Source organism: Burkholderia puraquae (assembly GCF_002099195.1).
GTDB lineage: Bacteria > Pseudomonadota > Gammaproteobacteria > Burkholderiales > Burkholderiaceae > Burkholderia > Burkholderia puraquae.
The window spans coordinates 56,498-114,168 of record NZ_NBYX01000009.1; the positions used below are offsets into that span (position 1 = coordinate 56,498).

Below are 57,671 nucleotides of genomic sequence, written 5' to 3' on the forward strand. Positions count from 1 at the left end.
ATCCTTCCAGATAGGGACGGACGACCGATAACTCAAGTGTAATGTCGATTTGCCCCTGCGGCGGGTGTGTATTAAGGGGCATACCGGCATCGGGCATACCTCGTGCGCGCGCCAGACAAGGCTGCCCGGCGCTAACACGCGATCTGCGGCGGCGCGACGGACATTCCGGCCGCCATTGATTCACACGGATGCGGGAATGACGCGCCGACCGGCTATCATGTGCGCGATGCATTTTTCGCCGCTACGTCATACAACGCATCGGCCCACCGGTTGGAGTACACATGGCATTACCTCTGGACAACGTCAGCATGGCCGTGTTCTGCGACTTCGAGAACGTCGCGCTCGGCGTGCGCGACGCGAAGTACGAGAAGTTCGACATCAAGCCCGTGCTGGAGCGCCTGCTGCTGAAGGGCAGCATCGTCGTGAAGAAGGCCTATTGCGACTGGGATCGCTACAAGGGCTTCAAGGCGTCGATGCACGAAGCGAGCTTCGAGCTGATCGAGATTCCGCACGTGCGCCAGTCGGGCAAGAATTCGGCCGACATCCGGCTCGTCGTGGACGCGCTCGACCTCTGCTACACGAAGTCGCATGTCGACACGTTCGTGATCATCAGCGGCGACTCGGATTTTTCGCCGCTGGTGTCGAAGCTGCGCGAGAACGCGAAGAAGGTGATCGGCGTCGGCGTGAAGAAATCGACGTCGGACCTGCTGGTCGCGAACTGCGACGAATTCATCTTCTACGACGACCTGGTGCGCGAGCAGCAGCGCACGCTCGCAAAGCGCGAACAGCAGCAGCGCGCGGGCAACGGCGGCGCGAAGCGGCCGGACGAGCCGTCGCGCAAGCACGACTTGGACGCGCGCAAGGCCGAGGCGATCGCGCTGGCGGTCGAGACGTTCGATGCGCTCGCGTCGGAACGCGACGACGTCGGCAAGATCTGGGCATCGGTGCTCAAGAGCGCGATCAAGCGCCGCAAGCCGGATTTCAACGAGTCGTACTACGGGTTCCGCGCGTTCGGCAACCTGCTCGACGAGGCGCAGGCACGCGGTCTGCTCGAAGTGGGGCGTGACGACAAGTCGGGCGCGTTCGTGTCACGGGCCCGCCAGTCGGCGGCCGCGGAGCAGGTTGCGCACGCCGGTGACGGCGGTGCCGCACACCATGGCACGTACCACGGGGGGCGCGCGGCGGAGCCGGCGCGGGCCGGGCGCGAGCCGCGACGTCGCGAGCAGCGGGCGGAAGCGGCCGTGCACGAAACCGTGCAGGTCGACGCGGAAGAGGCGGCGATGGCTGAAGCCGCCGAAGCCGCTTCGGTCGTGCCGGCTGAAACGACCGAAGCGTTGGAAGGGGCCGAGGTGCACGGCGACGCGAAGGATGGCCGCAAGCGTGCGCGCAAGAGCGCGCCGAAGAAGACCGGCGCGAAGAAGGGCGCCGCCGCGAAGAGCGCAGGCCGTCAGTCGGCCGGGAAGCCGGACGACGCCGGGCATGGTGCGGCGAAGCACGATGGCGACAAGCACGCGCAGGGCAAGCATGCGGGCGATACGCATCGCGACGCGGAGCAGGGTGGCGAGCGGCACGTCGCGGTGACGCACGCCGAGCCGGCGTCCGGCGATGTCGGCGGCGAGGTTGCTGCCGCGCCGGCCGCAGTGGCGGGCGAGGCGCCTGCCGAAGCCAAGCCGAAGAAACCGGCGCGCAAGGCGGCACCGCGCGCGCGGCGTCCGCGCAAGACGACGGCAGCGGCCGAGTGACGGCTGAGTAACGGCCGCTGGCCTCGGGTGTCGTCCGCAGCAGGCCGACACCCAGGCCGGCCCCATACCGCGCATGGCGGCCGGCGCAATGCCGGCCCGCCGGCCGAGCTAGCCGTTCAGCACATAAGGCTGCGTCATCACTTCGAGAAAGTGGCCGTCCGGATCGTCGAAATACACGCCGCGGCCGCCGTTGTGGCGGTAGATGTCATCGGGTTGCCGCTTCGCCGGATCGGCCCAGTGCGGCAGCCCCCGCTCGCGAATCCGCGCGAGCACGCGATCGAAGCCTGCTTCGTCGAGCAGGAACGCGTAATGTTGCGACGCGATCTCTCCTGCCCGTTCGTAAAAATCGAGCGACACGCCGTTGCCGAGCGGGACGACCAGCATCGCGCCGAACGGTGTCGGCGGCGGCAGTTCCAGAAGCTCGGTGAGGAAGCGGCTCGACGCGCGCTTGTCGCGGCACCAGACGATCGTATGGTTGAGCTGGACGTTCATGGTGTGTCCCCGTGAAGGGCCCCGCGGTGGGCATGGACTCACGATAGCCGATCGCGGCCGGTGCGCAAGCGCGGCGAGCGGCCGCCCGGCGGGCGGCCGCTTCCATCACTTCCCGGCGACGGCCGGCCCGCCGGAATTCCCGCGGCGGTTGCGCCGTTTCTCGGCCCACACGCGGAAACGGTCCATGTACAGGTAGACGACCGGCGTCGTATAGAGCGTCAGCACCTGCGACACGATCAGGCCGCCGGCGATCGCGATCCCGAGGGGCGCACGCAGCTCGGCGCCGTCGCCGTTGCCGAACGCGAGCGGCAGCGCGCCGAGCAGCGCGGCCATCGTCGTCATCATGATCGGGCGGAAGCGCAGCAGGCACGCTTCGTGGATCGCGTCGAACGACGACTTCTGGTTGTTGCGCGTCTGGTCGATCGCGAAGTCGACCATCATGATCGCGTTCTTCTTCACGATACCGATCAGCAGGATCACGCCGATCAACGCGATGATGCTGAACTCGGTCTTGAACAGCAGCAGCGCGAGCAGTGCGCCGACGCCGGCCGACGGCAGCGTCGACAGGATCGTGATCGGGTGGATGTAGCTCTCGTACAGGATCCCGAGCACGATATAGACGGCCAGCAGCGCCGCGAGGATCAGGATCGGCTGGTCGTTCATCGACTGCTGGAACGCCTGCGCGGTGCCCTGGAAGCTGCCGACGATGGTCGGCGGGACGCCGACCTGCGCCATCGTCTGGTAGATCACCTGCGTCGCCTGCGACAGCGACACGCCGGGCGGCAGGTTGAACGAGATCGTCGTCGCGACGAACAGCCCCTGGTGGTTGACCGACAGCGGCGTCGTGCTCGGCCCGAACGTCGCGATCGCCGACAGCGGGATCATCGTCGACTTCGACGTCGACACCGACGCACCCGACGACGCGCTCGACTTGCCGCTCGCCGCGATCGAGTTGAGCGCCTGGTTGCGCGCGGAGTCGGACGCGATCGCCGCGGCGCTCTGCGTGGCCGTACCGGCGCTCGACGTGCCGGCAGACGTCGCGACGTAGGTGCCGGCGGCCGCGTTGGTGGTCTGCGAGCCGTTCGCGCTGCCGCCCGACGTGCTGACCCACACCTGGTTCAGCATCTCGGGGCTCTGCCAGTACTTCGGCGCGACTTCCATCACCACGTGGTACTGGTTCAGCGGGTTGTAGATCGTCGAGACCTGGCGCTGGCCGAATGCGTCGTACAGCGTATTGTCGATCTGCGCGGGCTTGATGCCGAACCGCGCGGCCGTCGCACGGTCGATCGTCACCATCGCTTCGAGGCCGCCTTGCTGCTGGTCGGAGTTCACGTCGGTCAGCTCGGGGCGCTTCTGCAGCGCTTCGGTCAGGATCGGCCCCCACTTGTACAGGTCGGCGCTCGAATCGCCGAGCAGCGTGAACTGGTACTGCGCGTTGCTCTGCCGGCCGCCGACGCGGATGTCCTGCGCCGCCTGCAGGAACGTGCGCGCCCCCGCGACGTCCGCCAGCGGCGGGCGCAGTTGCTGGATCACCTGGTCAGCCGACAGCTTGCGCTCGGTGCGATCCTTCAGCGTGACGAACATGAAGCCCGAGTTGGTCTGCGTGCCGCCGGTGAAGCCCGCGACGCTCTTCACGTTCGGGTTGCCCTGCACGATCCGCATCATCTCGGAGAACTTCAGCTTCATCGCCTGGAACGACGTCGACTGGTCGGCCTGGATGCCGCCGATCATCAGCCCGGTGTCCTGTTGCGGGAAGAAACCCTTCGGCACGACGATGTACAGGTAGACGTTCAGCCCGATCGTCGCGAACAGGGTCAGCAGGATCAAGAGCGGCCGGCGCAGCGCCCACGACAGCGAGCGTTCATAGCCGCGCTGCATGCGGCTGAAACAGCGTTCCAGGAAGCGCGCGAAGCGGCCTTCGTTCTGCGGTTCATGCGACTCGGGCAGCAGCCGCGCGCACATCATCGGCGTAACCGTGAGCGACACCGCGAGCGATACCGCGATCGCGAGCGACAGCGTCAGCGCGAACTCGCGGAACAGGCGCCCGACGATGCCGCCCATCAGCAGGATCGGCAGGAACACCGCGACGAGCGAAATGCTCATCGACAGCACGGTGAAGCCGACCTCGCGCGCGCCGTCGAACGCGGCCTGCATTCGCGACTTGCCGTTCTCGATATGCCGCGAGATGTTCTCGAGCACGACGATCGCATCGTCGACGACGAAGCCGGTCGCGACGATCAGCGCCATCAGCGACAGGTTGTCGATCGAGAAGCCGAGCAGGTACATCGCGCCGAACGTGCCGATGATCGAGATCGGCACCGCGACGCTCGGGATCAGCGTCGCGCGCCAGTTGCGCAGGAACAGGAACACGACCATCACGACGAGGCTGACCGCGATCAGCAGCGTGTGCTCGGTGTCCTTCAGCGACGCGCGAATGGTGGTCGAGCGGTCGAGCACGGGCGTGACCGTGATGTCGGCCGGCAGCGACGCGGTGAGCTGGGGCAGCGCCGCGCGCACGCGATCGATCGTGTCGATGATGTTCGCGCCGGGGGAGCGGTAGAGGATCACCAGCACCGCGCGCTTGCCGTTCGACAGGCCGAGGTTGCGCAGATCCTCGACCGAATCGACGACGTCGGACAGGTCGGACAGCCGCACGGCGGAGCCGTTGCGGTACGCGACGACGAGGTCGCGGTATTGCGACGCCTGGGACGCCTGGTCGTTCGTATACAGCTGGTAGTGCTGCGGGCCGAACTCGATCGCGCCCTTCGGCGCGTTGGCATTCGCGGACGCGAGCGCCGCGCGCACGTCCTCGAGGCCGATCCCGTAGTGGAACAGCGCTTGCGGCTCGAGCTCGACGCGCACGGCCGGGTTCGCCGAGCCGCTCACCGTCACCTGGCCGATCCCGTCGATCTGCGACAGCGACTGCTGCAGCACCGTCGACGCGGAGTCGTACAGCTTCGCGGGCGACGAGGTCTCCGACGTCAGCGACACGATCATGATCGGCGAGTCGGCCGGGTTGACCTTGCGGTAGGTCGGGTTGCTCTTCAGCGCGGCCGGCAGGTCGGCGCGTGCCGCGTTGATCGCGGCCTGCACGTCGCGTGCGGCGCCGTCGATGTCGCGGTTCAGGCCGAACTGCAGGATGATCCGTGCATTGCCGACCGTGCTCGTCGACGTCATTTCGGAGACGTCGGCGATCGAGCCGAGGTGCCGTTCGAGCGGGCTCGTCACGCTGGTCGCGACGGTCTCGGGACTCGCGCCGGGCAGCGACGCCTGCACCGAGATGGTCGGGAAGTCGACCTGCGGCAGCGGCGACACCGGCAGCTTGATGAACGCGAACAGGCCCGCGAGCGCGACGCCGATCGCGAGCAGCGTCGTCGCGACGGGGCGGGTGATGAAGGGGCGCGACAGGTTCATCGCTTACGCATCCGTGCGCGAACCGGCTTGGGGGCCGTGGCGTTCGAACCAGCCGCGCACGCGACGCGCGAGCGAGTCGAAGCCGAGATAGATCACGGGCGTCGTGAACAGCGTCAGCACCTGCGACACGATCAGGCCGCCGGCGATCGCGATCCCGAGCGGCTGGCGCAGCTCGGAGCCGGCGCCGGAGCCGACGATCAGCGGCACCGCGCCGAGCAGCGCGGCGAGCGTCGTCATCAGGATCGGCCGGAAGCGCAGCAGGCACGCCTGGTAGATCGCCTCGCGCGGCGGCTTGCCTTCGACCCGTTCGGCCTCGAGCGCGAAGTCGATCATCATGATCGCGTTCTTCTTCACGATACCGATCAGCAGCACGATGCCGATGATCCCGATGATGTCGAGGTCGTGCCCGGTGATCATCAGCGCGAGCAGCGCGCCGACGCCGGCCGACGGCAGCGTCGACAGGATCGTGATCGGGTGGATGTAGCTCTCGTACAGCACGCCGAGCACGATGTACATCGTGACGATCGCCGCGAGGATCAGGAACAGCTGGTTCGACAGCGATGCCTGGAACGCGAGCGCGGCGCCCTGGAAGCGCGTCTGGAACGACGCGGGCAGCCCGATGTCCTTCTCGGCGGCGGCGATCGCCTTGACGGCTTCGCCGAGCGATGCGCCCGCTGCGAGGTTGAACGAGATGGTGGTCGACGGGAACTGCGACAGGTGCGCGACCAGCAGCGGCGACGGCCGCTCGTGGAACGACGCGATCGACGACAGCGGCACCTGGCCGCCGCCCGCCGACGGCAGGTAGATGTCGTTCAGCGATTGTGCGTAGTGCTGGTCCTTCGGCTCGGACTCGAGAATCACGCGGTACTGGTTCGACTGCGTGAAGATCGTCGACACGATGCGCTGGCCGAACGCGTCGTACAGCGCGTTGTCGACGGTCGCCGGCGTGATGCCGAAGCGGGCGGCGCTCGGGCGGTCGATCTCGATGTAGACGGACTGGCCGTTGCTCTGCAGGTCGGTTGCGACGTCGGCGAGCGACGGTTCCTGCTGCAGCCGCGCGACGAGCTTCGGCACCCAGGTCGCGAATTCTTCCGAGTTCGGGCTCGTCAGCATGAACTGGTATTGCGTCGGGCTGACGGTCGAGTCGATCGTCAGGTCCTGCACCGACTGCATGAAGAGCGAGATGCCGGTGATGTTCGCGACGCGGTGCTGCAGGTCGCGGATGATCTGCGCGGCCGTCTCGGAGCGTTCATCGCGCGCCTTCAGGTTGATCAGCATCCGGCCGCTGTTCAGCGTGATGTTGCTGCCGTCGACGCCGATGAACGACGTGAGGCTCTCGACGTTCGGATCCTTCAGGATCTCGGCCGCGAGCGCCTGCTGGCGTTCGGCCATCGCGCCGTACGAGATCGACTGCGGCGCCTGCGTGATCGCCTGGATCACGCCGGTATCCTGCGCGGGGAAGAAGCCCTTCGGCACATAGACGTACAGCAGGCCTGTCAACGCGAGCGTCAGCAGCGCGACGACGAGCGTCGAGCGCTGGCGGTTCAGCACCCATTCGAGCGCGACCGCGTAGCGCGCGATCACCCAGTCGATCGCCCGGTGCACGCGCGCCTCGAAGCGATGGCTCTCGGGCGGCGGCGAATGGCGCAGCAGCTTCGCGCACATCATCGGCACGAGCGTGAGCGACACGATCGCCGAGATCACGATCGTCACCGCGAGCGTGATCGCGAATTCATGGAACAGGCGGCCGACCACGTCGCCCATGAACAGCAGGGGGATCAGCACCGCGATCAGCGACACCGTCAGCGAGATGATCGTGAAGCCGATCTGCTTCGAGCCCTTCAGCGCGGCCTCGAGGCTCGTCTCGCCTTCCTCGACGTAACGCGCGATGTTCTCGATCATCACGATCGCGTCGTCGACGACGAAGCCGGTCGCGATGGTGAGCGCCATCAGCGACAGGTTGTTCAGCGAGAAGCCGGCCAGGTACATCACCGCGAGCGTGCCGATCAGCGACAGCGGCACCGACAGGCTCGGGATGATCGTCGCGTAGATGTTCGCGAGGAACAGGTACATCACGAGCACGACGAGCGCGACCGCGAGCAGCAGCTCGAACTGCACGTCGCGCACGGCGGCGCGGATCATCGTCGTGCGGTCGGTGACGATCTCCACGTCGAGCGCGGCCGGCAGCGTTTCCTGCAGCTTCGGCAGCTGCGCCTTGATTGCGTCGACCGTCTGGATCACGTTCGCGCCAGGCTGGCGCTGCACGTTCAGGATGATCGCGGGGTCGGAATTCACCCACGCGCCGAGCTTGGTATTTTCCGAGCCGGCGACGACCGTCGCGACGTCGGTGAGCATCACCGGGCGGCCGTTCTTGTACGCGACGACGGCGCTGTTGTACTGGTCGGCGCTCGTCAGCTGGTCGTTCGCGTTGATCGTGTACGCGCGCGTCGGCCCGTCGAAGTTGCCCTTCGGCGTGTTCACGTTCAGGTTCGAGATCGTCGTGCGCAGGTCGTCGAGGTTCATCCCGTACTGCGCGAGCGCGGTGGGGTTCGCCTGGATCCGCACGGCCGGGCGGTTGCCGCCCGACAGGCTGACGAGACCGACGCCCGCGACCTGCGAGATCTTCATCGCGAGGCGCGTATCGGCGAGATCCTGCACCTGCGTGAGCGGCAGCGTCTTCGACTTGACGGCGAGCGTCAGCACCGGCGCATCGGCCGGGTTGACCTTCGCGTAGATCGGCGGGGCAGGGAGGTCGGACGGCAGCAGGTTGCCGGCCGCGTTGATCGCCGCCTGCACTTCCTGTTCGGCAATGTCGAGCGGCAGGTCGAGCGAGAACTGCAGCGTGATCACCGACGAGCCGGCCGAGCTTTGCGACGACATCTGGTTCAGCGACGGCATCTGCCCGAACTGCCGTTCGAGCGGCGCGGTGACCGACGAGGTCATCACCTCCGGGCTCGCGCCCGGGTAGAAGGTCTGGACCTGGATCGTCGGATAGTCGACTTCCGGCAGCGCGGCGAGCGGCAGGAAACGCAGTGCGACGAAACCGGCCAGCATGATCGCCGCCATCAGGAGGGCGGTGCCGACCGGCCGGAGAATGAAGAGGCGGGATGGATTCATCGAGCGGCCCGCGCGTTACTGGGCCGCGGGGGCCGCTGCCTGCGACGCGCCGTGCTTGTGTCCGCCGCTATGGCCGCCGGCGCCCGATGCACCCGACGCCGCAGCGGTGCCGCGTGCGCCCGACGCGCCTTTCGGCTTGTCGGCCGGGATCGAGATCTTCGCGCCTTCGCGCAGGCGGTCGGAGCCGTCGGTCACCACGCGCTCGCCGAGCGACACGCCGCTGACGATGCTCGTGCGTTCGCCGTCGACCGGGCCGATCGTGACCTTGCGCACCGTCACCGTGTTGTCGGGTTTCACGACGTAGACGAACTGGCCGATCGAGCCCGTCAGCACGGCGGACGTCGGCACGATCGTCGCATTGCGCAGCACGTCGACGAGCAGCCGCGTGTTCACGAACTGATTCGGGAACAGCATGCCTTCCTTGTTATCGAAGTTCGCGCGCAGCTTGACCGTGCCCGTGCTCGTGTCGATCTGGTTGTCGAGCGTCGCGAGCGAGCCGGTCTCGAGCGGCACCGTGTTGTTGCGGTTGTATGCGGTAACCGACAGCTTCTGGCCCGCGTTCACCTGCTTGAGGATCTGCGGCAGGTTGTCTTCCGACGTGGTGAAGATCACGCTCATCGGCTGCAGTTGCGTGATCACGACGAGGCCGTTGGTATCGCCCGGCGTCACGTAGTTGCCGGGGTCGACCTGGCGCAAGCCGACGCGGCCCGACACCGGCGCGGTGATGCGCGCATACGTGAGGTTCAGTTTCGCGGAATCGATCGCGGCCTGGTCGGTCTTCACCGCGCCTTCGTATTGCTTGACGAGTGAAGCCTGCGTATCGACGGTCTGCGACGCGATCGAGTCCTGCGACAGCAGCGTCTGGTAGCGCTTCAGGTCGAGGCGGGCCGTCGCGAGCAGCGCCGAGTCGCGCGCGTGCGTGCCTTCGGCGTTCTCGAGCGACACCTGGTACGGGCGCGGGTCGATCTGCGCGAGCACGTCGCCCTTCTTGACGATCTGGCCTTCCTGGAACGAGACCGACTGCAGGTAGCCCGACAACTGCGTCTTGACCGTCACGTTCGCGAGCGGCGTGACGGTGCCGAGCGCGGACAGCACGATCGGCATTTCGCCCTGCGTTGCGGTCGCGACCTGCACGGGCTGCGGAACGTTCGCCATCGCGGCGGGGCCGCCGCGGCCGCGGTGGCCGCCGGCCCCCCCGGCGGCGCTGGCCCCCGCGCCGGTCGCGCCGCTGCCGGCCGCCGGCGTGCGGTTCCACGGGTGCCACCACAGCAGGCCGCCGATGACGACGACCGCGAGTGCTCCGGCCATCAGCGTACGGCGCGGGCGCCGCGCGGCGGGGGACGCGGGGTCTTTCGAAGGGGGCGTGGGCTTTTGTTCGTTATCCATCGTGATCTGTCAGGAAGACGGCGCGGCGTGCCGGAAATCGGACTGCTGGGCTGCGCGTGGGCGAGCGGTGCCGGGAGGGGGCGCCCGGCTCGGTCCGGGCCCCCGCCGGCCTGCGCGGGAAAAGAGCGGTGCGCACCGCGAGTGCGGTGCGACGATGGGCATGATCCTACGTCCCGTCCCCGTTACAGTCCAGCGGTCTATCTTTCAACGGGTTACGGTCGTTACAGAACGCGACAGGACGATGACGAAGCGATTACGCGCTGATGCGCCGGGCCGGTGCGCCGCCGATCTCGCGGGTGATTTTCGCGATGCACTCGTGCAGCGCGGGCACCACGTGTTCGTTCAGCCATTCGGGCGGGCACTGGTGCGACGCGCCACCGCAATTCACCGAATAGCGCTGGCCCGACGGGCCGACGAAACCGGCCGCGACGGCATTCAGGCCCTCGCGCCATTCGCCGATCGCGATCGCGTGGCCGTCACGCATTGCATCGTCCAGCGCAGGGGTCAGGCGCGCGGATACATGCGGCCAGTCGTCGCCCGCCGTGGTGCGCAGCGACTCGAGCAGCAGGCGGCGTTCGTCGTCCTCGAGTGCGGCGAGATACGCGCGGCCGACCGCGGTGCGCGCGATGTCCATCCGCGAGCCGATCTCGAGGCGTGTGACGAGCACGGCCGAGCGCGGCCGGATCACGTCGATCGCGACCATGTCGAGCCGGTCGCGCACGGCGAGGTGCACGGACAGCGACGTGCGTTCGGCCAGCTCGATCATGAACGGCCGCGAACGCGCGCGGATGTCGAAGTTGCGCAGGAAGCCGTGGCTCAGTTCGAGCACCGACGCGGTGAGCACGAAGCGCTCGCTGTCGGGCAACTGGAACAGGAAGCCGGCGCTGACGAGCGTCGCGGTGATGCGCGAGACGGTCGGCTTCGGGATGCCGGTCAATTCGGTCAGCTCGCGGTTGCTGACGGGCGCGTCGGCCGCCGCGATGCGACGCAGCACGGCGAGGCCGCGGGCGAGGGCGGTGATCTCGTCGGGCGAGGATTCACGGTCCCGCGACGCGGGAGGGGTTACAGTTGTCGACACGAGGGATTCTCTCTAATTCCGAAACTCGATTTCAATTTTGTTGGTATTGTAGGACTATTGTCAAAAGATGCATGTTCCGCAGGTGAACCGGTCATTGGATGAGATTTTACGGGTTCACCCTTGGTTTATTAGGAAAACGCTCAAATGAGCATTGCCAGAAAGTGCATGAGCCGGTGCAAATACCGCTTGACTTGTCGGGCGGAAACGGAAAGAATGTCTCACGTTTTCGAAACATCGTTTCAAGAGTTTAACCGGCAACGATGTTTCGCGCAGTCTCTCAGGTTCTAGCACGGCCCTCGGAATGGCTAGAACTTTTTTAGCGCCACGGTCTCCGTGGCGCTTTTTTTTGCCCGTCTTTCTGCTCGTCCATCCGGACGCGTCAGGCCCGTATTATCCCCCCGATCGTCGACCCCCCTGTTTGAACGCGGGCGGCGCCTGTTTGCGCGCGCGCTTGGCGTGATTCGTACGCACAAAAAAAAGCGCGATGCCGCACTGGGCATCGCGCATCAAACGGCGTGGAGCGCCGACGAATGAACGGTGATGAAGAAAGTCGGGCCAGCCCAGGGGGCAGGCCCCGCCTCGCATGGCCCGGTCAGGCCTTCGCGAGCTTGATGCTGGTCTGCTCGGCCGTCAGGTAGCCGACGCTGGCGCCGAAGCGGTCCTTGAAGTTCGCGCGCACGAGCGGATCGAGCGTCGGCTTGACCTTGTCGTGCAGCGGCGATTCCCAGTCGCCCGCGTGCTGGAAGTTGCTCATGATGTACGTCCAGCCGTTGATCTCGTCGACCGCGTGCAGGCCCGTCGATTCGGCGCCGGCCGGGCACGACAGCACGCGCACGAGCGACTTCGTGTCGACGTTGTAGGCCCACAGGAAGTTGTTCACGTGCATGCCCGAGTCTTCGCCGATGAAGAGCGTGCGCAGCTTTTCGGAGAACTTCAGGTTGTCCGGGTTCGCGATCTTGTCCGGGTTCGCGAGGTTGCCGAGCCCGTCGGCCGCGGCGAGATCCTCGCCGACGAGCGCGGCCGGTGCGCCCATGTCGACCGGTACCCATTCGCTGTCGATCGCGCCGCCCGTCGTGTCGCGCTGGCTGCCCTTCAGGTTCAGCGCATAGACGGCGCCCGCGGAGATCTTCTTGTCGACCGCCACATCGCGCGACACTGCATTGCCCTTGACCATCGACGTCTCGATCCGCGACATCGCCGTGTAAACGATCTTGTCCTTCGCGTTCACGGTCGTGCCTTCGAGCTTCGTGAAGCCCATGCTGCCGCCGAGCAGCGCCGCATAGCGGTGCGTCTCGAGGAACGCGGCCGCCTTTTCCATCCCCGGCTTCACGCGCATCCAGTTGAACTTGCCGCCGAAGTGGATCTTCGCGTAGCTCGCATCGTTCGGGTCGGTGGTCGTCAGGTCCATGATGTCCGACGCCTTCAGCGTGTTCGCGAGCGCTTCGATCTCGCTGCTGGTGGCGTGGCCGATCTTGATCCACGTGAGCGTCGCGGTGCCCGCGCCGGCAGACGACGTCTGCGTCCACTTCGAGACGTACAGCGTGCCGGCCGACAGGTCGGCCGCCTTGTCGGCGACGAACATGAACAGGCCGCCGTTGGTGGCGTCGTCACCCATCATCACGGTGCGCTGGTCCGGCATCACCTGGATCAGCTCGTGCGAGATGCGGCCGAGGCAGTAGTGCTTCTTCACCGTGCCCGTACCGTCCGGATTCACGGTGATCTCGGGCAGGTGGCCGTAGTGGTAGGGGTTCGCCTTCGTTTCGTCGCCGAACGTATTCTTGCTGAACGCCTTGAATTGCGCGTCGGTCGCAACCTTCGTCGCGTCCGGCTCGTATTCCTCGCTCGACAGGTGCGTGCCCCACGGCGACAGGCTCGCGCCGCAGGTGATCCACAGGCCGTGCGCCTTCGACGTGTCGACGTTGTGGTACTTGACGACCTTCAGCGCGCCGTTGGCCGGATCCTGGTCGAGCGTCAGCACTGCGATCGGCGAAGGCAGCTGGCCGTACTGCGATGCGCTGGCCTGGTCGCGCGTCGTGTATTCGAACTGCACGACGGCGAACACCGTGTTGCCCTTCACACCGGGCACGTTCGCGTTCTTCAGCGTCAGCAGCGAGCTGCCGTCCGGGCAGTCGGAATAGAACTGGCGCTCCTTGCCGGCAACCGAGCGGTCGATGATCGGCTGGTTGTTGATGTCGTAGTAGCCGCCCGCGAGCGTCGTGCCGCCCTTGCCGTCCGGCACCAGGTCGCCCGTCACGAAGAACGGCCGGTACGCCAGCTTGAAGTTGCGCGCCGAGCCGTCCGAGAACGACACCGACAGCGTCGAGCCGACCGTCGTGGTGGCCATCGCGGCCGCGTTGTCGAGCGTGGGTGCGGCCATCGCCGAGAACGTCGCCGACGTGTAAGCGGCGGCGACCGGGGCCGGCGTGGACGCGGGATCGTCGTCGCCGCCGCAACCCGTCAGCAGGGCCGGCAGCGCGAGGCCGGAAAGAGGAAGCATCGGCGCGCCGGCGAGGATCTTCAGGGCCTGACGACGGGAAGCATTGGGCAACGCGGGCATGTGGAGTCCAGTTTCAGTTGTTGGAAGAATGGCCTTCGCGAAGCAGGCGCTCGGCAAGCTCGACGAAGGCGAATTGAAAACTGGACGGAAGTGTAAGGATGCTCGATGAAAGTTTTTTGAATTGAAAACGTAATGGCGCGTCGGGCGTTCGTCAGGCGCTCAATCGCGTTCGGGCGTCGCCGAGATGCGGTGGATCGACAGGTCTGCGCCGTCGAACTCGGCTTCGCGGTCGAGGCGCAGGCCGACGGTCGCCTTCAGCGCACCGTAGACGAGCGTGCCGCCCGCGGTCGCGATCGCGATGCCGCCGAGCGTGCCGACGAGCTGCGACATGAACGACACGCCGCCGAGGCCGCCGAGTGCGGGCAGGCCGAACACGCCGGCCGCGAGGCCGCCGAGCGCGCCGCACATGCCGTGCAGCGGCCACACGCCGAGCACGTCGTCGATGCGCCACTTGTTCTGCACGCAGGTGAACATCGCGACGAACAGCGCGCCGGCCGCGGCGCCCGTGACGAGCGCGCCGATCGGGTGCATCACGTCGGAGCCCGCGCACACCGCGACGAGGCCCGCAAGCGGCCCGTTGTACGTGAAGCCCGGGTCGTTGCGGCCGGCCATCCACGCGGCGAGCGTGCCGCCGACCATCGCCATCAGCGAGTTCACGGCGACGAGGCCGCTGATCTTGTCGAGCGTCTGCGCGCTCATCACGTTGAAGCCGAACCAGCCGACCGCGAGCACCCACGCGCCGAGCGCGAGGAACGGGATGTTCGACGGCGGGTGCGCGGCGATCCGGCCGTCCTTCGCATAGCGGCCGTGGCGCGCGCCGAGCAGCAGCACGGCCGGCAGCGCGACCCAGCCGCCGAACGCGTGCACGACGACGGAGCCCGCGAAATCGTGGAACGGCGCACCGAACGCGTGCGTGAGCCATGCCTGCACGCCGAAGCGTTCGTTCCACGCGATCCCTTCGAAGAACGGATAAATGAAGCCGACGATGATCAGCGTCGCGACGAGCTGCGGATTGAACTTCGCGCGCTCGGCGATGCCGCCGGACACGATCGCAGGGATCGCCGCCGCGAAGGTCAGCAGGAAGAAGAAGCGCACGAGCGCGTAGCCGCTGTGCTGCGACAGCGAACCGATGTCGTCGAAGAACTCGACGCCGTACGCGATCGTGTAGCCGATGAAGAAATACGCGAGCGTCGACACCGAGAAGTCGACCAGGATCTTCACGAGCGCGTTGACCTGGTTCTTCTTGCGGACCGTGCCGAGTTCGAGAAATGCAAAGCCCGCGTGCATTGCGAGCACCATGACGGCGCCGATCAACAGGAACAGTGTGTCGACGCCGGATTTCAGACCATCCATGCCGTGGCTTCCTTGCGCAAAAAACGGGCAAGGAATGCAAGTATCGAGCCAACTTGGTGAGCGACTGCGCGGAGTTGGTGCCGCAGTACCGCGTGATGCGGCATCCCGGTGAATCGTGCACGGGAAGGGGGCGCGGCCGGCACGGGCCGGGTGTGATGCCCGGTGCACACGTGTGGTGCGGTGCGTGCGGAACTGGTGCGTGTGACGGGCCGATTGGTGCGGCGTGGTGCGCGATGGTGCGTTGCTGCGCACCGATCCGGCGCGTCAGTGGCGCGGGAACAGCAGGGGCGGCCGGCGCAGCCGCAGCGCGCACGCCGACCAGTAAGCGGCGACGGTTGCCAGCCCGAGCGCGGCAAACGCGAGCGCCGCGAAGCCCGCAAGCGACTGGCCTTCGCCGCCAGGGCCGAGGATGCCTTGCGCGACGATCAGCGCGGCCGTCCAGAAGCCGATCACGGCCTGCGTGAGCAGGCGCGCGGACGCGACGCGGCGCGGGCGCCCGGATTCGGCCAGGCGGCGCGCCGACGGCGGGCGCAGGCACAGGAACAGGGTGGTGGCGAGCAGCGCGGCCAGCGCGATGAGCCAGTCGATGAGGAAATCCATGAGGAAAAGGGGCACGTCCGAAGCGGATTGAAGCGTGTCCACTTTAGTGTCCTCGCGTGTGCGATTGAATCAGACGAGTCCGAAATTGAAAGCCGTTTTTAATGGCGGAGCGTGATTGGGCGTGTTCCACAGGCGGTATCATCGACGTCGGTCCAACCACGAGGCGGCGCGACGCGCGGCCGGAGATTGCTGATGAACATGAAGACATCGCGGGCGCGTCGCGTGCCCGGGTCCGTACTGGCGGCCGTCGCCGCCGGTGCACTGCTGTTGCTCGCGGGCTGCGAGAAGTCCGGTGCGCCGGCCACGCAACCCGATACGGCCGCGAGCGCGGCCGCCGATGCCGCGAACAATGCGGCCAAGGCGCTCGACCAGGTGGCGAGCACCGTCAACCAGCAGCTCAACGCCGCGAAGGCCGGCATCGCGTCCGCAGCGTCGGCCGTGCCGCCGCTGTCCGCGAGCGGGCTCGCATCCGCCGCGCAGGCGCAGATCGACGCGGCCGCTTCCGCGGTCGTCGCGCATGCGGCTTCCGAAGCCGGCGCGAAGATCGCGGAAGCCGGCAAGAAGCTCCAGCAGTGGAGCCAGCAGAATGCCTCGGGCGCCAAGCCTGCGAGCGGAGAGTGATGCGGGCTTGCATGATCCGCAAAATGTAATTATGATGGTTACATATGTCGCCGGCTGCGGGATGGGCCGGCGTCGTTCAGTGAGTCAGGAATGAATACCAGCAGCCGGTTCGCGTTTGCCGTCCACGTGCTTGCCTTGCTGTCGATGCAGGAAGGCGTGCCGCTGTCGTCCGACATCATCGCGGGCAGCGTGAACACGAATCCGGCGCTGATCCGCCGGTTGCTGTCGATGCTGGCGGCCGCAGGGCTGACCACGTCGCAACTGGGCGCGGGCGGCGGTGCGCTGCTGGCGCGCGAGCCCGGTGCGATCACGCTGCTCGACGTATATCGCGCGGTCGACGATGCGCAACTGTTCGCGCTGCACCGCGAGGCGCCGAATCCCGCGTGTCTCGTCGGGCGGCACATCCAGGGCGCGCTGACCGACTACATCGGCGACGCGCAGCGTGCGATGGAAGCATCGCTCGCCACGCGCACGCTGGCCGACGTCACGGCCGACGTGCTGGATCTGGAGCAGCGCACGCAACAGGCGGCGCACGCCGGCGGGTGACCGGCGGCAGGGCAGGAAGCCGGACGGCGCGAGCGGCGCGGCGACCGGCGCAACAGGGGCTTTGCCCCGTTTTTTTCGGTCTTATATGTAATTAACTGTGTTACATATTTTTATTACTGGAGAATCGATATGACGCAACGTACCTTGAATATCGCGCTGTTCGGCGCCACCGGCACGATCGGCTCGCGCATCGCTGCGGAAGCCGCACGACGTGGCCATCGCGTGACCGCGCTGTCGCGCAATCCCGGCGCGGCCGGCGACGGCATTACCGCGAAGGCGGCCGACCTGTTCGACGCGGCGAGCATCGCGGCCGCGCTGCCGGGCCATGACGTCGTCGCGAGCGCGTACGGCCCGAAGCAGGACGATGCGGCGAAGGTCGTCGCGGCCGCGAAGGCGCTGGTCGCCGGTACGCGCCAGGCGGGGCTGAAGCGGCTCGTGGTGGTGGGCGGTGCCGGTTCGCTCGAAGTCGCGCCCGGCAAGCAGCTTGTCGACAGCGAGGGTTTCCCGGAAGCGTACAAGGCGGTCGCGCTCGCGCACCGCGACGCGCTCGACTACCTGAAGACGGTTGGCGATCTCGACTGGACGTTCTTCGCGCCGGCCGCGCTGATCGCCCCGGGCGAGCGGACGGGGACGTTCCGCACGGGCGTGGGCAAGCTGATTGCGGACGCACAGGGCAACAGCAAGATCTCGGCGGAAGACTACGCGATCGCGTTCGTCGACGCGCTCGAGCAAGGCAGCTTCGTGCACGAGATCGCGACGGTCGCGTATTGAGCGGCGCGCCGGCCGGCGGCGCGTGAGCGCCGGGCCGGCCGCGACGTGCAGGAACGCCAGGCGATTCCACCTTGACGGGCGGGATCGCCTGTTTCGTTTGGAGCGGGCCGCGTGCCGGCGGATTCGCTCGTCCCGCGCGCGTACCGGATCGGTATTTATACCGGTCGACGCGGCGAAGCGGTTTTCATATTGTTCCCCGTTGTGCAGGATGAATAGAATAAATTTCTATCTACGAGGGACTGGAGAAATGGACGCCATCGATCGCAAGCTGCTGGAGCTGTTGCAGGCGGATGCCACGCTGCCGATCGCGGAACTGGCACAGCGCGTGAACCTGTCGCAGACGCCTTGCTGGAAGCGCGTGCAGCGGCTCAAGGAAACCGGCGCGATTCGCGCGCAGGTTGCGCTATGCGATCCGCGCAAGCTCGGGGTCGGCACGACCGTGTTCGTCGCGATCCGCACGAACCAGCATACCGAGGAATGGGCGCAGCGTTTCACGCAGGCCGTGCGCGACATGCCGGAGGTGGTCGAGGTGTACCGGATGAGCGGCGAGACCGATTACCTGCTACGCGTCGTGGTGGCCGGCATCGACGATTACGACCGCGTCTACAAGCAACTGATTCGCGCGGTGCCGCTGTTCGACGTCAGCTCGTCGTTCGCGATGGAGCAGATCAAGTATTCGACCGCGCTGCCCGTGCGCGACCTTGCCGAACCGGCGTAGCGCGACCATGAAACGACGCGGGCGCGCATCGCGCCCGCGGGTTCAGCGGCCGCGTGCCAGTGCGCGCGCGCGTTCGTCGGCCAGCGCGTCGCGGCGCACGAAATCCGCGACGAACCGGCTGGCCGGGTGGTGGTGCAGTGCGTACGGCGTATCCCATTGTGCGAGCTGGCCGTCCTTCATCACGCCGATCCGGTCGGCGATCGCGAACGCTTCGGCCTGGTTGTGCGTGACGAGGATCGCGGTGTGGCCCGTGCGTTTCAGGATGTCGCGCAGCTCGAACGCGAGCCGCTCGCGCGTATCGACGTCGAGATTCGAGAACGGCTCGTCGAGCAGCAGCAGTTCCGGCGATGGCGCGAGCGCACGCGCGAGTGCGACACGCTGCTGCTGGCCGCCCGACAGCTCGTGCGGATACGCGCCGCCGGAATCGGCGAGGCCGACGAGTTCGAGCATTTCCGCGACGCGTATGCGCCGTTCGGCCTTCGGCATGCGCCGCAGGCCGAACGCGACGTTGTCCGCCGCGCTCAGGTGCGGAAACAGCGCGTAATCCTGGAACATCATGCCGATGCGGCGCCGCTCGGGCGGCACGTCGAGCGACGGCGCCGCGACGGGCGTACCGTCCAGCACGATGCGCCCCATGCGCACCGGTTCGAAGCCGGCGATCGCGCGCAGCACGGTGGTCTTGCCGCAGCCCGACGCGCCGAGCAGGCAGCCGATGTCGCCGCGCGGCAGCGCGAGGCTCAGGCCGTCGACCACGGTGCGGCGGCCGTGCGGCGTGTCGTAGGCGAGGCAGAGGTCATCGAGTTCGAGCAGGTTCACGGTGTCAGGCTCCGATCTTGTGGCGGGTGCGGGCGAGCAGGATCACGGGCACGAGCCCGGCCAGCACGATCGCGAGCGCGGCGACCGCGCCTTCCTCGTAGGTGCCGCGCGCGGCTTCCGCATACAGCCAGGTCGCGAGCGTGTCGAAGTTCAGCGGACGCAGCAGCAGCGTCGCCGGCAATTCCTTCATCGCGTCGACGAACACCAGCAGCGCGCTCGTCGTGAGCGCGGGCCGCAGCAGCGGCAGATGCACGCGGCGCAGCGTGCCGCCGGCCGTCTCGCCGAGCGAGCGCGCCGCCTGTTCGAGCGACGGCGGGATGCGCGCGAGGCCGGCTTCGATGCTGCCGGCCGGGATCGCGAGAAAGCGCACCGTATAGGCGATCACGAGCGCGGCCGCCGAACCCATCAGCAACAGCCCGTCGCGGCCGAGTGCCGCGCCGAACAGCCGGTCGGCCGCCGCGAACGGGATCAGCAGGCCGATCGCGAGCACGGTGCCCGGCACCGCATAGCCGAGGCTCGCGATTCTCGCGCACACGCGGGCCGGGCCTGCACGGGCGCTGTCGCGTTGCGCGCGCGCGGCCCATGCGACGACGAGCCCGCACGCGAGCGTCGCGACGGTGGCGGCGGTGGCGATCGTCAGCGTGTTCGCGAGCCCCGTCATCAGTTGCGCGGACACGCCGCCGACCAGGTGCAGCCGCTTGGCCGTCTCGACCGCGAGGTACGCGGCCGGTGCGCCGAAGCCGAGCAGCACGGGCAGCCAGCCGAGCACGGCGGCGCCGAAGGCGGCCGTGCCCGTGAGGCGGCGCGGCGCGATCGGCCGCATGCGCCGGCCGTGCGCGTAGCGCTGGCGGCGGCGCCCATAGCGTTCGAGCACGATCATGCCGACGACGATCGCGAGCATCGCGAGCGCGATCTGCGCGGCGCCGGCGAGATCGGAGCGCGTGATCCATGTCGTGTAGACGGACACGGTCAGCGTCTGAACGCCGAGGAATTCCGACGCGCCGATATCGTTCAGCGTTTCGAGCAGCGCGAGGCTCACGCCGACCGCGATCGCGGGCCGCGCGAGCGGCACGACGACGCGCCAGAACGTGGCGATGCGTCCTGCGCCGAGCGTGCGCGCGGCTTCGAGCAGGCTCGCGGACTGCGTGACGAACATCGCGCGCGTGCTCAGGTACACATACGGATACAGCACGAAGCCGAGCACGAAGATCGCGCCGGGCAGCGAGCGCAGGTCGGGCAGGCGGAACTGGCGCGGGCTGTCGAAGCCGAGCATCCAGCGGACCGCGCCCTGTACGGGGCCGATCGGGTGCAGCAGGTCGAGATACGCGAACGCGACGATGTAGGTGGGAACCGCGAGCGGCAGCAGCAGCGCCCACGTCAGCATGCGGCGGCCGGGAAAATCGTACGCGGTGACGAGCCAAGCGCAGCCCGTGCCGACGACCGACACGATCGCGCCGACGCCTGCGAGCAGCAGCAGCGTATTGACGAGCGCCTGCGGCAGCACGAATTCGGCGAGATGCCGCCAGTGCGCGAGATCGGCGTCGAACGCGGCGGCCACGAGCACCGCAAGCGGCGCCGCGACCGCCGCGGCGATCGCCAGCGCCGCGAGCAACCAGAGGCTGCCCGCGCGCGGCAGCAGGCGCGGCCGGCCTGGCGGGCGGTGCGCGCCGGCGGTTGTTGCGTCAGTTGTCAAAACCGACCTTGTCGACGAGCTGGCTCGCCTGCTTGCGGTGCTTCGCGATGTCCGCGAGCGGCAGCGGGTCGATCTTCAGCGTGCCGAAGCTCGCGATCACCGGGTCGAGCTTCACGTTCGCGCGCACCGGGTATTCGTAGTTCGCCTGCGCATACAGCGCCTGTGCTTCCGGCGACACGAGGTATTCGAGCAGCTTCACCGCGTTGGCCTTGTGCGGCGCATGCTTCGCGACCGTCGCGCCGCTGATGTTGACGTGCGTGCCGCCGCTCTTCGCGTTCGCGAACGTCGGGCGCACGACCTTGATCGCGTCGCCCCACTTGCGCGCATCGCTGCCGGGCTCGGCATTCTTCATGTGACCGACGTAGTACGCGTTCGCGAGGCCGACGTCGCAGATGCCGCCGAGAATGTCGCGCGCAACGTCGCGGTCTCCGCCCGTCGCCTTGCGCGCGAGGTTCGCCTTCACGCCGCGCAGCCACTTCTCGGTCGCCGCTTCGCCGTCGTGCGCGATCATCGCCGCGACGAGCGCCGTGTTGTACGGATGCTGGCCCGAACGGATGCAGACCTTGCCCTTCCATTTCGGATCGGCGAGATTCTCGTAGCGGAACGCATCGACCTTCAGGTCCTTCTCGACGTACAGCACGCGGTCGCGCAGCGACAGCGCGTACCAGTCGCCGTTCGCGCCGCGCAGGTTGGCGGGAATCGCGTCGTCGAGCGCCTTCGAGCGCACCGGCTGCGTGAGCCCGCCGTCGACGAGATCGAGCAGGTTGCCGACGTCGACCGTCATCAGCACGTCGGCCGGCGACTGTGCGCCTTCCGCCTTCACACGTTCGAGCAGGCCGTCCTTTACGAACACCGTGTTGACCTTGACGCCGCTCTGTTTCGTGAACGCGTCGATGAGCGGCTGGATCAGCTTCGGTTCACGGGTGGTGTACAGGCTGACTTCCTCGGCCGCGTGGGCCAGCGGCGCGAATGCGGCGGCGGCAAGGGCGAGAGCGCCGGCAAGCGGCAGCAGGCGGGTGCGCGGATTCGACATGAAGACTCCGGAAGGGGCAGGTGGACGAAGGGAGCGTTCCGGGGCGCGCCTGCCGCCCGAGCGATCCGGAACATTACAAAATGAAAGACGCGAGATTCTAGATCGAAATAGGAACGATTATCAAATGAAAGCTTGCGGCGGACAGAGGGAGGATGGGGAAGGGCGGCGGAAACGGTGCGTCGCAGCGGGGGCGCAAGCGCGTAGAATGCCCGCTTCGATGAATTTGACGGAGTCGCCCCGACCATGAACGATCAGCGCAAGAAGAACCCTGTCCGCAACGTGAGCATCCTGATCGTCGTGGCCGTGCTGCTCGTGATCGGGACGATCCTGTACAACGCGATCTCGCAGAAGCACGCGTACGACGAGGCCCATCCGGCCGAGGCCGCGGGCGCGGCGTCGCACTGACGTGCCGATGCGCGGCCCGGCGGGCCGCGCACGGGGTGGGGGATGTGAAGGGGACGAATCCCCGGCTGCCGGCGCGGCAGGTGTCGCGCGGAGCCGGGAGAGAAGCGGGCGCCGGAACCGGCGCGCCGCGTACGCAGGTCAGCCGTGCGTCAACGTGACGCAGGTGCGAATTTCGGGCGGATCCGCGCGTAGAACACGGCCGCGAGCAGCGCGAGCCACGCCGCGCCGACATAGAGCGCAACGCGCGTGTCCTCGAACCAGCCGAGCATCACGATCACGAAGCCCATGAACGCGATCGTCAGTGCCGGTGCGACCGGCCACAACGGCACCTTGAACTTCAGCGCCGCGACTTCGGCGTTCGACAGCCGGCGGCGCATCGCGACCTGCGACAGCAGGATCATCAGCCACACCCACACGGTGGCGAACGTCGCGATCGCCGCGACCATCAGGAACACGTCCTTCGGCATCAGGTAATTGAGCAGCACGCCGACGAGCAGCGCGACCGCCATCACGAGCACCGTGACCCACGGCACGCCGTGCCGCGACGTGGTCATCAGCACGCGCGGTGCCTGGCCCTGCCGCGCCATCCCGAACATCATCCGGCCCGCGCCGAAGATGTCGCTGTTGATCGCGGAGATCGCCGCGCTGATCACCACCAGGTTGAGGATCGTCGCGGCCGACTTCACGCCGAGCGCCGAGAAGATCTGCACGAACGGGCTGCCGTCGCCGCCGACACCGGTCCACGGGCTGATCGACATCAGCACGACCATCGTCAGCACGTAGAACAGCAGGATGCGCGCGGGTACCGCGTTGATCGCGCGCGGAATCACGCGTTCCGGATCTTTCGCTTCGCCGGCGCTCATGCCGATCACCTCGATCCCGCCATACGCAAAGATCACGACCGACAGCGACGCGATCAGCCCGCCGACGCCGTTCGGCAGGAAGCCGCCATGGTTCCACAGGTTCGCGAACGTCGGCACGTCGGCCGAATGGCCGAAGTGCATGCCGGTCAGCAGGATCGCGACGCCGCCGCCGATCATCGCGACGATCGCGCCGACCTTGATGATCGACAGCCAGAACTCGAGTTCGCCGAACACCTTCACGTGGCACAGGTTCAGCCCGCAGATGATCGCGACGACGCCGAGCACCCAGATCCATTGCGGGACATCCGGAAACCAGAAGCCCATGTAGATGCCGAACGCGGTGATGTCGGCGATCGCGACGATCACCATTTCGAGCGTGTAGGTCCAGCCGGTGACGAATCCGGCGAACGGGCCGAGGTTCTCGGTCGCGTAGTGGCCGAACGAGCCGGCAACGGGTTCGCGCACGGCCATCTCGCCGAGCGCGCGCATCACCATGTAGACGGCTGCGCCACCCAGGATGTACGCCAGGATCACGGCCGGGCCTGCGAGCTGGATCGCGGACGCCGAACCGTAGAACAGGCCTGTGCCGATCGCCGAACCCAGCGCGAGAAAGCGGATGTGCCTCGCGCTCAGGTGGCGCTGCAAGTTTTTCATCGTGTCTCCGATATCGTTATGCGACGGACCGGGCGAGCGGAGCCGGTCCGATTGGCTCAAGTTGTCTATACAACTTAAATGTGAACGAATGATAACAAGCCGGGCCGGGTGACCGGAATCGGGTATTCCCTGACTGGCGCGACGGGCGCAATAGGGGATTGGGCGGTCGCGCAGCGAGGGCGCAGGCCGCGTGGAACGGGCGGGTCATGCTTCGGGGATCGCTGAATCGGGGAGCGCCGCTGGCCGATCCGCGGCATGCGCGGGCCGGCCACCGGCGGGGGAAAGCCGCGGTCAGGCGGGCAGGCGGATCACGCTCGCATCCTTGCGGATCAGCAGCGACGACGCGAGCATCTGCTTGCACTGGTGCGCGAGCACCTTCAGGTCGTGCGTGAGCTCGGCACCCACCGCCGCGGATTTCTCCGCGGACACGACCATCGCGTCGAGGTCGCGCGTGATCTGCTTCGACGCGTCGAGCTGATCGGCGGGCGGCGGCTCGCCGGCCTCGGCCTTCTCGAGATTGTCGAGCACCGCGGCGAGGCCGCGATGCAGCGCGTCGTCGTGGAGGATGCTGCCGTCGGCCGCGCAGGCCGCGCGGATCAGCGGCGCGGCGGCCGTGATCTGCGCGCCGAGCACGTGCGTCTGCACGAGCAGGTCGTTCAGTTCGGGCACGAAGCGCTGGTGCGCCTTCGGCTCGATCATCATCCGCTGGAACGCCTGCCCGAGATTCGCGAACGCGATGTGCACGTCCTTGCGCGCGAGGCGGTAGCGGTAGTCGTCGTCGAGGGTCGTGGCCGGCGCCTCGATGGCTGCGGCGATGACCGGCACGACGGCCGCGCCGTCGGCGGCCGGCACCGGCGGCGGCGACGCGCCGCGCCCGGCGCGCCACACGGCTTCGAAATACTTGCGGGTGGCGGTGAGCATGTCGGCGACCTGCTTGCCCATCAGCCGGTATTCCCAGTACGGGAACAGCCGGCTCGCGGCGATCGCGATCATGCAGCCGACCACCGTGTCGATCGCGCGTTCGCCGATGATCCGCATGCTGCCCGGCGCGAGCAGGTGGAACATCAGCAGCACGTACGACGACGTGAACACGACGCTCGCTGCGTAGTTGAACAGCAGCAGGCTGTAGCTCATCACCATCGACGCGAACATGATCGCGATCAGCAGGTGCGGCTCCTTCACCGTGTAGATCAGCGCAATGCTCGCCGCGCAGCCGATCAGCGTGCCGATGATCCGCTGCGCGTTGCGCTGCTTGGTGAGCGAGTAGCCGGGCTTCAGGATGATGATGGTCGTCATCACGATCCAGTACGCGTTCGTGAGCGGCAGCAGGCGGCCGAGCCAGAACGCGACCGCCACCGCGATCGTCACGCGCAGCGCGTGGCGAAAGCTCGGCGAGCGCATGTTCAGGTTCGAGAAGATCAGGAGCGGCGACATCCGGCGGCGCTGCAGGAAGCGCGTGAGCGCCTTGTCGATCTTCAGTTCGGTTTGCTGAGGATCGGCGTGGCCCGACAGGTTGCGGCGCATCCGGTCGATCAGGCGCGTCGCGCTCCAGATGCGCCGGAACGTGGCCAGCACGGCCGCATACGCTTCCGCGTTGGTGGCCGGGAAGTTCTTCTTGCGCATCAGCTCGATCTCGTACTCGATCGCGCGCAGTTCGGCCTTCACGCTGATCCGCGAATGCGGCGCGCGGTTCTCGAGCACCGCGAGGCCGATCTCCTCGAGATCGGCGGCCGCCTTGCCGATCAGGTCGCGATAGAAAATGATGAGATCGGAGCCGCCGAACGTGTTGCGCACCAGCGGGTAATCGGTGTGTGCGCCGACGAACAGCTCGTGCAGGTCGACGCTGTTGATGAACAGGTTGTACATCGTCGTGCGGCCGGGATCGAGCTTGCCGCGGCGCAGCTTCGGCAGGTTGCGCAGCACGATGTCGCGCGCGGTTTCCTGGGTTTCGACCGCCGTGATCTGCTTGGCGACGAGATTGCGGTAGCACTCGTCGAGATCGGCATCGAGATCGTAGAATTGCGCGCGCGCGAGCAGGTAGTCGGCGCAGGCGAACAGGCTCTCGGCGAGCGCCTGCTGCTCGATCCGGCGGGCCTGCCATTGCGACACGAGCGTGGCCCAGTACGTGTACCAGAGGCCGCCCGCGAGAATCCAGCCGGCGTTGATGAACGCCTGCAGCGGCGTGAACTTTTCCTCGAGCGTCATCACCATCATGAACAGCGTCGCGAAGCTGATCTGCGGCCAGCGGTTGCCGTAGACGACGATCAGCGACAGCACGAAAGTGAGCGGCACGATGGTGAGCCACAGCACGAAGATATTCGGTGTTGCAAGGCCGGTTGCGAGCGCAGCCAGAAAACCGATCACGCTGCAAGCGAGCATTTCGTTGTGCTTGTACTTGAGCGGGCCCGGCATGTCGACGACGCATGCACCGAGCGCGCCCGTCGAGATCGTGAAGCCGAGCTCCCGGTTGTGAAACACGATCAGGCACAGCACGGCCGGCAGCGAGACGCCGACCGCGATCCGCAGGCCGCCGAAAAAGTACTGGCTGTAGAAAAACTTTCTGATTTCGACCGAATAGCGCATCGATGGGCTGAATGGCAGACGAAGACGCCCGGGGGCGGCGTATTGACTGGCGACGAGTCTATCGTATTTCGCGGTCCGCAAAACCTGGCTTTCCGGACGAGGTCCGCGGCGGCGGCCCATTTGCTATCCTTGGTGATCCTGTTCGCCCGGCCCGGCCGGCGCGAGGTTCCGACGCCTGCTTCATGCTCCATCTCTTCTATTCGAACCGTCACGAAACGCTGGCCGATGCGCTGCTCGAGGATCTGGCCGCGTTCCCGGCCCGCAACGGCCCGTGGGCGCCGCAACAGGTCATCGTGCCGAGCGCGGCGCTGCGCCGCCGTCTCGAGCTCGATATCGCCGCGCGCAATGGCGTGTGCGCGAACGTCGAGTTCACGTATCTCGCGCAATGGCTGTGGGCACAGATCGGCCGCGTGCTGACGGTGCCCGCGCGTTCGCCGTTCGCACCCGACCGCCTCGTGTGGCGCTGCTACCGGCTGTTTGCGCAGGCGTCCGACGGTGCGCCGTGGCTCGCGTCGCCGCGGCTGGCCGCGTATCTGTCCGCGTCCGACGACGCAATGCGCTACGAACTGGCGCACCGCGTCGCGGCCGTGCTCGATCACTACCTGACCTATCGTCCCGAATGGCTGGCTGCATGGCAGGCCGGCGAGTCCGTGCTCGCGGGCGACGGCGCGCCGCGTGGGATCAGCGATGCTGCGCGCGACGACGAGCGCTGGCAGGCCGCGCTGTGGCGCGCACTGCTCGCCGAGCTGAGCGACAGCGGCACGCCGCCGGCGCACCGCTTCCTCGTCGAGGCGCGCCATCTCGATCCTGAATCCATCGCACGCGCGGACTGGCCGGAATCGGTGAGCGTGTTCGCGCTGCCGACGATGCCGCCGCTGCATGTCGCATTGCTGCGCGAGCTGTCGCGCTGGATCGACGTGCGCGTCTATGCGCTGAACCCGTGCCGCGAATTCTGGTTCGACATCGTGACCGCCGCGCATGCCGAGGCGCTCGATGCGGCCGGGCGGCTCGACTACCAGGAAGTCGGCCATCCGCTGCTCGCCGAATGGGGCAGGCAAACCCAGGCGCAGCTGCACATGCTGCACGAACTGACCGAAAGCGCCGCGTCGGGCGACGCGTCGCGTTTCGTCGAGAATTCCGCACCGACGTGGCTCGCGCGCGTACAGAACGCGATCCTCGAACTGCAGCCGGAGGCCGAAGCGGGCGACGCGCCGGCCGAGCGCGGGATCGAGGTGCACGTGTGCCACAGCCTGGCGCGCCAGCTCGAGGTGCTGCACGACCGGCTGCTCGCGTGGTTCGACGCCGACGCGAGCCTGCAGCCGTCCGACGTGCTCGTCGCGGTGGCCGATCTCGCGGCGGCCGGGCCGCTGATCGACGCCGTGTTCGGCACGGCCGGCGCCGGCGGCGCACGCGTGCCTTACCGGATCACCGGCCTGCCGCCGTCGCAGGCGAACCCGGTCGCGCGCGTGCTGCTCGACTGGCTCGCATTGCCGGAGCGGCAGGTCGGCGCGCCCGAGCTGGTCGAATGGCTGCGCGTCGATGCGGTGGCGGCGCGCTACGGCATCGATGCGGCCGCGCTGGAGACGGTGCAGACCTGGCTCGCGGCCGCCGGCGCGCGGCGCGGGCTGTCGCCGCTTGCGAGCGACGATGCGGCCGTGCCGTCGCCGCGCCATACGTTCTCCGATGCACTCGCGCGGCTCTTTCTCGGTTATGCGATGCCGGAAGGCGCGGCGCCGGTCGGCGCGTGGCTGCCGATCGAGGCGGCCACCGGCAGCGAGGCCGAACTGCTCGGCCGGCTCGCGCGCTTCACCGACGATCTCGACGGCTTCGCACGGCGGCTGGCCGAATCGCATACGCCGCACGGCTGGAGCGAACTGTTTGCCGACACGCTCGCGCGTTTCTTCGATTCGGGCGCCGCGTATGCGGACGCGCTCGCGGGCGTGCGCGATGCGCTCGATGCGATGCTGGCCGCGATGACGGAGGGCGCGCCCGACGAAGCGTTGCCGGCGGCCGTCGTCCGGGCCGGGCTGACCGCGGCGCTCGACGATCCGGCGCGCGGCGGGGTGCCGTGGGGCGGCGTCACGTTCTCGTCGCTGACGAGCCTGCGTGGCCTGCCGTATCGCGTCGTCTGCCTGCTCGGGATGGACGATGGCGTACTGCCGAGTCTCGCGCGTGCGGACGAATTCGACCTGATGGCCGTGTTACCGAAGCTCGGCGACCGGCAGCGCCGCGACGACGAGCGCAACCTGTTTCTCGACCTGCTGCTCGCGGCGCGCGACCGGTTGCTGATCGCTTACACGGGCCGCAGCATTCGTGACAACGCGCCGTTGCCGCCCGCGGCACTCGTCGACGAACTGCTCGACCATCTCGCGCTCGTCACGGCCGGGCCCGACGCCGCGCCGGACGCGGTCGATGCCGCGCGGCGCGCCTTCGTCGTCGAGCATCCGCTGCAACCGTTCGCGGCCGCGTATTTCCAGCCCGGCAGCGAACTCGTTTCCTATGACGCCGAGCGTGCGACGCTTGCGTCGCTGCTGGCGGCCGAGGCGTCGCGCGACGGGCCGCGCGAGCTGCCGTTCTTCGCGCAGCCGCTGCCGGCCGAACCGGTCGAGCCTGTCGCATTCAGCGAATTCGAACGCTTCTGGCGGCATCCCGCGCGCGCGCTGCTGCGCGGGCGGCTCGGCATCGTGCTCGCCGACGCGCAGGCCGAACTGCTCGACACCGAGCCGTTCGCGCTCGATTTCGCCGGCAGCGATGCGCTCGCCGAGCGCGTGCTGCCGCTGCTGATCGAGTCGGACGAGGGCGGCGTGCACGATCACGCGTTGCGCATTGCCGACGCGAGCCCCGAACTGCCGGGCGGCGCGACGGGCGCCGTGTGGCGCGACCAGGCGCTCGGCTCGATGACGCAGCTCGCATCGAACGTGCGCCGCGCGCTGGCCGACGGGACGGAGCGGCGGCCGTTCTCGCTCACCGTCGTGCCGGCCTGGCCCGACACGGAACAGGCACTGTTCGGCGCCCACGACGCGCTGCTGTCGGGCGACGCGGTGAGCGCGCCGCTCGAACTGCAAGGCACGCTGAACCGGCTGACGCCCGCCGGGCAGATCATCTACCGCTATGCGCGGCCGAGTGCGCGCGACTACCTGTCCGCGTGGCTTGCGCATCTCGTCTATTGCGCGATCGAGCCTGGCGGCCCGCGCCGCACGCTGTGGTTCGGCAGCGGCGGTGCATTCGAGCTGACGCCGGTGGCGGCGCCGCTCGCGCGGCTCGCACCGCTGGCCGCGCTGTTTCGCGCGGGGCGGCGCATGCCGCTGCGGTTTTTCCCGCGCAGCGCGTGGGCGAGGGTGTCCGACGGCGAGGCCAAGGCGGCGAGTGTCTGGATCAACGAGCGGGTCGTGAGCGAAGCCGACGATCCGGCCATCGCGATCGCGTGGCGCGGCGCGCATGCATCGCTCGACGAGCCGTTCGGCACACTCGCGCGGCTCGTGTTCGATCCGCTCGTCGAACATCTGAAGGAGGTCGCATGAGCGCCGTGTCGCAGCCGCAGCAGGCGCTCGAGCTCGACGTGTTCGCGTGCCCGCTCGACGGCGTCAACCAGATCGAGGCGTCCGCCGGCACCGGCAAGACCTGGAACATCTGCGCACTGTATGTGCGCCTGCTGCTGGAAAAGGATCTCGGTGCGGACGAAATCCTCGTCGTGACCTTCACGAAAGCGGCCACTGCCGAGCTCCACGAACGGATTCGCGGCCGGCTCGCGCAGCTCGCGCATGCGCTCGATACGGGTGACGATGGCGGCGATCCGTTCATCGAGCGTTTGCTCGAGACGACGCTCGGCGAAGCCGGCGCACTCGATTCTGAAACGGCCGCGAAGCGGATCCGGCGCGCGCTGCGCGCGTTCGATCAGGCCGCGATCCATACGATCCACGCGTTCTGCCAGCGCGCGCTGCAGGAAGCGCCGTTCGCGGCCGCGATGCCGTTCGCGTTCGACATGGAGGCCGACGACGCGTCGCTGCGCTTCGAGCTCGCGGCAGACTTCTGGCGCACGCGCGTCGAACCGGCGGCCGCGCGCTGGCCGGGCTTTGCGACCTGGCTCGTCGAATCGGGCGCCGGCCCAGCCGCGCTCGATGTGCAGCTCGCGCGCCGGCTGAAGAAGCCGCTCGCCGCGCTGCGCTGGGACGGCGTGACCGAGCCGGACGAATCGGCCGAGGCCGCCGCGGCCGAATGCTTTGCCGAGGCCGGGCGGATGTGGGCGGCCGAGCGCGAAGCGATCGATGCATTGCTGCGCACCGCGCAGCCCGCGCTCAACCAGCGCTCGCACAAACCCGAAGCGGTTGCCGACGCGCTTGCCGCATGGGCCGCGCATTTCGCGCAGGGCGACGCGACGGCTGCGCTGCCGAAGGCTGCGCTGAAGCTCACGCGCACCGCGCTCGTGAAGGCGACGAAAAAAGGCGGCGCGACGCCCGAACACGCGTTTTTCGACGTAGCCGACGCGCTCGAAGCGGCCGTGGCGGCGGCCGAGGCCGCGCAGCGTGCGCGCTGGCTCGCGCTGATCGCCGAATGGCTCGACATGGCGCCGGGCGAGCTGGCCGAGCGCAAGCGCACACGTCGCGTCGTCTCGTTCGACGATCTGCTTGCAAACCTGTACCACGCGCTGCATGCGCATCCGTGGCTCGCCGAGACGCTGCGCGCGCGCTATCCGGCCGCGCTGATCGACGAGTTCCAGGATACCGACCCGCTGCAGTTCGCGATTTTCGACCGGATCTTCGCGCCGGGCGGCCCGCTGTTTCTGGTCGGCGATCCGAAGCAGGCGATCTACAGCTTCCGCGCGGCCGATCTGCATACCTATCTTGCCGCGCGCGCACGGGCGAGCGCGTGCTACACGCTTGCGGTCAACCAGCGTTCGACGCCTGCGATCGTCGACGCGTGCAACCGCTTCTTCATGTCGAATCCGCATGCCTTCGTGCTCGACGGGCTCGACTATTACGCGGTGCGCGCCGGCACGCGCGTGCGCGCGCCGTTCGTCGACGCAACCGATCCGGGCCCGGCCGGCGATTTCCGGGTCTGGGCGTTGCCGGGCGGCGAAGGTACGCTGCTCAAGCGCGACGCGCAGGCGCAGGCCGCCCAGGCCTGTGCCGCCGAGATCGCGCGGCTGATGCGCGGTGCGCGCGAAGGGTGCGTGCGGCTGGGTGATACACCGCTGTCGCCGGGCGATATCGCGGTGCTCGTGCAGACACACCGGCAGGGCAGTCTCGTGAAGCGCGTGCTGGCCACGTGGGGCATCGGCAGCGTCGAACTGGCGCAGGCCTCGGTGTTCTCGACCGGCGATGCGGAGCAGCTCGAACGCGTGCTGGCGGCGATCGATGCACCGGGCGACCTGCGGCGCTTGCGCGCGGCGCTCGCATCCGACTGGTTCGGTCTCGATGCCGGCGCGCTGTGGCGGATGGAGCAAGGCGACGGCGATGCGCAACGCGAAGCATCAGCGGCGGATAGCGTCGACGCGATGAGCTGGGTCGAGCGCTTCTCGCGGTATCGGCTGCTGTGGCGCGAACGCGGCTTCGCGGTGATGTGGCGCACGTTCACGCGCGAGTTGCGGATTGCCGAGCGGCTGATGGCCGGTGCGGACGGCGAGCGCCGCGTGACCGACATCAACCATCTGGCCGAACTGACGCAGGCACGCGCGTCCGCGCAGCCGGGCATCGCGCCGACGCTGCGCTGGCTCGCCGCGCAACGGCTCGACGGCGGCGGCGAGGAAGCGCAGTTGCGGCTCGAATCCGATCGCAACCTCGTGCAGATCGTCACCGTGCACAAGTCGAAAGGGCTCGAATACGCGATCGTGTTCTGCCCGTTCCTGAACGACGGCGGGTTGCGCGAGCCGCCCGCGTCCGCACTGCCCGATGCGCGCGAGTATCACGACGAGGCAGGCGACGCGGTGCTGCATTACGGGTGCGACGACGAGGCCGCCGCTCACGCGGCGCGGCAGGCGCTGCGCGAGCAGGCCGCGGAGCGTGCGCGGCTCGTCTACGTGGCGCTCACGCGTGCGGTCTATCGGTGCTACGTCGTCGCCGGGCCGTACCTGTCGTCGCGCTCGACGCGCGAGGCACGGCGCAGCGTGCTCAACTGGCTCGTGGCGGGCGCCGGCCAGTCGTTCGATGCATGGCTCGACGAGCCGCCCGACGAAGCCGCGCTCGATACGGCGTGGCATGCGCTCGCGGGTGGCCCCGTGAGCGTCGCGCCGCTGCCGGCGCCGGCGCGACCCGAGCGTCTCGCGGCCGGGCACGACGCGTCGCAGACGCTCGCGGCGCGTCATGCGACGCGCGTGCTGCGCGATGCGTGGCGGATGGCCAGCTTCAGTTCGCTGACCGCGTCGATGGCGCGCGAGGAGGCGGGCGTCGCGGCCGTGCCCGATGACGAACTGCGGCCCGATCACGATGCGCTTGCCGCGGTGGCGCCGGATGGCGAGTGGCTGTTGGCCGATACGGTCGCGCCCGAACCGCCGGACGACGATATCCTCGTGTTCCCGCGCGGCGCGGCGGCCGGCGAGTGCCTGCACCGCCTGTTCGAACTCAGCCGGTTCACGGAGCCCGAGTCGTGGCCCAGGGCCGCGCTCGGCGCGCTGCACGACCGGCCGGTCGAGGCCGAGCCCGAACTCGCGACGCGCCTGCCCGCGATGATGGTGCAGCTGGTCGACGATGTCGTGCGCACCGAGCTCGTGCCGGGCATGCGGCTCGCCGATCTCGATCCCGCGAAGCGGCTCGACGAAATGGGTTTCCTGTTTCCGGCGCCGTCGCTCGACCTGATGGCGCTGCGCCGCCTGCTGGTCGCGCACGGCTACCCGGACGTTGCACTGGAGGCGGGCACGCTCGCCGGTTTCATCAAGGGTTTCATCGACATGATCGTCGAACACGACGGCCGCTTCTGGATCGTCGACTGGAAGTCGAACCATCTCGGCACGACGCCGGACGCCTACGGCCCGCGCGCGCTCGACGTCGCGATGGCCGATCACGCGTATCACCTGCAGGCGCTGCTCTATACGGTCGCGCTGCATCGCTACCTGCGCGGGCGGTTGCCCGATTACGACTACGACACGCATATCGCGGGGTATCTGTACCTGTTCGTGCGCGGCGTGCGGCCCGACTGGCACAGCGGCGGCGAGCCGGCCGGCGTGCATGCGCGACGGCCCGCGCGCGCGCTCGTCGACGCACTCGACCGGATGATGGAAGGGGGGCGCGCATGAACGCGCAGGACGACACGCTCGAATTTACCGGCGGCCTCGTCGCGCGGCTGCCCGAACCCGCCGATTTCGGCATCGCGCTCGCGGAGGGTTTCGCGCGCCGCATCGGCGATCTCTCTCGCCGCGCCGGTGCGCCGGCCGCGGCCGCGCGCTGGGCGGCGCGCGCCGCGTTCGCGACGAGTCGCGCGACTGCGGGCGGCCACGTGTGCGTCGCGCTCGGCGCGCTTGCGCAGCGCTACGAAGCACCGCTCGACGAAGTCCGCACGGCGCTTGCCGCGAGCGGCGTGGTCGCGTTCGGCACGCTCGCGCGCGGCGACGAGCGGCCGCTGATCGTCGACCGCCACGATCACCTGTACCTGTCGCGCTATTTCGACTACGAACGGCGGCTTGCCGATGCGCTCGTCGCGCAGGCCGATGTGGCCGCACCGGGCGAAGGTCTTGCACCCGACCGGTTGCGCGACAGCCTCGCGCGTTATTTCGGGCCGGCAACCGGCGAAGTCGACTGGCAGCGCGTCGCGGCGATCGTCGCGCTGACGGGCCGCGTGACGATCGTCAGCGGCGGCCCTGGCACGGGCAAGACGACGACGGTCGTCGGCGTGCTGGCCTGCCTGCTCGATGCGCACCCGGGGCTGCGCGTCGCGCTGGCCGCGCCGACCGGCAAGGCCGCGCAGCGGATGCAGGAAGCGCTGCATGCGCGGGCCGGCGACCTGCCGCCCGAACTCGCGGCGCGCCTGCCCGACACGTCGTACACGCTGCACAGGCTGCTGGGCGGCGGCGGGGCGGCCGGCTTCCGGCATCATCGCGACAATCCGCTGCCGTATGACCTGATCGTCGTCGACGAGGCGTCGATGATCGATGTCGCGCTCGCCGCGCATCTGCTCGATGCGCTCGCGCCGGGCGCGCGGCTCGTGCTGCTCGGTGACAAGGACCAACTGGCCGCGGTCGAGGCGGGCGCCGTATTCGCGGAGCTGAGCGCACGGCCGGCGTTTACCGCCGCGGCGCGCACGCGCATTGCGCAGGCGCTCGACATCGACGAGGCGGCATTCGTCGCGGCGTTGCCAGTGCCGGATGCCACCGCAACCGCAGCTGTTTCCGCTGCGTATCCGGTTTCCGCAGCGGCCCGGGCCCCGGCATCGCCATCGGCACCCGCTGCCGCCACTGCACGCAAACCGGCATCGCGACGGAAAGCCGATGCGCGACAGGCATCGCTCTTCGACGACGAACCGCAGGATGACGAAGTTTCGCCGGCCAACGTCGCGCCGCCGCCGGCTGCAGGTCCGATGCTGACCGAAACCGGTGAGGCTGGCGAGGCAGGCGAGGCCCCCGCGTGGATCGAGGTCGACGAACTCGCGTGGCTCGACGCCGTCGAGTTGCCGCCGTTCGACGCAGGCGACGTGGCGCTTGCATCGGTCACATCGATACTGCCAGGCGAACCTGCCGCCGCATCGGCCACACCGGCACCGGCACCGCTCGCCGACTGCGTGGTCTGGCTCGAACGCAATTACCGCTTCGGTCTCGATTCGCCGATCGGGCGGCTGTCGCTCGCGATCCGCAGCGGCGACGTGCAGGCCGCGCTCGACGCGCTGCCCGCCGACGATTCTGCCGCGGCTTCGTTCCATGACGATGCGGGCGAGTCGCTCGCATCGTCGACGGTCGAGCGGCTTGCACGGCGGTTCGGCGCTTACCTCGATGCGTTGCGCGACGCGCTGGCCGCGCCGGTGCCCGATCCGCTGCCGCTGTTCGATGCGCTCAACCGGTTCAGGATCCTGTGCGCGACCCGCAGCGGCTTGCGCGGCGCGGAGCACGTCAATGCGCTCGTGGCCGCGCACGTGCGCCACGCGGCGCGCGTGCCGCTCGCGGTCGGCGCGCACTGGTTCACGGGGCGGCCGATCATGGTGACGCGCAACGACTATGCGCTCGGGCTGTTCAACGGCGATATCGGCATTGCGCTGCCCGACGCGCACGGCGTGCTGCGCGTATGGTTCAGGCGTGCGGACGGCACCGCGCGCGCGGTGTCGCCGGCCGCGCTGCCGCCGCACGAAACCGCGTTCGCGCTGACGGTCCACAAATCGCAGGGCTCGGAGTTCGACGAAGCCGCGCTCGTGCTGCCGGCATCGTTCGGCCGCGTGCTCACGCGCGAACTCGTCTACACGGCCGTCACGCGTGCCCGCACGCGCGTGCAGGTGATCGGGCCGCGGCGCGTGCTGGCGCAGGCGGTCGCGACGCGTACGCAGCGCGATTCGGGGCTCGCGGCGCGCGTCGACGAGGCGCTTGCGCGGCGCCGCAGGGAGGCTTCACGATGATGATCCGCTATACGCTCGATCCGGCCGAGGTCGAATGGACAGCCGTGCGCGCGCAGGGCGCGGGCGGCCAGAACGTGAACAAGGTGTCGAGCGCGATCCACCTGCGCTTCGATATCCGTGCGTCGTCGTTGCCGCCCGTCATCAAGGAGCGGCTGCTCGCGCTGTCCGACCAGCGCATCACGCGCGACGGCATCGTCGTGATCAAGTCGCAGGAATATCGTACCCAGGAGAAGAACCGCGAGGCCGCGCTGGCGCGACTCGATGCGTTGATCAGCGGCGTTGCATTCACACCGCGCGCACGGGTCGCCACGCGGCCGACGCGTGCGTCGAAGGAGCGGCGGCTCGAGCACAAGTCGCGTCGCGGTGTGGTGAAGTCGGGAAGAGGGAAAGTGATCGACTGACGAATGGACGAGCGGACGAACGACGCGCGCGACAGCCGGTCGTCCGCCGCCGTGCCGGTTACCGCATGACGGTTCCTGCGCTGTCGAGCACGAAGTCGACGCAGAACACGACGAGCCGACTCTGCGCGCGGATCGCGACGGCGGCCGTATAGCAGTCGCGGCCTTCCGTCAGCGAGAAGTGCGGGCCCATCAGCGCGACACGTCCGGGTGCGGCGATCGCGCGCTGGAAATAAGGGCGCCGTGACCAGTTGCTGTGGGTTTCCGGGAAGAGCGGTGCGAGGCGGGCGACACCTGCCTGGCCGTCGTCGGCGCGCGCGCCGATCGACGGCAGGAACTGCTCGCCGGTCTCGTCGGTGACGAATACGCGGCGCGCGGCCGGCACCGCGAACACGCGCTGCGCGGCATCCTGCAGGTTGCCGCTCGCGGAAAATGCGGCCGCGCCGGTCAGCACGAGCCGCTCGATCGCGTCGAAGCCCGGTTGCTCGGCAACGACCGGCGTGTGCCGGCGGGCGATGAAGCGCTGCCACGCGGCGTCGAGCATCGCGGGGGCGGCCGCGCTTGCATGTGCGATCGATGCATCGGGCTGGCCGAACTGGAAACCCTGCACGAAATCGATGTCGGCTTCCATCAGCGCCTGCAGCGAATCGTCGTTCTCGACGCCCTCGGCAAGCACCATTGCGCCGGCCTGATGCAGCATCGACACGAGATGATGCATGATGCGGCGATCGTCGGCCGAACCGGTCGAGCGTTCGACGAGCGAGCGATCGAGCTTGACGATGTCGGGGCGCGCGCGCCACACGCGGTCGAAGTTCGAGAATCCCGTGCCGAAATCATCGATCGCGATCAGGAAGTCGCGATGCTGGATCATGTCGATCGTGCGGGCGAGCGCGGCTTCGTCGCGCGACGGCTGTTCGACCACTTCCAGCACGATGCGGTTCGGCGGCAGTGCGAAATGCCGGCATAGCGCCTCGACGAATTCGCGCTGCACGAGGCCGGAGTCGAGCACGCGCGGCGTGACGTTCAGGAACAGCCAGCCGTCGCCGATACCCTGCGCGACGAAGTTGGCCGTGTGCAGGCAGCGTGCGAGCCGGTCGAGCAGCAGCGCGTCGGCGTCGCCGCGCGTCTTGTCGAACAGGGCGACGGGCGAGATCAGTGCGCCATTCGCGTCGACGACGCGCAGCAGCGCCTCGTAACCGACGACGCGCTTGTGCGTGATCGACAGCACGGGCTGGAACACGCTGCGCAGCGTCGTGGTGCGATAGGTGGCGAGCCAGCCGCCGGGCGTCGGCGTGAGGCGTTCGAGCAGGGAGTCGAGCGAGAGGTCGCGGGCGGGCTTCATGTCAACGGCGCCCGAGGGTGAGCGGCGGGGCAGCAGCGCGCCACCACACTGAAGCAGTCGCACGCGCAGGCGGACGCGAAAGGACGTGGGACATCGAGACCGCCTTCTGCGGGTAAGTGTTCCGAGTGTAACGGGAATGGCGCCGCTCGCGTATCAGGGAAACTCCAGACGCACGCGGGTATGCGGCTGCGGCCGGCGCCGCCCGCATGCGCGTCGCGCATGGCCGCCGCGCAGCGAAGGGCGCCGCCGCCGAACATGACAATCCGGCGGGAGGTACGGCACGGCACGGCATGGCATGGCATGCCATGCGTGGTGGGGCGGGAAATCCCGGTGGCCGGCGCAGCCGCGAGCCAATATCGCCGTCAGAGGAATGCCGGCCGCGCTGCGGCGCCATCCGCGGCGCGGCGCAGAGCAGTCGGCGCCTGGTCGTCAGGCATCACGGCCCGACCGATGGCGCCGCGTGTGCCCGCATGAATCGTCAGGTCGCTTCGCCGCTGCGCGGCCGGATCCCGGGAATCCGCTTGATCACGCCGGTCGCGAGCGCGGTGCCGACGAGCACGATCGCGCAGCCTTCGATCATCACGGCCGACACGTGTTCACCGAGGAACAGCGCGCCCCACAGCAGGCCGAACACGGGGATCACGAACGTCACGGTAATCGCGCGGGCAGGGCCGATGTGCGCGATCAGGTAGAAGTAGATGAAATAGGCGATGCCCGTGCAGGCGACGCCGAGGGCGAGCACCGAGCCCCACGCGTGCGCGCCGACCGGCGCGGCCGGCCAGGTGGCGATCGCGAACGGCAGCAGCAGGACGGTCGAGCCGATCATGCTGCCGGTCGCGTTGACGAGCGGATCGACGCCGGTCAGCTTGCGCTTCGTGTAGTTGGCCGCGATGCCGTACAGCAGCGTCGCGCCGAGCGCCGCGGCGGCAGCGAGCGCGGTCGCGGTGGCGCCCGTTTCGCCGTGCGCATTCGCGATCTGGTTCCACACGAGCGTGAGCACGCCGGCGAAGCCGATCACGAGGCCGAGTGCGCGCGGCAGCGACAGCTTGTCCTTCAGCCACAGGTAGGCGACGAGCGCGCCCCAGAGCGGCGTCGTCGCGTTGATCACCGACGTCACGCCGGCCGACAGCGTCAGTTCGGCGAACGCGAACAGGCAGAACGGGATGCCCGAGTTCAGCGCGCCGACGACGAACAACGGCCATGCATGACGGCGCAGCCGGGCGCCGAGATCGGCAGGTTTGAAGCGCGTCAGCGCGAAGCCCGCGAGAAACAGCGCGCCGATGCCTACCCGCAACGCCATCAGCGGCGCGACGCCGAGATCGACGACGCCGATCCGGATAAAGAGGAACGACGCACCCCACAGGGCAGCGAGCACGGTCAGCAGGAGGGCATTCTTGGGCGACATCGATCGTGAAGGGCGGGGGAAGGGATGCGCAGAATCTTACACCCCGTTACCACGCCGTCGTTTCACGTCTCGATGAAATGTCAAGAAACGGGAAGCTCGCCGGTTGCCGGCGCGGGGCGGCCGCCTGCCGGCGGTCGTTCCCGATCAGTGATGGTGCCGGCCGCCGCGCCCGCCGAAGCCGAAATCGAGCGATAGTGCCGGTCCCCAATAGCCGCCCCACGCGGGCGCATAGGCCGGTGCCGGATAGTAATAGGCGGGGCCCGGATCGACATAGACGGGGGCCGGCTGCACCGGTGCAGCCGTGTAATAGCCGCCAGGATAATAGCCGTACGGGTAGTAGCAGCCGGTGAGCGTCACGCAGGCGAGCGCCGCGGCGACGAGGGTCCTGTTCATGATGTTTCTCCGGCGGAGCCGGCAATCGGCAGATGCTTAAGCTTAGGCCGCGCGCCGATGACACGGTGTGCAAAACGGTAACGGATCATTTCCGCGCAGGCGGCCGGTTACGTTGCGCCGCCGCATGCGAAAACGGCGCTTCCGCACCGCGAAAACGCCGTCTGGCCGACTGTCGCGGCGTGCTTCGCCGCTTACTTGCCGACCTGGTTGCCGATGATGCCGCCGGCCGCTGCGCCGCCCAGTGTGGACAGCGCACTGCCGCCGATCGCCGCGCCGGCGACGCCGCCGACACCTGCACCGATTGCCGTGTCGCGCTGGCGCCTCGTCATCGAGTCACAGGCCGACAGGCTGGCCACGGTCGCGACGAGCAGCGCGTATACCCCAATACGCCGTATCGAATTCATGATCGTTGTCCTTGCGGTTGTGAACGGAGGACACGCGACCGGCCGGCGGCCGCGCATGAACCCAATCTACGCGCCGTCCCCCGGCGCTGCTGTAAGGACTTGTTAAGGCTCGCGCGGTTTCGTAATGAATTGTTTCCGGTGGTTTCCGGTGCGCCGGCGGGCACGCGACATGCGCAAAAAAGCCCGCTCGAAAGCGGGCTTCGTGCATCGCGAGGCGATCCGGCAGGGATCACCGGGCCGCGCGTTCGCTTACTGGCGGTGATAGATTTCGGCGCCGGTCTTGACGAACTCGACCGCCTTCACCTCCATCCCCTTCTTCAGCGCTTCGGTTTCCGACACACCCTGCTGCGCCGCGAACTCGCGCACGTCCTGCGTGATCTTCATCGAACAGAAGTGCGGGCCGCACATCGAGCAGAAGTGCGCGACCTTCGCCGAATCCTTGGGCAGCGTTTCGTCGTGGAATTCGCGCGCCTTGTCCGGATCGAGACCGATGTTGAACTGGTCTTCCCAGCGGAACTCGAAGCGTGCCTTCGACAGCGCGTTGTCGCGCACCTGCGCGCCCGGGTGGCCCTTCGCGAGATCGGCGGCGTGCGCGGCGAGCTTGTACGTGATGATGCCTTCCTTCACGTCGTCCTTGTTCGGCAGGCCGAGGTGTTCCTTCGGCGTCACGTAGCACAGCATCGCGGTGCCGAACCAGCCGATCATCGCGGCGCCGATGCCGGACGTGATGTGGTCGTAGCCCGGCGCGATGTCGGTGGTCAGCGGCCCGAGCGTGTAGAACGGCGCTTCCTTGCACCAGTCGAGCTGGAGATCCATGTTCTCCTTGATCAGCTGCATCGGCACGTGGCCGGGGCCTTCGATCATCACCTGCACGTCGTGCTTCCAGGCGATCTGCGTGAGCTCGCCGAGCGTCTTCAGCTCGCCGAGCTGCGCTTCGTCGTTCGCATCGTAGATCGAGCCGGGGCGCAGGCCGTCGCCGAGCGAGAAGCTCACGTCGTACGCCTTCATGATCTCGCAGATCTCTTCGAAGTGTTCGTACAGGAAGCTTTCCTTGTGATGTGCGAGGCACCACTTCGCCATGATCGAGCCGCCGCGCGACACGATGCCCGTCATCCGGTTCGCGGTGAGCGGCACGTACTGCAGGCGTACGCCCGCGTGGATCGTGAAGTAGTCGACGCCTTGCTCGGCCTGTTCGATCAGCGTATCGCGGAAGATTTCCCAGGTCAGGTCCTCGGCCTTGCCGTTGACCTTTTCGAGCGCCTGGTAGATCGGCACCGTGCCGATCGGCACCGGGCTGTTGCGGATGATCCACTCGCGCGTTTCGTGGATGTGCTTGCCGGTCGACAGGTCCATCACCGTGTCGCCGCCCCAGCGGATCGCCCACGTCATCTTGTCGACTTCCTCGCCGATCGACGACGTGACGGCCGAGTTGCCGATGTTCGCGTTGATCTTCACGAGGAAGTTGCGGCCGATGATCATCGGCTCGGATTCCGGGTGGTTGATGTTCGCGGGGATGATCGCGCGGCCGCACGCCACTTCCGAGCGCACGAATTCCGGCGTGATCTCGGCCGGCGCGTTCGCGCCGAAGGCCGCTGCGCCGAATGCCTGGCCCGGGTGCTGGCGGCCCATCATCGCGGCGAGCTTCGCGCCGTTCGGGCCGCTCGCCTTCAGGCTCTCGAGGTACTCGGCGCGGCGCTGGTTCTCGCGGATCGCGATGTATTCCATTTCCGGCGTGATGATGCCCTGGCGCGCGTAGTGCATCTGCGTGACGTTCTTGCCGGCCTGTGCGCGGCGCGGGTTGCGGTGCAGGCCCGGGAACCGCAGGTCGGCGGTGGCCGGGTCGGCCGCGCGCTCGAGGCCGTACTGGCTCGACAGGCCGCCGAGCACTTCGGTGTCGCCGCGCGCCTCGATCCAGCCCTGGCGCAGCGCGGCCAGGCCCGCGCGGATGTCGATCTTCGCTTCCGGATCGGTGTAGGGGCCCGACGTGTCGTACACGTAGATCGGCGGATTCTTTTCGCCGCCGAAGCCGGTCGGCGTGTCGGCCTGCGTGATTTCACGCATCGGTACGCGGATGTCGGGCTGCGAGCCGGTTACATAAACCTTGCGGGAATTCGGCAGCGGGGCGACGGCCGCGGCGTCGACATGGGCGTCGGCGGACAGAAACTTCGGATTGGCGTTCATGCAATCTCCTGTGTGAGCGCCGGACAGGCGCTTCGGCGCTTGCCCGGAGCCCTTGACGAATGTGGGGCTCGAGCTAAGCAGGAGACGAGGCTTGGTGAGGCGGCGGATTTCGTCAGAAGGATGGCGGCGAAATCCGTACGCTTCCCTGCGCTGGCATTATCCAGATCAGGTTCAAAGGGTATTTCTCACCCGCAATGCCGGTTGTTTGACCGCGCGCATTGCAGGACCCCCGCGTTAGCAGCGCACACGATACACTGGCTTGGCGGCGGTTTCAACCGGGAGCGGATCGGCTGCTCCGGTGCGGCCGCAGCATGGCGGGCGGTGCGGTGGCCCGTCGAAATGGCAGCGCGCGTCGTCGCCGCATGGCCCCACGGCTTGGCCGGTAGCGGCGAAGCGGCGCAGCATGACGCGCTTTCGCGCAACTTCAAAAAAAAAATTTCGCAGCGGCTGTCATTTCCCGCGACGTCGTCCGTCTATTCGGCTCCTTAAACCCATGTTTTGGAGAGATGTCATGAAAAAAGTACTGATTGCCGCTTGCGTCGCCGCTTTCGCCACGATCGCCACGGGCGCGTATGCGCAGAACGACGCGATGTCGCAGCAAGGTTCGTCGATGTCGAAGGACGCGATGGGCCACGACGCAATGGCCAAGGATGCAATGGGCCATGACGCGATGAAGAAGGACGGCATGAAGAAGCATGCGATGAAGAAAGACGCGATGAAGAAGGACGCGATGTCGCACGACACGATGAGCAAGCCGTCGTCGGGCGACAAGATGGCGCCGTCGAACTGACGAAAGCGGACGCGGCGCGGCCGGCGCGTGCGTCGCACGACGGCCGCCCGCCTGCGTTTCGTCCCGTCGACTCATTCCGGGAGTCTTCATCATGCAAACCGTTCCCGCTACCGGCCGCGCGGCTGCCACGCCGCCCGCGCGGCCGATCCATCCGCTGTGGGTGCGCGCGAGCCACTGGCTCAATGCGCTCGCGGCGATCCTGATGGCGCTGTCCGGCTGGCGCATCTACGATGCGTCGCCGATCTATCCGCCGTTCGTGTTTCCGCACGGCATCACGCTGGGCGGCTGGCTCGGCGGCGCGCTGCAATGGCATTTCGCGGCAATGTGGCTGCTGGTCGGCAACGGGCTGTTCTACCTCGCGATGTCGATCGCGACGGGGCGCCTCGCGCGCAAGATGCTGCCCGTCACGCCGGCGTCGATATGGCGCGACATCCGCGCCGCACTGGGCGGGCGGCTGTCGCACGACGACCTGAGCGTCTACAACGCGGTGCAGCGTGCCGCGTACCTGACCGCGATCGTCGATCTCTTCGTGCTGGTGCTGTCGGGGCTCACGATCTGGAAATCCGTGCAATTCCCGCTGCTGCGCGAATTGTTCGGCGGCTACGACAACGCGCGTGTCGTGCACTTCTGGGCGATGTCGCTGCTCGTCGCATTCTTTGTCGTTCACGTCGCGATGGCGCTGCTCGTGCCGCGCTCGCTGCTCGCGATGCTGCGCGGGCGCTGACCCGTCAACTTCGGGTGAAGGAAATCATCATGTCGGAATCCGAATACAAGCGCGACGGTTCGCGCTGGACGCTCGACCGGAAGTCGCTCGAACTCGACGTGCGCCGCGAGCTCGAGATGCCGTCGCGGCGGCTTTTCAACCGGCGCGTGCTGACGCTCGGCGGCTTGACGATGCTGACCGGCTGCACGCTGCAGGACGACGCGTCGGTCAACACGTTCCTCGAGAAGGTGTCGCGCATGAACGACCGCGTGCAGGCGTGGCTGTTCAGCGGCGACCGGCTCGCGCCGACCTACACCGAAGCCGATATCACGCGACCGTTCCCGTTCAACGCGTACTACGGGATCGACGACGTGCCGCACGTCGATGCGTCGACGTATCGGCTCGTGCTGTCCGGCCGCGTGACGGGCAAGCGCGTGTGGACGCTCGACGAACTGTATGCGCTGCCGCACGCGGAGCAGATCACGCGGCATATCTGCGTGGAAGGGTGGAGCGCGATCGGCCGCTGGGGCGGCACGCCGTTCGGCGCGTTTCTCGCACGCGCCGGCGCCGATACGCGGGCGAAATACGTCGGCTTCAAGTGCGCGGACGATTACTACGAGAGCATCGACATGCCGACCGCGCTGCATCCGCAGACGCTGCTCGCGTTCGATTACGACGGCCGCCGGCTGCCGCCGGAATTCGGCTTCCCGATGAAGCTGCGGATGCCGACCAAGCTCGGCTACAAGAACCCGAAGCACATCATGGAAATCTTCGTGACCGATACGTTTCCGGGGGGCTACTGGGTCGACCAGGGGTACAACTGGTTCGGCGGATCGTGAGCGGTGCGCGGCATGCGGTGGCAGCGCATGCGCGTGCCGCGATGCGTCGGGCGTCGCGCGTGACGCGTTAAGCGGATTCGCGCACCTGGAGGTCGACGCGCAGGCCGACTGCCGCCGCCATGTTGACGAGCGCGTCGAGCCCGAACAGATTGATCTTGCCGCGCATCAGGTCGGAGACACGCGGCTGCGTGACCCCAGCTGTTTCGCGGCCTGGGCCTGACTGAGCTCGAGTTGTGCGATGCGCTGCTTGAGCGCGATCATCAGCTCGGATCGCAGCTTCATGTTCTCGGCTTCGGCCGGCTGGCCCTCGATTGCGTCCCAGACGCTTGAATAACGTTCGTTGGTCATCGTTTCCTCTCCATCGTCAGCGCACGATAGCCCCGGGCGGCCAGTTCGACATCGGCCCTGGTGGTGCGCGCCGATTGCGTCCGGAAGCAGTGAAGCACGTAGACGGCGTCGGCGAATGTCGCGACGTCAATGATCCGAAACGCGCCGCTCGCATCGCGCAGGCGAATTTCCCGCACGCCGACGCCGACAGTGCGCATCGGCGTCCAGTCGTCGGGCGCCAGGCCGCGTTGCACCTGGTCGATCTGGTGGCCGGTGCGCAGGACTGGCCGTTCGGCCGATGCCTGGTTCGATCGCGACGGATTGCGCCCGATGGCATGTCGAACCGGCACCGGCCACGCATGCGAATGGCGTATCCGACCCCCGATCTCACCAGCCCGCCGGCCGAGAAATGTCGCGCGGAAACATCATTCGAGATCCTTTCAGACAGGTCCGACGATGCTTTCGAATCCTTGATGCCATAATGCCGAGCGGGCGCAGCCGAAGCGGTTGCGCGCGTTTTTTTGTCCCTCTGCCGCCGCTTGCCGGTTCTCTTTCGTCGCCGTTCGCACTGCCATGTCGTTCCGCACGTTCGCTCTGCCTTTCCGGTCCCGCCTGGGCCGTTTGCCGGCATCGCCGGCGTCTTTCAGCGGAGCACGCGGCGTGACGTGCGGGCAGGCTGCGCGATGACGCCGCTCGACCGTCTCCTCGATTTCTTCGCCCGCTTCTCGTTCCGGATCCGCCTGCCGCAAAGCCGCGGCGGCCGCGTGGCGCTCGCGCTCGTCTTCATCTATTTCGTCTGGGGTTCGACCTACAGCGGCCTGCATTTCGCGCTGCAGTCGTTCCCGCCGCTGCTGCTGTCGGGGCTGCGCAACCTGCTCGGCGGGATCGGCCTGTTCGTCTTCGCGCTGCGGCGCAAGCCCGAATGGCCGACGCTGCTCGAGATCCGCAATGCAGGGATCGTCGGCACGATGCTCGTCGCGCTGTCGTCCGGCACGATCGCGCTCGGGATCAGCTCGGTCAGCAGCGGCTCGGCCGCGGTGATGGTGGCCACGGTGCCGCTGTTCGCGACCGTGATCGCGGCGGTTGCCGGGCGGCCCGTCACGAAAGGCGAGTGGGCGGCCGTCGCGCTCGGGATGGTCGGCATCGTCGTGCTGAACTCGGGCGGCGCGGCGGCGCAGAATTCGGCACTCGGCACGATCTGCGTGCTGGCCGGCGCACTGTTCTGGGCCGGCGGCGCGCATCTCGCGACGCGGCTCAAGCTGCCGTCCGACCTGTTCCTGTCGACGTCGCTGCAGATCGGCCTCGGCGGCATGATCTCGACGCTCGTAGCCTGGCTGATCGGCGAACGCATCGAGCACGTGATGGCGGGGCCGGTATTCGCGTTCCTGTACCTGATGGTGTTCTGCACGATGGCCGCGTACGTCGCATACGGCTACCTGATCCGCCACACGAGCCCGATCATCGCGAGCAGCTGCATGTACGTGAACCCGATCGTCGCGGTCGCGCTGGGTGCGCTGCTGCTGGGCGAGCCGGTGACGATGGCGACCGTGGTTGCGACCGTTGCGATCCTCGGCAGCGTCGGGCTGTCGTTCGTGTTCGATCCGGCGCGCCGGCCCGCGGCGCGAGCGGCGGCGGCCAGTTCGGCAGCCGTGGCGGCCGCGTCGACGGCGGAGGCTTCATCGGCCCCCGAGCAGATCGAGATGCCGGATGCGGCGCCGATCCTCGCGCCTTCCGCCGTTGCGCTGGCGGTGCCGACGCCGGCTGCCGTGATGGATCCTGCCGCGGTCGTTGATCCGGCGCCGGCGTTCGCCATGCCGCCCATCGTTGAATCGGCACCCGCGTTTGCCCCGCCACCCGCAGCCGAACCAGCCGCGCCCCGCGCCGACGTGTGACGCCGCGGTAGCCGGTCGCGCTCAGCCGCGCCGGCCGCCGCGATAGTGGAACCCGCCCGCGAGCGCGGTGAACACCAGCCCGGTCGTGCACATGCCGATCCAGCCGAACGCGCGCCATGCGGCGACGCCGGCCGACGAACCGAGTGCGCCGCCGATGAAATAGCACACCATGTACACCGTGTTGACGCGGCTGCGCGCGTCGGGCTTCAGCGCATAGATGCGCGACTGGTTCGAGATCTGCGCGGCCTGTACGCCGACGTCCAGCACGATCACGCCGATCACGAGCCCGACGAGGCTCGAGCCTGACAGCGCGAAGATCACGAACGACAGCGCGAGCAGCGCGATCGCGAGCGAGATGATCGTGCGCGGGCCGCGCTTGTCCGCGAAGCGGCCCGCGTACGGTGCCGCGAGCGCGCCCGCCGCACCGACGATCCCGAACAGGCCGGCTGCCTGCGGGCCGAGATGGAACGGCGCACCGGCGAGCAGCAGCGTGAGCACGGGCCAGAACGCGCTGAATGCCGCGAACAGCGCGGCGCCCGTCAGCGACGCCTCGCGCAGCCCGCGCAGTTCGACCGCCAGATGCCACATCGAGCCGAGCAGCTTGCCGTACGGCAGCGTCGACGTTGGCGAGCTGCGCGGCAGCCGCAGCACGATCACGGCGGCGAGCGCGACGAGCGCCGCGACCGACGCGGCGAATACCGCGCGCCAGCCGAAATACTCGGCGACGAAGCCGGCGGCCGTACGGGCGAGCAGGATGCCGAGCAGCAGGCCGCTCATCACGGTGCCGACCGCATGCCCGCGTTCGGCCGGCGGTGCGATCTCGGCGGCGAACGGCACGGCCTGTTGCGCGATGGTCGCGAGTACGCCGATCGCGAGGCTCGCGGCGGCGAGCACGGCCAGCGACGGCGCGGCGGCCGCCGCGATCAGCGCGATCGACAGGCCGGCGATCTGCATCAGGATCAGCCTGCGGCGGTCGAAGCGGTCGCCGAGCGGCGCGAGCAGGAACATGCCGGCCGCATAGCCGAGCTGTGTCGCGGTCGGCACCGCGCCGATCCAGGAAGCGCCGTCGGGAAACGCCGAGCGGAAGCTGTCGAGCAGCGGCTGGTTGTAGTAGATGTTCGCGACGGACACGCCCGCGATCGTCGCAAGCAGCAACAGCAGGCTGCGCGAATAGTGGGGCGAGGCGGCGTCGGTCGGACGGTCGGTGGAGGCGGTGGACATGGCGGCGCGGACGGAGTGGGCGGCGCGGTGCGCGGCGCACGCGTTGGGTGCGCAGGCGGGCGGGGCGCCGGTCGAGGCTGCCGATCATACCGGAGCGACGTGAATCCTGCCGGGCGGCCGGCAGATCGACAAAACCGGCGCAACCGGCCGGCTGCCGCCCGTCATCGTGCGTTCTTCATTCCTTCAGTCGACCAGCTCGCCCGTCGGTTCGTAGAACGGATAAGGCCCGGCGCCTTCGTCGACATACACGTGATGCGACGTCATCCCCGTATCGGGCGCATAGCGATGGACCGCGAACGCCGGCGGCTCGAGCCGGAATGCGGAGGGCCCGTCGGTGCGCAGGTCGAATGCGACCTGATGCGCGGGCGACGGCACCGCGGACGCGAGCGTGCCGCCGAAGCGCGTGAACATCGTGCGGTGCACGTGGCCGCACAGCACGCGCTCGACGTTCGGATGACCGCGCAGCAGCGCGTCGAGTTTTGCGGCGGCGGCGGGTGCGAGGCGCAGCTTGTCCATGTGGCCGATTCCTGCCGCGAATGGCGGGTGATGCAGCGCGACGATCACGGGCCGGTCGCGCGCGGCGTCGAGCTGCGCGGCGAGCCAGGCGAGCCGTGCGTCGCACAGGTCGCCGTAGCTTGCGCCGGGTACCTGCGAATCGAGCGCGAGCACGCGCACCGCGCCGACGTCGAGCGCGTACTGCACGAATTCGCCGTCCTGCAGCTCGGCACGATCGGCAAACGCGCGGCGCAATCCGGCGCGGTCGTCGTGATTGCCGATCATCAGGTAGTACGGAATCTCGAGCGCCGCGAGCAGCCCGCGCAGGTTGCCGTACTCTTCATCGTGGCCGAAGTCGGTCAGGTCGCCGGTGACGAGCACCGCGTCGGGGCGCGGCACGAGCGCGTTCAGCTTCGCGACGCAGCGCGCGAGCGCGGCCGCGGTGTCGACGCGCCGGTATGCGAGCTGGCCCGGACGCTTGATGTGGAGATCGCTGATTTGAGCAAGCAGCATCGTCGTTCCTCGGAATCGTCTGGTTGTTGTCGCGGCGGCGCCGTGCGCCGCGGTGGGGTGCTGAATAAATGATGCCCGAATGACGGATTACGCGCCGAGCGCGATCAGCCCCTCCGGTGCGATCGTGAGGCCGACCGCCGTGCCGCGTGCGAGCGCGATGCGGCCCGGCACGTCGATCACGAGTGCGTCGGGTGCCGCGTGCTCGATCGTGAGCCGCGTGCGTTCGCCGAGGAACGCGCACGCACCGACCGCGCCGCGCAGCGGCGCGTGGTCGGGATCGGCGAGTTGCGCATCCTCGGGACGGAAGAACCACTCGTCGGCGGCGTGCGGCGTGGCGATCGCGCCGCCCGTGGTCACCAGCGTGCCGTTGCGCCATTGCCCGGCGAGCCGGTTCAGCGTGCCGATGAACTGCGCGACCGTGCGGTTCGCCGGATGGTAGTAAATGTCGCGCGGCGAGCCGATCTGTTCGATGCGGCCCGCGCCCATCACGACGATCCGGTCGCCGAGCTCCATCGCTTCGGCCTGGTCGTGCGTCACGTAGACCGTCGTCACGCCGAGCTCGCGCAGCAGTGCATTCATCTCGCGCCGCAGCGTGTCGCGCAGCTTCGCGTCGAGCGCGGTCAACGGTTCGTCGAGCAGCAGCACGCGCGGCCGTACCGCCAGCGCGCGGGCCAGTGCGACGCGCTGGCGCTGGCCGCCCGACAGCTGGTCGATCGGCTTGTCCGCATGCGCGTCGAGCCGCATCATCGCGAGCAGCTCGTCGACGCGCTCGCGCAGCGCGCGCGGTTCGGTCTTGCGGATCTTCAGCCCGTAGCCGACGTTGCCGCGCACCGTCAGGTTCGGAAACAGCGCGTAGTTCTGGAACACCATGCCGACCTGCCGGCGCTCGATCGGCAGCGCGGTGACGTCGTCATTGCCGAATGCGATCGTGCCGCCGGCGTCCGGCGTGTCGAGGCCTGCGATCAGGCGCAGCGTCGTGGTCTTGCCGCAGCCCGACGGCCCGAGCAGCACGAGCGTTTCGCCCGCGCCGATCGACAGGTCGAGCGGTTCGAGCACGCGTGTGCCGCGGAACGTCTTCGCGCAGCGGGTCAGGGTGATGGGAGTGGAATCGAGTTTCATGTCTGCGAGAAATTCAGCGCGCGCGCTTCTTGAGCGCACGCGTGCCGGACGGATCGACGCCGAGCCACTGCATCGCGACGAGCAGCGGCAGCGTCATCAGCAGGAACAGGATCGTGTACGCGCTGCCGACTTCGAGGCGCAGCGATGCATAGGTATCGGCGAGCCCGACCGGCAGCGTCTTGGTGTCGGGCGTATGCAGCATCCACGTGAGGTTGAATTCGCCGATCGACAGCGTGAGCACCGCGAGCGCACCCGCGACGATGCCGGGGCGCAGGTTCGGCAGCACGATCGTGACGAAGCGCGTGACGAACGACGCGCCGAGGCTGGCCGCGCCTTCCTCTAGTGTGCGCAGGCCGGCGCCGGCCGCGACGGCCGCGACCGCGCGCACCATGAACGGCAGCGTGAACACGACGTGGCCGGCGACGATGAACCATAGGCTCATCCGGAATGCAGTGAAGCCGCCGTAGACGACCAGCAGCGCGAGCGCCGACGCGAGGCCGGGCAGTGCGACGGGCAGCACCAGTGCCTCCTCGATCGCGCGTGCGACGCGGCTCTTGCTGCGCGCGAGCGCATAGCCGGCCGGTACGCCGACGACGAGCACGATCGCCAGCGTCGCGAACGCGACGGTCAGCGACAGCGCGACCGAGCCGTGATACTGCTGCCACACCTGTTCGAGCCAGCGCAGCGTGAGGCCGCTCGACAGGCCGCGGAAATAGTTGACGGTCAGGCCCGCGAGCACCGACATCACGACGGGCACGATCAGGAACGCGCACAGCAGCAGCGTGACGCCCCATTGCAGCGCGGCGATCGCGCGCGCGCCGGTGACGCGCGGCGCGCGGCGGGCGACGCCGTTCGCCTGCGCGGGAGCGGGTGCCGGCGACGGGGCGGAAGAGCCGGAAAGCGATTGCATGCAGGAATCCTCAGGCCGCGGCGGCGGCGGTGTGGCCGGTGAAGCGGCGCGCGAGCGCGAGCACGGCCCAGGTGACGATGCCGAGCACGATCGACAGGCCGGCCGCCGTCGCGATGTTCGCGTTCAGCGTGAACTCGGTATAGATCGTCATCGGCAGCACGTTCAGGTCGGTGGCGAGCGTGAACGCGGTGCCGAATGCGCCCATCGCAGTCGCGAAGCAGATCGCGCCGGCCGCGACCAGGCCCGGCGCGAGCGCGGGCAGCACGATGTCGACGAAGATGCGCCACGGCGATGCGCCGAGCGAACGCGCGGCTTCCTCGAGCGACGCGTCGAGCTTCGACGCGGCCGCGATCACGGTGACGATCACGCGCGGAATCGAGAAGTACAGGTAGCCGACGAACAGCCCCGCGACCGAGTAGGCGAATACCCACTTGTCGCCGGTGAGCTTCGCGGACAGCATGCCGATCAGCCCCTGTCGCCCGGCGAGCATGATCACCATGAAGCCGACGACGACGCCCGGGAATGCGAGCGGGAACGTGAGCAGCGCGAGCAGCACGCGCTTGCCTGCGAATTCGCGGCGCGCGAGCAGGAGGCCCGAGATCGTCGACAGCGCGAGCGTCGCGAGCGTGACGCCCGCGGACAGCGCGACCGTCTCGCCGAGGCTCTTCATGTAGCGCGCATTGCCGAGCAGGGCCGCGTAGTGCGAGAAGAACGCGCCGTCGGCGGACACCTGCACGAGCGCCGCCATCGGCAGCAGCCAGAAAGCGGCGAACACCGCGAGCGCCGGCGCGACGAGCGCGATGCGCCAGCGCAGCGGGAAAGTCAGGTCAAGCATCGATGATGTCCGGCCGCTTACTGCATGACCTGCAGGTATTGCTGGCCGAATGCCTGCTGGCCGGCCGCCATCTTGCCGAAGTCGACCGATTTCGCGCGGGCGTATTCGCTCGCCGGAAGGAACTTCGACGCGATGTCGGCGCCGAGCGCCTGCGCGCGCACCGGGCGCAGGTATGCGTTGGCCCACAGCTTCTGGCCTTCGTCCGACAGCACGAAATCGAGCACCTTCTTGCCGTTCGCGTCGTGCGGTGCGCCCTTCACGAGACTCATCACGTACGGCACCGCGATCGTGCCTTCCTTCGGAATCACGAACTCGACGTTCGCGCTGTCCTTGTACTTCGCGCGATACGCATCGAAGTCGTAGTCGAGCAGGATCGGAATCTCGCCGGACAGCACGCGCGCATACGCGGTCTGCTTCGGCACGATCGGCGCGTTCGCCTTCAGCTTTTTGAACCAGTCGAGCGCCGGCTTGAAGTTGTCGAGGCTGCCGCCGAGCGCCTGGTTCACGGCAACCGCGCCCGCATAGCCGACGAACGCGCTCGACGGATCGAGATAGCCAACCATGCCCTTGTATTCCGGCTTCAGCAGATCGGCCCACGAGCGCGGCACCGGCTTGCCGTCGAGCGCGTCCTTGTTCACGAAGAAGCCGAGCGTGCCCGAGTGGATCGCGAACCAGTAGCCTTGCGGGTCCTTCAGGTTCGCGGGGATGTCGTTCCAGTGCGCGGGCTTGTACGGCGCGATCACGCCCTTGTCCTTCGCCTGGAACGCCGACGACACGCCGAGGTAGACGACGTCGGCGACCGGGCTCTTCTGCTCGGCGATCAGCTGTGCGATCGACTGGCCCGAGTTCTTGTTGTCGAACGGCACGCGGATGCCGGTCTTCTGCTTGATCGCCGCGATCTGCGCGGCCCAGTCGGCCCATTCGGGCGGGCAGTTGTAGCAGATCGCCGTTTCGTCGGCGTGGGCGGCGGGCGCGCCGGCGATGAGCGCGGCGCAGGCGAGCGGCGCGGCAAGCGCACGCAGCAGCGAGGTCAGGCGAAAGGACACGGTAGGTCTCCGGGCGAGGGTGAGGCGCTGGGGTGGTGTGGTTGTGTACGTGTGTAGTGGCGCGGCGTGCCGTTCAGGCCTTGCGCAACTGCAGGTCGGTGGCCGGCGGGGCGACTGTCGCGCCGTCGCGCACCGCGTGCGGCAGGATCAGCGACGTGCGTTCGATGGCTGCGCCGCCGATGCATTCGACGAGACGCTGCCACGCGTGGCGGCCGATGTCGCGGTTCGGCGTCGCAACGCTCGCGAGCGGCGGCGCGAGCAGTTCGCCGATCGCGATCCCGTCGAAGCCGAGCACCGACAGGTCGTCCGGGATCGAGAAGCCCGCGCGGCGCAGGCCGCGCATCACGACCATCGCGAGCAGGTCGTTGCTGCAGAAGAGGGCGGTCGGACGCGTCGCGTGCGCGGTGAGATGCGCGAGCACCGCGTCGGGCAGCTCGGGCGCGTTGAAGTCGACTTCGACCGGCGGCAGCGTGGCGACGCCGCTTTCCTCGAGTGCCTGCGCATAGCCGAGATGGCGCTGGCGTGCACGATCCGATGCGGCGAGCGAGCCGGCCAGCATCAGCACGCGGCGGTGCCCGCGCGCGGTCAGCAGCCGCACGCCGTCATAGGCGGCGCGGCGGTTGTCGACCGATACCGACGGGCGGCGCTGCGTGTCGTTGTGCATCAGCACGTAGTGCGGGCCGTCGTGGTCGAGCATGTCGAGCAGCGGGTGCGTATCGGCGTCGGCGACGGTGAGGATCAGCCCTTCGACGCGCTGCTCGCGCAGCGTCTCGATCGCGTGACGCTCGCGCGCCGCGTCGTATTCGGTCGTCATCAGGATCAGCTTGAAGCCGGCCGCGGTCGCGAGCTCGTCGATGCCTTGCAGGCAGTCGGCGAACACGGGGTTCGACAACGTCGGCAGGACGACCCCGACGAGGCGCGTACGCTCGCCGCGCAGTTGGCGGCCGAGCGGGCTCGGGCGGAACTGCAGCGTGTCGATCGCGGTGCGGATGGTCTGCAGCGTGGCCGGGCTGACGGTATGCGGGGCGTTGATCGCGCGCGAGACGGTGGCGATCGAGAAGCCCGCGAGGGCAGCGACGTCCTTGATGGTCGAGGTCATGAAGTCATGCGATGTAAACGTTTTCGGCCGGAAAATTATCGAAAATGTTTGTGACTTCGCGATGACGCAGGCGACGCTTGTTTCGCAAAAAGCACGATACAAACGTCTGACGGATAGGGCCGCCGGACGACGCGGACTCGATTGTATCGGGGATGTTGCGGCGCAGGAGGAAATCGTGGGCGGCGGCGCGCCGGTGTCGACGACAAACGAGGATTCCCTGCGGCGGCGGGAGTGTCGCGATGCGGCGCCGCAGAATAAGGGAGCGCATGCGCAAGCAATGGTAGAATCGCGTCCGCCCTCTTGCCGGGGTGATGAAATTGGTAAACATAGCGGACTTAAACGATTGAGTGCCCGACCGGAAACGGTCGGTGCAGAACCCTTCAAATTCGGCGAAACCCCTGATGCGCGCATCGAGGCAACGCCGAGCCAAGCCTCGCGGAACCCGCGAGGAAGGTGTAGAGACTAGACGGGGGGCGCCTAAGGCGCACGGGCAGCAGGCACGCCCGCGCGCGACGGTGAAGGCATAGTCCAGCGCACGAACGGCATCGCGCACGCGACGCCGGCTTTGAAAGAAGCAGTGTGACGAAAATCCGCCGCCTTAACTGGCTTGCCGGTTCGAGTCCGGTCCCCGGCACCACGATCGCGTTCAGGCGATTCGATGAAGGGACGAAAGCCCGCGAGAAGCCCAGCGCTCGCGGGTTTTTTGTTGCACGGGCGTAGCACCGGGTGCGTGTGCCATCCAGGGACCGGAGCGTCTGCGCGCTCGATCATTGGGCACGCGGTATCCGCTTGCCGCCCCATAGCCGACAAATTGGCCATGCGTCGCGAGACTCGATACGAATGCGTGGGCCACGGTCCCGCCGATCGAAGCGAAGGCGACGTCGAATCCTGCTCCGCCGGTTGCCGCGCTCAATCGATTGCGCCAGTCCTCGTCGCGATAGTTGATCGATTTTCTGGCTCGTGTTGGCGAATCGAGCACCTGAAGCACGGCGCGATGCATCGCCTCGACCCGGATGACGTGACAGGCAAAGCCGGACATTTCCCCAGTGTCGAAAGGTTCGTCGTCCGGTGAGCCAGCGCCATCGCCGGCAGGCGCCTGGTGATTCATGCGTCTTTGCTTGCCACCTCGCTGCGACGAAAGCGACGTGATGTGATACTAGGGCACGCACGTCGTACAGGACGCCGCTGCCGTTATCGGCGCACGTGATTCTGCCGATGGATCCCACGCAGTTTGCCTTTCGCAAGACCATTCGTCATGACCGACTCGACCCATCACTATTACGAACCGTCGCAAGGCCACGGCCTTCCGCATGATCCTTTGAACGCGATCGTGGGTCCGCGCCCGATCGGCTGGATTTCATCCCGCGGCAACGACGGCACGGTCAACCTCGCACCGTACAGTTTCTTCAACGCATTCAACTACCATCCGCCGATCATCGGCTTTTCGAGTACCACGGCAAAGGACAGCCTGCGCAACGTCCAGGAGACCGGCGAGTTCGTGTGGAATCTCGCGACTCGCGACCTCGCCGACAGGATGAACCGGACCTGCGCCGCGGTCCCGTACGGCGTCAACGAGTTCGAACTCGGCGGCCTGACCGCGATCCCGTCGCGCCTGGTCGACGTGCCGCGCGTCGCGGAAAGCGGCGTGAACTTCGAATGCAAGGTGACCGACGTGATCCGGTTGCGTGACCATCGAGGCGTCGAGACGGCGGCCTCGCTGGTGTTGGGTGAGGTCGTCGCTGTTCATATCCGCAATGATTTGCTGAAGGACGGGATCTTCGACACCTTTGGCGCGGGCATCATTCTTCGTGCGGGTGGACCGTCAGCCTATGTGCATGTCCAGCCCGACAGCCGGTTCGACATCGCCCGCCCGGGCGCGTGATGCTGCACGTGTTGTAACGGAGCCGGAAGCGGGCGCTGCCCGCGTGATCGTCCGCCGCGGCCGCACGTACGAAGGCCCCGCAGAAATCCAGGATTTCTGCGGGGTCTTTTGCCTTGTATCGTCTGACTTGATCCGGCTGGCCCGCGCCATCCATTCGTCGTTCGACCCCGATCCGTGCGAGCTGGAACCACGGTCTCACCGCGCCGCAACATGGCAAATCTGCTCACTGCGGTCGAGCGGCTTGGTCATCGACGTCCGGCGCCGCAACGCATAAATTTTCAAGGTTGACGTGCCTATCCGCACGCCAGCTCGCGCGCAGGCCGGCAACCGGCCGCGCGTTCCTAATCAGCGTGAGACACAATCGAGCGTGGAGACGACACGATGAGCCTGTCAGAGCCATTGCGTCTGCATGTGCCGGAGCCCACCGGGCGCCCGGGCTGCAAGACGGACTTTTCCTATCTGCATCTATCGCCGGCCGGCGCGGTTCGCCGCCCGCCGATCGACGTAGCCGCGGCGGACACCGCCAATCTCGCCCGCAGCCTCGTGCGCGTGCTCGACGACAGCGGCAAGGCGGTCGGCCCGTGGGCGCCGGATCTCGATGATGCGCGGCTGGTCGCCGGCCTGCGCGCAATGCTCAAGACCCGCATTTTCGACGCGCGCATGATGATCGCGCAGCGCCAGAAGAAAATCTCCTTCTACATGTTGAGCCTCGGCGAAGAGGCGATCGGCACCGCGCACGCGATGGCGCTGCGCGACGGCGACATGTGCTTCCCGACCTACCGGCAGCAGAGCATCCTGATCGCGCGCGACGTGCCGCTCGAGCGGATGATCTGCCAGCTGATGTCGAACGAAGGCGACCCGCTGAAAGGCCGCCAGCTTCCCGTGATGTACTCGGACCGCGAAGCAGGCTTCTTCTCCATTTCCGGCAACCTCGCGACGCAGTTCATCCAGGCGGTCGGCTGGGCGATGGCTTCGGCGATCAAGGGCGACACGAAGATCGCGTCCGCGTGGATCGGCGACGGCGCGACGGCCGAAGCCGACTTCCACACCGCGCTCACGTTCGCACACGTGTACCGCGCGCCGGTCGTGCTGAACGTCGTCAACAACCAGTGGGCGATCTCGACGTTCCAGGCGATCGCAGGCGGTGAAGGCACGACGTTTGCGGGGCGCGGCGTGGGTTGCGGGATCGCGTCGCTGCGCGTCGACGGCAACGACTTCCTCGCGATCTACGCGGCGTCGAGCTGGGCGGCCGAACGCGCGCGCCGCAATCTCGGCCCGACGCTGATCGAGTGGGTGACCTACCGTGCGGGCGCACATTCGACGTCGGACGATCCGACCAAGTACCGGCCGAGCGACGACTGGTCCCATTTCCCGCTCGGCGATCCGGTCGAGCGCTTCAAGCGCCACCTGATCGTCAAGGGCATCTGGTCGGACAGCGCGCACGAAGCACTGACGGCCGAGCTCGAGGCCGAAGTGATCGCCGCGCAGAAGGAAGCGGAGAAATACGGCACGCTGGCCGACGACCGGATTCCGTCGCCGGCGTCGATGTTCGACGACGTGTACAAGGAGCTGCCCGCGCACCTGCGCCGTCAGCGCCAGGAACTGGGAGCATGACCATGGCGCAACAAGAGACAGGCACGGCAACGCAGCCGATGACGATGATCCAGGCGCTGCGCTCGGCAATGGACGTGATGCTCGGGCGCGACAGCGACGTGGTCGTGTTCGGGCAGGACGTCGGTTATTTCGGCGGCGTGTTCCGCTGTACCGAAGGACTGCAGAACAAATACGGCAAGTCGCGCGTGTTCGATACGCCGATCTCCGAAAGCGGGATCGTCGGCGCGGCGGTGGGGATGGGCGCTTACGGGCTGCGCCCGGTGTGCGAGATCCAGTTTGCCGATTATTTCTAT

The 57,671-nt window shown here is 68.1% G+C and carries 44 protein-coding genes, 1 pseudogene and 1 riboswitch (1 of these 46 cut by a window edge); of the genes and pseudogenes, 17 read left to right on the plus strand and 28 right to left on the minus strand.

Annotated elements, in window-relative coordinates:
- Positions 1-281 precede the first annotated feature (281 nt).
- Entirely contained in the window at positions 282-1,742 is a 1,461-nt protein-coding gene (locus B7G54_RS18610) for an NYN domain-containing protein (protein WP_085040412.1), read from the plus strand.
- Between the two features lie 108 nt (positions 1,743-1,850).
- On the opposite strand, the gene B7G54_RS18615 is transcribed toward B7G54_RS18610, so the two are convergent.
- From B7G54_RS18615 to B7G54_RS18650, 8 genes are all read right to left on the minus strand, one after another.
- Positions 1,851-2,234, minus strand: coding sequence for a VOC family protein (locus B7G54_RS18615; protein WP_085040413.1), 384 nt, complete (start codon positions 2,232-2,234; stop codon positions 1,851-1,853).
- 105 nt (positions 2,235-2,339) lie between these two features.
- Positions 2,340-5,648: an efflux RND transporter permease subunit gene (locus B7G54_RS18620; protein ID WP_085040414.1), complete on the minus strand. Its 3,309-nt coding sequence runs from the start codon at positions 5,646-5,648 to the stop codon at positions 2,340-2,342.
- Between the two features lie 3 nt (positions 5,649-5,651).
- Positions 5,652-8,765, minus strand: coding sequence for an MdtB/MuxB family multidrug efflux RND transporter permease subunit (locus B7G54_RS18625; RefSeq protein ID WP_085040415.1), 3,114 nt, complete (start codon positions 8,763-8,765; stop codon positions 5,652-5,654).
- A gap of 15 nt (positions 8,766-8,780) precedes the next feature.
- Positions 8,781-10,151, minus strand: coding sequence for an MdtA/MuxA family multidrug efflux RND transporter periplasmic adaptor subunit (locus B7G54_RS18630; protein WP_085040416.1), 1,371 nt, complete (start codon positions 10,149-10,151; stop codon positions 8,781-8,783).
- Positions 10,152-10,404: 253 nt separating this feature from the next.
- On the minus strand, positions 10,405-11,229 hold the full coding sequence (locus tag B7G54_RS18635) for an IclR family transcriptional regulator (RefSeq protein ID WP_085040417.1): 825 nt from the start codon (positions 11,227-11,229) through the stop codon (positions 10,405-10,407).
- 592 nt (positions 11,230-11,821) lie between these two features.
- Positions 11,822-13,786: a PhoX family protein gene (locus B7G54_RS18640; protein WP_085040418.1), complete on the minus strand. Its 1,965-nt coding sequence runs from the start codon at positions 13,784-13,786 to the stop codon at positions 11,822-11,824.
- A gap of 159 nt (positions 13,787-13,945) precedes the next feature.
- Positions 13,946-15,139: an ammonium transporter gene (locus tag B7G54_RS18645; RefSeq protein ID WP_085040419.1), complete on the minus strand. Its 1,194-nt coding sequence runs from the start codon at positions 15,137-15,139 to the stop codon at positions 13,946-13,948.
- 264 nt (positions 15,140-15,403) lie between these two features.
- Positions 15,404-15,739 carry a hypothetical protein gene (locus tag B7G54_RS18650; RefSeq protein WP_085040420.1) on the minus strand — a complete coding sequence of 112 codons (336 nt, stop codon included), beginning with the start codon at positions 15,737-15,739 and terminating at the stop codon, positions 15,404-15,406.
- Positions 15,740-15,931: 192 nt separating this feature from the next.
- Here B7G54_RS18650 and B7G54_RS18655 point away from each other — a divergent pair, with 192 nt between their 5' ends.
- From B7G54_RS18655 to B7G54_RS18670, 4 genes are all read left to right on the plus strand, one after another.
- Positions 15,932-16,360, plus strand: coding sequence for a BCAL1086 family glycoprotein (locus B7G54_RS18655; RefSeq protein WP_069247561.1), 429 nt, complete (start codon positions 15,932-15,934; stop codon positions 16,358-16,360).
- Between the two features lie 90 nt (positions 16,361-16,450).
- Positions 16,451-16,906 carry an Rrf2 family transcriptional regulator gene (locus B7G54_RS18660; RefSeq protein ID WP_085040421.1) on the plus strand — a complete coding sequence of 152 codons (456 nt, stop codon included), beginning with the start codon at positions 16,451-16,453 and terminating at the stop codon, positions 16,904-16,906.
- Between the two features lie 129 nt (positions 16,907-17,035).
- Positions 17,036-17,677: an NAD(P)-dependent oxidoreductase gene (locus B7G54_RS18665; protein WP_085040422.1), complete on the plus strand. Its 642-nt coding sequence runs from the start codon at positions 17,036-17,038 to the stop codon at positions 17,675-17,677.
- 247 nt (positions 17,678-17,924) lie between these two features.
- Complete coding sequence (locus tag B7G54_RS18670) at positions 17,925-18,395, plus strand: Lrp/AsnC family transcriptional regulator (RefSeq protein WP_011351482.1); 471 nt, start codon at positions 17,925-17,927, stop codon at positions 18,393-18,395.
- Positions 18,396-18,437: 42 nt separating this feature from the next.
- On the opposite strand, the gene B7G54_RS18675 is transcribed toward B7G54_RS18670, so the two are convergent.
- Genes B7G54_RS18675 through B7G54_RS18685 form a run of 3 tightly spaced genes read right to left on the minus strand, consistent with a single transcriptional unit; the run spans position 18,438 to position 21,937 of the window.
- Positions 18,438-19,211, minus strand: coding sequence for an ABC transporter ATP-binding protein (locus tag B7G54_RS18675; protein ID WP_085040423.1), 774 nt, complete (start codon positions 19,209-19,211; stop codon positions 18,438-18,440).
- 4 nt (positions 19,212-19,215) lie between these two features.
- Positions 19,216-20,904 (minus strand): ABC transporter permease, encoded by a 1,689-nt coding sequence (locus B7G54_RS18680; RefSeq protein WP_085040424.1) that lies wholly within the window; start codon positions 20,902-20,904, stop codon positions 19,216-19,218.
- Positions 20,894-21,937, minus strand: a complete 1,044-nt coding sequence (locus B7G54_RS18685; RefSeq protein ID WP_085040425.1) for a Fe(3+) ABC transporter substrate-binding protein — start codon at positions 21,935-21,937, stop codon at positions 20,894-20,896. The genes B7G54_RS18680 and B7G54_RS18685 overlap by 11 nt, the downstream gene beginning before the upstream one ends.
- Positions 21,938-22,180: 243 nt before the next feature.
- Here B7G54_RS18685 and B7G54_RS38195 point away from each other — a divergent pair, with 243 nt between their 5' ends.
- Entirely contained in the window at positions 22,181-22,342 is a 162-nt protein-coding gene (locus tag B7G54_RS38195) for a hypothetical protein (protein WP_106408992.1), read from the plus strand.
- Between the two features lie 149 nt (positions 22,343-22,491).
- On the opposite strand, the gene B7G54_RS18690 is transcribed toward B7G54_RS38195, so the two are convergent.
- Positions 22,492-23,859 (minus strand): amino acid permease, encoded by a 1,368-nt coding sequence (locus B7G54_RS18690; protein WP_085040426.1) that lies wholly within the window; start codon positions 23,857-23,859, stop codon positions 22,492-22,494.
- Between the two features lie 291 nt (positions 23,860-24,150).
- Complete coding sequence (locus B7G54_RS18695; RefSeq protein ID WP_085040427.1) at positions 24,151-26,442, minus strand: FUSC family protein; 2,292 nt, start codon at positions 26,440-26,442, stop codon at positions 24,151-24,153.
- Between the two features lie 182 nt (positions 26,443-26,624).
- Here B7G54_RS18695 and recC point away from each other — a divergent pair, with 182 nt between their 5' ends.
- The 4 genes from recC to arfB are packed head-to-tail and all read left to right on the plus strand — an operon-like array spanning position 26,625 to position 36,371.
- Positions 26,625-29,963, plus strand: a complete 3,339-nt coding sequence (recC, locus tag B7G54_RS18700) for an exodeoxyribonuclease V subunit gamma (protein ID WP_085040428.1) — start codon at positions 26,625-26,627, stop codon at positions 29,961-29,963.
- On the plus strand, positions 29,960-33,670 hold the full coding sequence (gene recB / locus B7G54_RS18705; protein ID WP_085040429.1) for an exodeoxyribonuclease V subunit beta: 3,711 nt from the start codon (positions 29,960-29,962) through the stop codon (positions 33,668-33,670). The genes recC and recB overlap by 4 nt, the downstream gene beginning before the upstream one ends.
- On the plus strand, positions 33,667-35,970 hold the full coding sequence (locus tag B7G54_RS18710; RefSeq protein WP_085040430.1) for an AAA family ATPase: 2,304 nt from the start codon (positions 33,667-33,669) through the stop codon (positions 35,968-35,970). Before recB ends, B7G54_RS18710 begins: the two co-directional genes overlap by 4 nt.
- Positions 35,967-36,371, plus strand: a complete 405-nt coding sequence (arfB, locus tag B7G54_RS18715; protein ID WP_085040431.1) for an alternative ribosome rescue aminoacyl-tRNA hydrolase ArfB — start codon at positions 35,967-35,969, stop codon at positions 36,369-36,371. Before B7G54_RS18710 ends, arfB begins: the two co-directional genes overlap by 4 nt.
- 58 nt (positions 36,372-36,429) lie before the next feature.
- Here the strand turns inward: arfB and B7G54_RS18720 are convergent, their stop codons facing one another.
- From B7G54_RS18720 to thiC, 5 genes are all read right to left on the minus strand, one after another.
- Positions 36,430-37,710, minus strand: a complete 1,281-nt coding sequence (locus tag B7G54_RS18720) for a sensor domain-containing phosphodiesterase (protein ID WP_085040432.1) — start codon at positions 37,708-37,710, stop codon at positions 36,430-36,432.
- A gap of 478 nt (positions 37,711-38,188) precedes the next feature.
- Entirely contained in the window at positions 38,189-39,115 is a 927-nt protein-coding gene (locus B7G54_RS18725; protein WP_085040433.1) for a DMT family transporter, read from the minus strand.
- A gap of 144 nt (positions 39,116-39,259) precedes the next feature.
- Positions 39,260-39,508 (minus strand): hypothetical protein, encoded by a 249-nt coding sequence (locus B7G54_RS18730; protein WP_085040434.1) that lies wholly within the window; start codon positions 39,506-39,508, stop codon positions 39,260-39,262.
- A 191-nt stretch (positions 39,509-39,699) separates the two neighbouring features.
- Positions 39,700-39,912 carry a glycine zipper 2TM domain-containing protein gene (locus tag B7G54_RS18735; protein ID WP_085040435.1) on the minus strand — a complete coding sequence of 71 codons (213 nt, stop codon included), beginning with the start codon at positions 39,910-39,912 and terminating at the stop codon, positions 39,700-39,702.
- Positions 39,913-40,161: 249 nt separating this feature from the next.
- A complete protein-coding gene (gene thiC / locus B7G54_RS18740) occupies positions 40,162-42,093 on the minus strand; it encodes a phosphomethylpyrimidine synthase ThiC (RefSeq protein WP_085040436.1) in 1,932 nt (643 codons plus the stop codon).
- A gap of 124 nt (positions 42,094-42,217) precedes the next feature.
- A riboswitch (TPP riboswitch) is annotated at positions 42,218-42,334 on the minus strand.
- 270 nt (positions 42,335-42,604) lie between these two features.
- Here thiC and B7G54_RS18745 point away from each other — a divergent pair.
- The 3 genes from B7G54_RS18745 (at position 42,605) to B7G54_RS18755 (ending at position 44,425) form a co-directional block, all read left to right on the plus strand.
- Complete coding sequence (locus B7G54_RS18745) at positions 42,605-42,883, plus strand: pentapeptide MXKDX repeat protein (protein ID WP_085040437.1); 279 nt, start codon at positions 42,605-42,607, stop codon at positions 42,881-42,883.
- A gap of 91 nt (positions 42,884-42,974) precedes the next feature.
- On the plus strand, positions 42,975-43,607 hold the full coding sequence (locus tag B7G54_RS18750; protein ID WP_085040438.1) for a cytochrome b/b6 domain-containing protein: 633 nt from the start codon (positions 42,975-42,977) through the stop codon (positions 43,605-43,607).
- Between the two features lie 29 nt (positions 43,608-43,636).
- Positions 43,637-44,425, plus strand: coding sequence for a molybdopterin-dependent oxidoreductase (locus B7G54_RS18755; protein ID WP_085040582.1), 789 nt, complete (start codon positions 43,637-43,639; stop codon positions 44,423-44,425).
- A gap of 67 nt (positions 44,426-44,492) precedes the next feature.
- Here the strand turns inward: B7G54_RS18755 and B7G54_RS18760 are convergent.
- Positions 44,493-44,773 (minus strand): annotated as a pseudogene (locus tag B7G54_RS18760) (helix-turn-helix domain-containing protein).
- A complete protein-coding gene (locus B7G54_RS18765; RefSeq protein WP_085040583.1) occupies positions 44,770-45,084 on the minus strand; it encodes a type II toxin-antitoxin system RelE/ParE family toxin in 315 nt (104 codons plus the stop codon). Before B7G54_RS18765 ends, B7G54_RS18760 begins: the two are co-directional and overlap by 4 nt.
- A gap of 351 nt (positions 45,085-45,435) precedes the next feature.
- On the opposite strand from B7G54_RS18765, the gene B7G54_RS18775 reads away from it, so the two are divergent.
- Complete coding sequence (locus B7G54_RS18775; RefSeq protein WP_085040584.1) at positions 45,436-46,644, plus strand: EamA family transporter; 1,209 nt, start codon at positions 45,436-45,438, stop codon at positions 46,642-46,644.
- 21 nt (positions 46,645-46,665) lie between these two features.
- On the opposite strand, the gene B7G54_RS18780 is transcribed toward B7G54_RS18775, so the two are convergent.
- The 8 genes from B7G54_RS18780 to B7G54_RS38675 all read right to left on the minus strand — a co-directional run bounded on the left by B7G54_RS18780 (position 46,666) and on the right by B7G54_RS38675 (position 54,990).
- Positions 46,666-47,865 (minus strand): MFS transporter, encoded by a 1,200-nt coding sequence (locus tag B7G54_RS18780; RefSeq protein WP_085040439.1) that lies wholly within the window; start codon positions 47,863-47,865, stop codon positions 46,666-46,668.
- A gap of 183 nt (positions 47,866-48,048) precedes the next feature.
- Positions 48,049-48,873, minus strand: a complete 825-nt coding sequence (locus B7G54_RS18785; RefSeq protein WP_085040440.1) for a phosphodiesterase — start codon at positions 48,871-48,873, stop codon at positions 48,049-48,051.
- Between the two features lie 87 nt (positions 48,874-48,960).
- Positions 48,961-49,992: an ABC transporter ATP-binding protein gene (locus tag B7G54_RS18790; protein ID WP_085040441.1), complete on the minus strand. Its 1,032-nt coding sequence runs from the start codon at positions 49,990-49,992 to the stop codon at positions 48,961-48,963.
- 13 nt (positions 49,993-50,005) lie between these two features.
- Positions 50,006-50,902, minus strand: coding sequence for an ABC transporter permease (locus B7G54_RS18795; RefSeq protein ID WP_085040442.1), 897 nt, complete (start codon positions 50,900-50,902; stop codon positions 50,006-50,008).
- Positions 50,903-50,912: 10 nt separating this feature from the next.
- Positions 50,913-51,737: an ABC transporter permease gene (locus B7G54_RS18800; RefSeq protein WP_085040443.1), complete on the minus strand. Its 825-nt coding sequence runs from the start codon at positions 51,735-51,737 to the stop codon at positions 50,913-50,915.
- Positions 51,738-51,754: 17 nt separating this feature from the next.
- Positions 51,755-52,783 carry an ABC transporter substrate-binding protein gene (locus B7G54_RS18805; RefSeq protein WP_085040444.1) on the minus strand — a complete coding sequence of 343 codons (1,029 nt, stop codon included), beginning with the start codon at positions 52,781-52,783 and terminating at the stop codon, positions 51,755-51,757.
- Between the two features lie 73 nt (positions 52,784-52,856).
- Positions 52,857-53,882 carry a LacI family DNA-binding transcriptional regulator gene (locus B7G54_RS18810; protein WP_085040445.1) on the minus strand — a complete coding sequence of 342 codons (1,026 nt, stop codon included), beginning with the start codon at positions 53,880-53,882 and terminating at the stop codon, positions 52,857-52,859.
- A 646-nt stretch (positions 53,883-54,528) separates the two neighbouring features.
- Positions 54,529-54,990, minus strand: coding sequence for a zinc-binding dehydrogenase (locus tag B7G54_RS38675; protein WP_133059189.1), 462 nt, complete (start codon positions 54,988-54,990; stop codon positions 54,529-54,531).
- Positions 54,991-55,137: 147 nt separating this feature from the next.
- Here B7G54_RS38675 and B7G54_RS18820 point away from each other — a divergent pair, with 147 nt between their 5' ends.
- The 3 genes from B7G54_RS18820 to B7G54_RS18830 all read left to right on the plus strand — a co-directional run.
- Positions 55,138-55,764 carry a flavin reductase family protein gene (locus B7G54_RS18820; protein ID WP_085040447.1) on the plus strand — a complete coding sequence of 209 codons (627 nt, stop codon included), beginning with the start codon at positions 55,138-55,140 and terminating at the stop codon, positions 55,762-55,764.
- 381 nt (positions 55,765-56,145) lie between these two features.
- Complete coding sequence (locus tag B7G54_RS18825; RefSeq protein ID WP_085040448.1) at positions 56,146-57,378, plus strand: 3-methyl-2-oxobutanoate dehydrogenase (2-methylpropanoyl-transferring) subunit alpha; 1,233 nt, start codon at positions 56,146-56,148, stop codon at positions 57,376-57,378.
- On the plus strand, positions 57,375-57,671 hold the 5' end (the start) of the coding sequence (locus tag B7G54_RS18830) for an alpha-ketoacid dehydrogenase subunit beta (protein WP_425266503.1). Its footprint extends 750 nt past the window's final position; the window shows 297 of its 1,047 coding nt (coding positions 1-297); its start codon is at positions 57,375-57,377; its stop codon lies off the right edge, out of view. Before B7G54_RS18825 ends, B7G54_RS18830 begins: the two co-directional genes overlap by 4 nt.

What these genes read in the sequence shown, in the direction of transcription:
- B7G54_RS18610 (WP_085040412.1), top strand. Translation starts at nt 282, where the DNA reads ATGGCATTACCTCTGGACAACGTCAGCATGGCCGTGTTCTGCGACTTC.
- B7G54_RS18615 (WP_085040413.1), bottom strand. Translation starts at nt 2,234, where the DNA reads ATGAACGTCCAGCTCAACCATACGATCGTCTGGTGCCGCGACAAGCGC.
- B7G54_RS18620 (WP_085040414.1), bottom strand. Translation starts at nt 5,648, where the DNA reads ATGAACCTGTCGCGCCCCTTCATCACCCGCCCCGTCGCGACGACGCTG.
- B7G54_RS18625 (WP_085040415.1), bottom strand. Translation starts at nt 8,765, where the DNA reads ATGAATCCATCCCGCCTCTTCATTCTCCGGCCGGTCGGCACCGCCCTC.
- B7G54_RS18630 (WP_085040416.1), bottom strand. Translation starts at nt 10,151, where the DNA reads ATGGATAACGAACAAAAGCCCACGCCCCCTTCGAAAGACCCCGCGTCC.
- B7G54_RS18640 (WP_085040418.1), bottom strand. Translation starts at nt 13,786, where the DNA reads ATGCCCGCGTTGCCCAATGCTTCCCGTCGTCAGGCCCTGAAGATCCTC.
- B7G54_RS18645 (WP_085040419.1), bottom strand. Translation starts at nt 15,139, where the DNA reads ATGGATGGTCTGAAATCCGGCGTCGACACACTGTTCCTGTTGATCGGC.
- B7G54_RS18650 (WP_085040420.1), bottom strand. Translation starts at nt 15,739, where the DNA reads ATGGATTTCCTCATCGACTGGCTCATCGCGCTGGCCGCGCTGCTCGCC.
- B7G54_RS18655 (WP_069247561.1), top strand. Translation starts at nt 15,932, where the DNA reads ATGAACATGAAGACATCGCGGGCGCGTCGCGTGCCCGGGTCCGTACTG.
- B7G54_RS18660 (WP_085040421.1), top strand. Translation starts at nt 16,451, where the DNA reads ATGAATACCAGCAGCCGGTTCGCGTTTGCCGTCCACGTGCTTGCCTTG.
- B7G54_RS18665 (WP_085040422.1), top strand. Translation starts at nt 17,036, where the DNA reads ATGACGCAACGTACCTTGAATATCGCGCTGTTCGGCGCCACCGGCACG.
- B7G54_RS18670 (WP_011351482.1), top strand. Translation starts at nt 17,925, where the DNA reads ATGGACGCCATCGATCGCAAGCTGCTGGAGCTGTTGCAGGCGGATGCC.
- B7G54_RS18685 (WP_085040425.1), bottom strand. Translation starts at nt 21,937, where the DNA reads ATGTCGAATCCGCGCACCCGCCTGCTGCCGCTTGCCGGCGCTCTCGCC.
- B7G54_RS38195 (WP_106408992.1), top strand. Translation starts at nt 22,181, where the DNA reads ATGAACGATCAGCGCAAGAAGAACCCTGTCCGCAACGTGAGCATCCTG.
- B7G54_RS18690 (WP_085040426.1), bottom strand. Translation starts at nt 23,859, where the DNA reads ATGAAAAACTTGCAGCGCCACCTGAGCGCGAGGCACATCCGCTTTCTC.
- B7G54_RS18695 (WP_085040427.1), bottom strand. Translation starts at nt 26,442, where the DNA reads ATGCGCTATTCGGTCGAAATCAGAAAGTTTTTCTACAGCCAGTACTTT.
- recC (WP_085040428.1), top strand. Translation starts at nt 26,625, where the DNA reads ATGCTCCATCTCTTCTATTCGAACCGTCACGAAACGCTGGCCGATGCG.
- recB (WP_085040429.1), top strand. Translation starts at nt 29,960, where the DNA reads ATGAGCGCCGTGTCGCAGCCGCAGCAGGCGCTCGAGCTCGACGTGTTC.
- B7G54_RS18710 (WP_085040430.1), top strand. Translation starts at nt 33,667, where the DNA reads ATGAACGCGCAGGACGACACGCTCGAATTTACCGGCGGCCTCGTCGCG.
- arfB (WP_085040431.1), top strand. Translation starts at nt 35,967, where the DNA reads ATGATGATCCGCTATACGCTCGATCCGGCCGAGGTCGAATGGACAGCC.
- B7G54_RS18720 (WP_085040432.1), bottom strand. Translation starts at nt 37,710, where the DNA reads ATGAAGCCCGCCCGCGACCTCTCGCTCGACTCCCTGCTCGAACGCCTC.
- B7G54_RS18725 (WP_085040433.1), bottom strand. Translation starts at nt 39,115, where the DNA reads ATGTCGCCCAAGAATGCCCTCCTGCTGACCGTGCTCGCTGCCCTGTGG.
- B7G54_RS18730 (WP_085040434.1), bottom strand. Translation starts at nt 39,508, where the DNA reads ATGAACAGGACCCTCGTCGCCGCGGCGCTCGCCTGCGTGACGCTCACC.
- B7G54_RS18735 (WP_085040435.1), bottom strand. Translation starts at nt 39,912, where the DNA reads ATGAATTCGATACGGCGTATTGGGGTATACGCGCTGCTCGTCGCGACC.
- thiC (WP_085040436.1), bottom strand. Translation starts at nt 42,093, where the DNA reads ATGAACGCCAATCCGAAGTTTCTGTCCGCCGACGCCCATGTCGACGCC.
- B7G54_RS18745 (WP_085040437.1), top strand. Translation starts at nt 42,605, where the DNA reads ATGAAAAAAGTACTGATTGCCGCTTGCGTCGCCGCTTTCGCCACGATC.
- B7G54_RS18750 (WP_085040438.1), top strand. Translation starts at nt 42,975, where the DNA reads ATGCAAACCGTTCCCGCTACCGGCCGCGCGGCTGCCACGCCGCCCGCG.
- B7G54_RS18755 (WP_085040582.1), top strand. Translation starts at nt 43,637, where the DNA reads ATGTCGGAATCCGAATACAAGCGCGACGGTTCGCGCTGGACGCTCGAC.
- B7G54_RS18775 (WP_085040584.1), top strand. Translation starts at nt 45,436, where the DNA reads ATGACGCCGCTCGACCGTCTCCTCGATTTCTTCGCCCGCTTCTCGTTC.
- B7G54_RS18780 (WP_085040439.1), bottom strand. Translation starts at nt 47,865, where the DNA reads ATGTCCACCGCCTCCACCGACCGTCCGACCGACGCCGCCTCGCCCCAC.
- B7G54_RS18785 (WP_085040440.1), bottom strand. Translation starts at nt 48,873, where the DNA reads ATGCTGCTTGCTCAAATCAGCGATCTCCACATCAAGCGTCCGGGCCAG.
- B7G54_RS18790 (WP_085040441.1), bottom strand. Translation starts at nt 49,992, where the DNA reads ATGAAACTCGATTCCACTCCCATCACCCTGACCCGCTGCGCGAAGACG.
- B7G54_RS18795 (WP_085040442.1), bottom strand. Translation starts at nt 50,902, where the DNA reads ATGCAATCGCTTTCCGGCTCTTCCGCCCCGTCGCCGGCACCCGCTCCC.
- B7G54_RS18800 (WP_085040443.1), bottom strand. Translation starts at nt 51,737, where the DNA reads ATGCTTGACCTGACTTTCCCGCTGCGCTGGCGCATCGCGCTCGTCGCG.
- B7G54_RS18810 (WP_085040445.1), bottom strand. Translation starts at nt 53,882, where the DNA reads ATGACCTCGACCATCAAGGACGTCGCTGCCCTCGCGGGCTTCTCGATC.
- B7G54_RS38675 (WP_133059189.1), bottom strand. Translation starts at nt 54,990, where the DNA reads ATGAATCACCAGGCGCCTGCCGGCGATGGCGCTGGCTCACCGGACGAC.
- B7G54_RS18820 (WP_085040447.1), top strand. Translation starts at nt 55,138, where the DNA reads ATGACCGACTCGACCCATCACTATTACGAACCGTCGCAAGGCCACGGC.
- B7G54_RS18825 (WP_085040448.1), top strand. Translation starts at nt 56,146, where the DNA reads ATGAGCCTGTCAGAGCCATTGCGTCTGCATGTGCCGGAGCCCACCGGG.